This window comes from Pseudomonas sp. NBRC 111139, assembly GCF_001753955.1.
Classification (GTDB): domain Bacteria; phylum Pseudomonadota; class Gammaproteobacteria; order Pseudomonadales; family Pseudomonadaceae; genus Aquipseudomonas; species Aquipseudomonas alloputida.
Genome location: NZ_BCBP01000026.1, coordinates 56,814 through 109,283, shown reverse-complemented (window position 1 = coordinate 109,283; position 52,470 = coordinate 56,814). Strand labels below are relative to the sequence as shown.

At 60.7% G+C, this 52,470-nt stretch carries 67 protein-coding genes, 1 tRNA gene and 1 pseudogene (2 of these 69 running past the window's edge); 24 read left to right on the top strand and 45 right to left on the bottom strand.

Going from position 1 to position 52,470, the window contains the following annotated elements; genetic code table 11:
• The 4 genes from BJQ17_RS09725 to BJQ17_RS09710 form a co-directional block, all read left to right on the top strand.
• A protein-coding gene (locus BJQ17_RS09725; protein WP_003254707.1) for a 4-hydroxyproline epimerase crosses the window boundary here: on the top strand, positions 1-572 show its 3' portion. Its footprint begins 355 nt before the window's first position; only the last 572 of its 927 coding nucleotides appear in the window; its start codon lies beyond the left edge, outside the window; the stop codon is at positions 570-572.
• A 46-nt stretch (positions 573-618) separates the two neighbouring features.
• The gene (locus tag BJQ17_RS09720) at positions 619-1,566 is read left to right on the top strand and encodes a dihydrodipicolinate synthase family protein (RefSeq protein ID WP_003254709.1); all 948 of its coding nucleotides are present in this window, start codon (positions 619-621) and stop codon (positions 1,564-1,566) included.
• A gap of 151 nt (positions 1,567-1,717) precedes the next feature.
• Positions 1,718-3,295 (top strand): aldehyde dehydrogenase (NADP(+)), encoded by a 1,578-nt coding sequence (locus tag BJQ17_RS09715; protein ID WP_060545962.1) that lies wholly within the window; start codon positions 1,718-1,720, stop codon positions 3,293-3,295.
• 2 nt (positions 3,296-3,297) lie between these two features.
• Positions 3,298-4,545, top strand: a complete 1,248-nt coding sequence (locus tag BJQ17_RS09710) for an FAD-binding oxidoreductase (protein ID WP_070095967.1) — start codon at positions 3,298-3,300, stop codon at positions 4,543-4,545.
• A gap of 123 nt (positions 4,546-4,668) precedes the next feature.
• Here BJQ17_RS09710 and xenA read toward each other — a convergent pair whose 3' ends face one another.
• Positions 4,669-5,760 carry a xenobiotic reductase XenA gene (gene xenA, locus BJQ17_RS09705; protein ID WP_070095966.1) on the bottom strand — a complete coding sequence of 364 codons (1,092 nt, stop codon included), beginning with the start codon at positions 5,758-5,760 and terminating at the stop codon, positions 4,669-4,671.
• A gap of 49 nt (positions 5,761-5,809) precedes the next feature.
• Here xenA and BJQ17_RS09700 point away from each other — a divergent pair, with 49 nt between their 5' ends.
• Positions 5,810-6,145, top strand: a complete 336-nt coding sequence (locus BJQ17_RS09700; RefSeq protein ID WP_003254716.1) for a helix-turn-helix transcriptional regulator — start codon at positions 5,810-5,812, stop codon at positions 6,143-6,145.
• Positions 6,146-6,277: 132 nt separating this feature from the next.
• Here BJQ17_RS09700 and mqo read toward each other — a convergent pair whose 3' ends face one another.
• Both mqo and BJQ17_RS09690 read right to left on the bottom strand, forming a co-directional pair.
• Complete coding sequence (mqo, locus tag BJQ17_RS09695) at positions 6,278-7,915, bottom strand: malate dehydrogenase (quinone) (RefSeq protein ID WP_004575729.1); 1,638 nt, start codon at positions 7,913-7,915, stop codon at positions 6,278-6,280.
• A gap of 327 nt (positions 7,916-8,242) precedes the next feature.
• Positions 8,243-8,434 (bottom strand): YhfL family protein, encoded by a 192-nt coding sequence (locus BJQ17_RS09690; RefSeq protein ID WP_003254720.1) that lies wholly within the window; start codon positions 8,432-8,434, stop codon positions 8,243-8,245.
• A gap of 190 nt (positions 8,435-8,624) precedes the next feature.
• Between BJQ17_RS09690 and BJQ17_RS09685 the strand changes: the two genes are divergently transcribed.
• Positions 8,625-9,242 (top strand): LysE family transporter, encoded by a 618-nt coding sequence (locus tag BJQ17_RS09685; protein ID WP_004575730.1) that lies wholly within the window; start codon positions 8,625-8,627, stop codon positions 9,240-9,242.
• A gap of 95 nt (positions 9,243-9,337) precedes the next feature.
• On the opposite strand, the gene BJQ17_RS09680 is transcribed toward BJQ17_RS09685, so the two are convergent.
• The 3 genes from BJQ17_RS09680 to BJQ17_RS09670 are packed head-to-tail and all read right to left on the bottom strand — an operon-like array spanning position 9,338 to position 13,348.
• Positions 9,338-10,546 (bottom strand): hypothetical protein, encoded by a 1,209-nt coding sequence (locus tag BJQ17_RS09680; RefSeq protein WP_070095965.1) that lies wholly within the window; start codon positions 10,544-10,546, stop codon positions 9,338-9,340.
• Positions 10,547-10,556: 10 nt separating this feature from the next.
• On the bottom strand, positions 10,557-12,479 hold the full coding sequence (locus BJQ17_RS09675; RefSeq protein WP_070095964.1) for a hypothetical protein: 1,923 nt from the start codon (positions 12,477-12,479) through the stop codon (positions 10,557-10,559).
• Positions 12,480-12,487: 8 nt separating this feature from the next.
• Complete coding sequence (locus BJQ17_RS09670; RefSeq protein ID WP_003254727.1) at positions 12,488-13,348, bottom strand: SH3 domain-containing protein; 861 nt, start codon at positions 13,346-13,348, stop codon at positions 12,488-12,490.
• A gap of 640 nt (positions 13,349-13,988) precedes the next feature.
• Here BJQ17_RS09670 and BJQ17_RS09665 point away from each other — a divergent pair.
• From BJQ17_RS09665 to BJQ17_RS09645, 5 genes are all read left to right on the top strand, one after another.
• Positions 13,989-14,252, top strand: coding sequence for a hypothetical protein (locus BJQ17_RS09665; protein WP_003254728.1), 264 nt, complete (start codon positions 13,989-13,991; stop codon positions 14,250-14,252).
• Positions 14,253-14,388: 136 nt separating this feature from the next.
• Positions 14,389-14,661 (top strand): DUF3077 domain-containing protein, encoded by a 273-nt coding sequence (locus BJQ17_RS09660; RefSeq protein WP_012051485.1) that lies wholly within the window; start codon positions 14,389-14,391, stop codon positions 14,659-14,661.
• A gap of 356 nt (positions 14,662-15,017) precedes the next feature.
• The gene (locus BJQ17_RS09655; protein WP_014590007.1) at positions 15,018-15,368 is read left to right on the top strand and encodes an addiction module antidote protein; all 351 of its coding nucleotides are present in this window, start codon (positions 15,018-15,020) and stop codon (positions 15,366-15,368) included.
• A 380-nt stretch (positions 15,369-15,748) separates the two neighbouring features.
• Positions 15,749-16,477, top strand: a complete 729-nt coding sequence (locus BJQ17_RS09650) for a hypothetical protein (RefSeq protein ID WP_070095963.1) — start codon at positions 15,749-15,751, stop codon at positions 16,475-16,477.
• Positions 16,478-16,596: 119 nt separating this feature from the next.
• A complete protein-coding gene (locus tag BJQ17_RS09645) occupies positions 16,597-17,118 on the top strand; it encodes a hypothetical protein (protein WP_070095962.1) in 522 nt (173 codons plus the stop codon).
• A gap of 257 nt (positions 17,119-17,375) precedes the next feature.
• Here BJQ17_RS09645 and BJQ17_RS09640 read toward each other — a convergent pair whose 3' ends face one another.
• The 15 genes and pseudogenes from BJQ17_RS09640 to BJQ17_RS29870 all read right to left on the bottom strand — a co-directional run bounded on the left by BJQ17_RS09640 (position 17,376) and on the right by BJQ17_RS29870 (position 27,664).
• Positions 17,376-18,230: a DUF4760 domain-containing protein gene (locus BJQ17_RS09640; RefSeq protein WP_139139762.1), complete on the bottom strand. Its 855-nt coding sequence runs from the start codon at positions 18,228-18,230 to the stop codon at positions 17,376-17,378.
• A gap of 336 nt (positions 18,231-18,566) precedes the next feature.
• Positions 18,567-19,109, bottom strand: coding sequence for a DUF2514 domain-containing protein (locus BJQ17_RS09635; RefSeq protein ID WP_070095960.1), 543 nt, complete (start codon positions 19,107-19,109; stop codon positions 18,567-18,569).
• Positions 19,106-19,300 (bottom strand): annotated as a pseudogene (locus BJQ17_RS09630) (structural protein P5); the annotation flags it as partial. The pseudogene BJQ17_RS09630 and the gene BJQ17_RS09635, both read right to left, overlap by 4 nt.
• 25 nt (positions 19,301-19,325) lie before the next feature.
• Positions 19,326-19,817, bottom strand: a complete 492-nt coding sequence (locus BJQ17_RS09625; protein WP_070095959.1) for a phage tail tube protein — start codon at positions 19,815-19,817, stop codon at positions 19,326-19,328.
• Between the two features lie 62 nt (positions 19,818-19,879).
• Positions 19,880-20,248, bottom strand: a complete 369-nt coding sequence (locus BJQ17_RS09620) for a DUF3168 domain-containing protein (protein ID WP_064613996.1) — start codon at positions 20,246-20,248, stop codon at positions 19,880-19,882.
• Positions 20,245-20,730 (bottom strand): HK97-gp10 family putative phage morphogenesis protein, encoded by a 486-nt coding sequence (locus BJQ17_RS09615; protein WP_070095958.1) that lies wholly within the window; start codon positions 20,728-20,730, stop codon positions 20,245-20,247. The genes BJQ17_RS09620 and BJQ17_RS09615 overlap by 4 nt, the downstream gene beginning before the upstream one ends.
• Positions 20,723-21,064 carry a phage head closure protein gene (locus tag BJQ17_RS09610; RefSeq protein ID WP_070095957.1) on the bottom strand — a complete coding sequence of 114 codons (342 nt, stop codon included), beginning with the start codon at positions 21,062-21,064 and terminating at the stop codon, positions 20,723-20,725. The genes BJQ17_RS09615 and BJQ17_RS09610 overlap by 8 nt, the downstream gene beginning before the upstream one ends.
• Entirely contained in the window at positions 21,064-21,540 is a 477-nt protein-coding gene (locus tag BJQ17_RS09605) for a head-tail connector protein (protein ID WP_070095956.1), read from the bottom strand. The genes BJQ17_RS09610 and BJQ17_RS09605 overlap by 1 nt, the downstream gene beginning before the upstream one ends.
• Positions 21,541-21,542: 2 nt before the next feature.
• Entirely contained in the window at positions 21,543-21,788 is a 246-nt protein-coding gene (locus BJQ17_RS09600) for a hypothetical protein (protein ID WP_070095955.1), read from the bottom strand.
• 41 nt (positions 21,789-21,829) lie between these two features.
• A complete protein-coding gene (locus BJQ17_RS09595) occupies positions 21,830-23,044 on the bottom strand; it encodes a phage major capsid protein (protein WP_070095954.1) in 1,215 nt (404 codons plus the stop codon).
• Positions 23,041-23,928, bottom strand: a complete 888-nt coding sequence (locus tag BJQ17_RS09590; RefSeq protein ID WP_070095953.1) for a head maturation protease, ClpP-related — start codon at positions 23,926-23,928, stop codon at positions 23,041-23,043. The genes BJQ17_RS09595 and BJQ17_RS09590 overlap by 4 nt, the downstream gene beginning before the upstream one ends.
• Before the next feature lie 14 nt (positions 23,929-23,942).
• Positions 23,943-25,343, bottom strand: coding sequence for a phage portal protein (locus BJQ17_RS09585; RefSeq protein ID WP_070095952.1), 1,401 nt, complete (start codon positions 25,341-25,343; stop codon positions 23,943-23,945).
• Positions 25,343-27,028, bottom strand: coding sequence for a terminase TerL endonuclease subunit (locus tag BJQ17_RS09580; RefSeq protein ID WP_256559540.1), 1,686 nt, complete (start codon positions 27,026-27,028; stop codon positions 25,343-25,345). The genes BJQ17_RS09585 and BJQ17_RS09580 overlap by 1 nt, the downstream gene beginning before the upstream one ends.
• Positions 27,019-27,375: a hypothetical protein gene (locus tag BJQ17_RS32395; RefSeq protein WP_070095951.1), complete on the bottom strand. Its 357-nt coding sequence runs from the start codon at positions 27,373-27,375 to the stop codon at positions 27,019-27,021. The genes BJQ17_RS09580 and BJQ17_RS32395 overlap by 10 nt, the downstream gene beginning before the upstream one ends.
• A gap of 64 nt (positions 27,376-27,439) precedes the next feature.
• Positions 27,440-27,664, bottom strand: a complete 225-nt coding sequence (locus tag BJQ17_RS29870) for a hypothetical protein (RefSeq protein ID WP_009685289.1) — start codon at positions 27,662-27,664, stop codon at positions 27,440-27,442.
• A gap of 102 nt (positions 27,665-27,766) precedes the next feature.
• On the opposite strand from BJQ17_RS29870, the gene BJQ17_RS09570 reads away from it, so the two are divergent.
• Entirely contained in the window at positions 27,767-27,997 is a 231-nt protein-coding gene (locus BJQ17_RS09570) for a hypothetical protein (RefSeq protein ID WP_019438289.1), read from the top strand.
• A gap of 66 nt (positions 27,998-28,063) precedes the next feature.
• Here the strand turns inward: BJQ17_RS09570 and BJQ17_RS09565 are convergent, their stop codons facing one another.
• Positions 28,064-28,396 carry a phage holin, lambda family gene (locus tag BJQ17_RS09565; protein ID WP_019438288.1) on the bottom strand — a complete coding sequence of 111 codons (333 nt, stop codon included), beginning with the start codon at positions 28,394-28,396 and terminating at the stop codon, positions 28,064-28,066.
• Positions 28,397-28,681: 285 nt separating this feature from the next.
• Between BJQ17_RS09565 and BJQ17_RS09560 the strand changes: the two genes are divergently transcribed.
• Together BJQ17_RS09560 and BJQ17_RS09555 are read left to right on the top strand one after the other, a co-directional pair.
• Positions 28,682-28,915 (top strand): DUF6555 family protein, encoded by a 234-nt coding sequence (locus BJQ17_RS09560; protein WP_019438287.1) that lies wholly within the window; start codon positions 28,682-28,684, stop codon positions 28,913-28,915.
• Positions 28,916-29,331: 416 nt separating this feature from the next.
• A complete protein-coding gene (locus BJQ17_RS09555) occupies positions 29,332-29,520 on the top strand; it encodes a hypothetical protein (protein WP_012313239.1) in 189 nt (62 codons plus the stop codon).
• Positions 29,521-29,897: 377 nt separating this feature from the next.
• On the opposite strand, the gene BJQ17_RS09550 is transcribed toward BJQ17_RS09555, so the two are convergent.
• The 12 genes from BJQ17_RS09550 to BJQ17_RS09495 are packed head-to-tail and all read right to left on the bottom strand — an operon-like array spanning position 29,898 to position 36,941.
• Positions 29,898-30,272: an antiterminator Q family protein gene (locus tag BJQ17_RS09550; RefSeq protein WP_070095950.1), complete on the bottom strand. Its 375-nt coding sequence runs from the start codon at positions 30,270-30,272 to the stop codon at positions 29,898-29,900.
• The gene (locus BJQ17_RS09545) at positions 30,269-30,556 is read right to left on the bottom strand and encodes a hypothetical protein (protein ID WP_016489225.1); all 288 of its coding nucleotides are present in this window, start codon (positions 30,554-30,556) and stop codon (positions 30,269-30,271) included. The genes BJQ17_RS09550 and BJQ17_RS09545 overlap by 4 nt, the downstream gene beginning before the upstream one ends.
• On the bottom strand, positions 30,556-31,110 hold the full coding sequence (locus BJQ17_RS09540) for a hypothetical protein (protein ID WP_175442720.1): 555 nt from the start codon (positions 31,108-31,110) through the stop codon (positions 30,556-30,558). Before BJQ17_RS09540 ends, BJQ17_RS09545 begins: the two co-directional genes overlap by 1 nt.
• On the bottom strand, positions 31,107-31,619 hold the full coding sequence (locus BJQ17_RS09535; RefSeq protein ID WP_070095949.1) for a hypothetical protein: 513 nt from the start codon (positions 31,617-31,619) through the stop codon (positions 31,107-31,109). Before BJQ17_RS09535 ends, BJQ17_RS09540 begins: the two co-directional genes overlap by 4 nt.
• Positions 31,606-33,018: a DnaB-like helicase C-terminal domain-containing protein gene (locus tag BJQ17_RS09530; protein ID WP_070095948.1), complete on the bottom strand. Its 1,413-nt coding sequence runs from the start codon at positions 33,016-33,018 to the stop codon at positions 31,606-31,608. Before BJQ17_RS09530 ends, BJQ17_RS09535 begins: the two co-directional genes overlap by 14 nt.
• Positions 33,015-33,833, bottom strand: coding sequence for an ATP-binding protein (locus BJQ17_RS09525; RefSeq protein WP_070095947.1), 819 nt, complete (start codon positions 33,831-33,833; stop codon positions 33,015-33,017). Before BJQ17_RS09525 ends, BJQ17_RS09530 begins: the two co-directional genes overlap by 4 nt.
• Positions 33,820-34,614 carry a helix-turn-helix domain-containing protein gene (locus BJQ17_RS09520; RefSeq protein WP_063977550.1) on the bottom strand — a complete coding sequence of 265 codons (795 nt, stop codon included), beginning with the start codon at positions 34,612-34,614 and terminating at the stop codon, positions 33,820-33,822. Before BJQ17_RS09520 ends, BJQ17_RS09525 begins: the two co-directional genes overlap by 14 nt.
• Positions 34,611-35,036, bottom strand: coding sequence for a GIY-YIG nuclease family protein (locus BJQ17_RS09515; RefSeq protein ID WP_063977551.1), 426 nt, complete (start codon positions 35,034-35,036; stop codon positions 34,611-34,613). The genes BJQ17_RS09520 and BJQ17_RS09515 overlap by 4 nt, the downstream gene beginning before the upstream one ends.
• Before the next feature lie 3 nt (positions 35,037-35,039).
• Positions 35,040-35,270 (bottom strand): hypothetical protein, encoded by a 231-nt coding sequence (locus BJQ17_RS09510; protein ID WP_070095946.1) that lies wholly within the window; start codon positions 35,268-35,270, stop codon positions 35,040-35,042.
• Positions 35,267-35,884, bottom strand: coding sequence for a hypothetical protein (locus BJQ17_RS09505; RefSeq protein WP_070095945.1), 618 nt, complete (start codon positions 35,882-35,884; stop codon positions 35,267-35,269). Before BJQ17_RS09505 ends, BJQ17_RS09510 begins: the two co-directional genes overlap by 4 nt.
• Positions 35,881-36,648 (bottom strand): ORF6N domain-containing protein, encoded by a 768-nt coding sequence (locus BJQ17_RS09500; RefSeq protein ID WP_070095944.1) that lies wholly within the window; start codon positions 36,646-36,648, stop codon positions 35,881-35,883. The genes BJQ17_RS09505 and BJQ17_RS09500 overlap by 4 nt, the downstream gene beginning before the upstream one ends.
• Positions 36,645-36,941 (bottom strand): hypothetical protein, encoded by a 297-nt coding sequence (locus tag BJQ17_RS09495; protein ID WP_070095943.1) that lies wholly within the window; start codon positions 36,939-36,941, stop codon positions 36,645-36,647. The genes BJQ17_RS09500 and BJQ17_RS09495 overlap by 4 nt, the downstream gene beginning before the upstream one ends.
• Positions 36,942-37,112: 171 nt before the next feature.
• On the opposite strand from BJQ17_RS09495, the gene BJQ17_RS09490 reads away from it, so the two are divergent.
• From BJQ17_RS09490 to BJQ17_RS09465, 6 genes are read left to right on the top strand one after another with little or no spacing between them, the layout of a single operon-like run.
• The gene (locus tag BJQ17_RS09490) at positions 37,113-37,316 is read left to right on the top strand and encodes a hypothetical protein (protein WP_070095942.1); all 204 of its coding nucleotides are present in this window, start codon (positions 37,113-37,115) and stop codon (positions 37,314-37,316) included.
• Positions 37,306-38,085 (top strand): hypothetical protein, encoded by a 780-nt coding sequence (locus BJQ17_RS09485; RefSeq protein ID WP_070095941.1) that lies wholly within the window; start codon positions 37,306-37,308, stop codon positions 38,083-38,085. Before BJQ17_RS09490 ends, BJQ17_RS09485 begins: the two co-directional genes overlap by 11 nt.
• Positions 38,086-38,087: 2 nt before the next feature.
• Positions 38,088-38,450, top strand: coding sequence for a hypothetical protein (locus tag BJQ17_RS09480; protein ID WP_070095940.1), 363 nt, complete (start codon positions 38,088-38,090; stop codon positions 38,448-38,450).
• 10 nt (positions 38,451-38,460) lie between these two features.
• Positions 38,461-39,000, top strand: a complete 540-nt coding sequence (locus BJQ17_RS09475; protein WP_256559539.1) for an HNH endonuclease signature motif containing protein — start codon at positions 38,461-38,463, stop codon at positions 38,998-39,000.
• On the top strand, positions 38,990-39,232 hold the full coding sequence (locus tag BJQ17_RS09470; RefSeq protein ID WP_070095938.1) for a hypothetical protein: 243 nt from the start codon (positions 38,990-38,992) through the stop codon (positions 39,230-39,232). Before BJQ17_RS09475 ends, BJQ17_RS09470 begins: the two co-directional genes overlap by 11 nt.
• A gap of 54 nt (positions 39,233-39,286) precedes the next feature.
• Positions 39,287-39,538 carry an AlpA family transcriptional regulator gene (locus BJQ17_RS09465; protein ID WP_070095937.1) on the top strand — a complete coding sequence of 84 codons (252 nt, stop codon included), beginning with the start codon at positions 39,287-39,289 and terminating at the stop codon, positions 39,536-39,538.
• 7 nt (positions 39,539-39,545) lie between these two features.
• Here the strand turns inward: BJQ17_RS09465 and BJQ17_RS30955 are convergent, their stop codons facing one another.
• From BJQ17_RS30955 to dapA, 7 genes are all read right to left on the bottom strand, one after another.
• Positions 39,546-39,773, bottom strand: coding sequence for a hypothetical protein (locus BJQ17_RS30955; protein WP_139139761.1), 228 nt, complete (start codon positions 39,771-39,773; stop codon positions 39,546-39,548).
• A gap of 22 nt (positions 39,774-39,795) precedes the next feature.
• A complete protein-coding gene (locus BJQ17_RS09460) occupies positions 39,796-40,773 on the bottom strand; it encodes a site-specific integrase (RefSeq protein ID WP_070095936.1) in 978 nt (325 codons plus the stop codon).
• 109 nt (positions 40,774-40,882) lie between these two features.
• Positions 40,883-40,972 (bottom strand) — tRNA-Ser (locus tag BJQ17_RS09455).
• Positions 40,973-41,063: 91 nt separating this feature from the next.
• Positions 41,064-41,774: a phosphoribosylaminoimidazolesuccinocarboxamide synthase gene (gene purC, locus BJQ17_RS09450; protein WP_011535129.1), complete on the bottom strand. Its 711-nt coding sequence runs from the start codon at positions 41,772-41,774 to the stop codon at positions 41,064-41,066.
• A gap of 30 nt (positions 41,775-41,804) precedes the next feature.
• On the bottom strand, positions 41,805-42,563 hold the full coding sequence (locus tag BJQ17_RS09445) for an MBL fold metallo-hydrolase (RefSeq protein ID WP_003254735.1): 759 nt from the start codon (positions 42,561-42,563) through the stop codon (positions 41,805-41,807).
• Positions 42,564-43,685 carry an outer membrane protein assembly factor BamC gene (bamC, locus tag BJQ17_RS09440; RefSeq protein WP_003254738.1) on the bottom strand — a complete coding sequence of 374 codons (1,122 nt, stop codon included), beginning with the start codon at positions 43,683-43,685 and terminating at the stop codon, positions 42,564-42,566.
• A 15-nt stretch (positions 43,686-43,700) separates the two neighbouring features.
• The gene (dapA, locus tag BJQ17_RS09435) at positions 43,701-44,588 is read right to left on the bottom strand and encodes a 4-hydroxy-tetrahydrodipicolinate synthase (protein ID WP_003254739.1); all 888 of its coding nucleotides are present in this window, start codon (positions 44,586-44,588) and stop codon (positions 43,701-43,703) included.
• Positions 44,589-44,847: 259 nt separating this feature from the next.
• Here dapA and BJQ17_RS09430 point away from each other — a divergent pair, with 259 nt between their 5' ends.
• Both BJQ17_RS09430 and BJQ17_RS09425 read left to right on the top strand, forming a co-directional pair.
• Positions 44,848-45,408 (top strand): glycine cleavage system protein R, encoded by a 561-nt coding sequence (locus tag BJQ17_RS09430; protein ID WP_003254741.1) that lies wholly within the window; start codon positions 44,848-44,850, stop codon positions 45,406-45,408.
• An 11-nt stretch (positions 45,409-45,419) separates the two neighbouring features.
• Complete coding sequence (locus BJQ17_RS09425; protein ID WP_070095935.1) at positions 45,420-45,893, top strand: peroxiredoxin; 474 nt, start codon at positions 45,420-45,422, stop codon at positions 45,891-45,893.
• A gap of 35 nt (positions 45,894-45,928) precedes the next feature.
• Here BJQ17_RS09425 and BJQ17_RS09420 read toward each other — a convergent pair whose 3' ends face one another.
• Together BJQ17_RS09420 and BJQ17_RS09415 are read right to left on the bottom strand one after the other, a co-directional pair.
• Entirely contained in the window at positions 45,929-46,999 is a 1,071-nt protein-coding gene (locus tag BJQ17_RS09420) for an AI-2E family transporter (RefSeq protein ID WP_003254744.1), read from the bottom strand.
• 20 nt (positions 47,000-47,019) lie between these two features.
• The gene (locus BJQ17_RS09415) at positions 47,020-47,259 is read right to left on the bottom strand and encodes a sulfurtransferase TusA family protein (protein ID WP_003254745.1); all 240 of its coding nucleotides are present in this window, start codon (positions 47,257-47,259) and stop codon (positions 47,020-47,022) included.
• 122 nt (positions 47,260-47,381) lie between these two features.
• Between BJQ17_RS09415 and BJQ17_RS09410 the strand changes: the two genes are divergently transcribed.
• On the top strand, positions 47,382-48,818 hold the full coding sequence (locus BJQ17_RS09410) for a M48 family metalloprotease (RefSeq protein ID WP_003254746.1): 1,437 nt from the start codon (positions 47,382-47,384) through the stop codon (positions 48,816-48,818).
• 165 nt (positions 48,819-48,983) lie between these two features.
• On the opposite strand, the gene nadA is transcribed toward BJQ17_RS09410, so the two are convergent.
• On the bottom strand, positions 48,984-50,042 hold the full coding sequence (nadA, locus tag BJQ17_RS09405) for a quinolinate synthase NadA (RefSeq protein ID WP_070095934.1): 1,059 nt from the start codon (positions 50,040-50,042) through the stop codon (positions 48,984-48,986).
• Positions 50,043-50,316: 274 nt separating this feature from the next.
• Positions 50,317-51,825 (bottom strand): YdgA family protein, encoded by a 1,509-nt coding sequence (locus BJQ17_RS09400; protein ID WP_070095933.1) that lies wholly within the window; start codon positions 51,823-51,825, stop codon positions 50,317-50,319.
• A gap of 446 nt (positions 51,826-52,271) precedes the next feature.
• Between BJQ17_RS09400 and BJQ17_RS09395 the strand changes: the two genes are divergently transcribed.
• A protein-coding gene (locus tag BJQ17_RS09395; protein ID WP_003254749.1) for an APC family permease crosses the window boundary here: on the top strand, positions 52,272-52,470 show its start. 1,154 nt of this gene lie beyond the right edge of the window; 199 of the gene's 1,353 nt are visible here — the first part of the coding sequence; it begins with the start codon at positions 52,272-52,274; its stop codon lies beyond the right edge, outside the window.

Sequence of the window (52,470 nt, the reverse complement as noted above, 5' to 3'; positions counted from 1 at the left end):
TCAGCGCCACCCTGCATGACGACGGCGCCATCACCATCGGCAACGTGCCCTCCTACCGCTACCGCCAACAGGTTGCGGTGGACGTGCCCGGCCATGGCGTGGTGCACGGCGACATCGCCTGGGGCGGCAACTGGTTCTTCCTCGTTGCCGAACACGGCCAGCGCATCGAGCTGGATAACCGCGAGGTGTTGACCGAGTACACCTGGGCCATGCTCAAGGCGCTCGAAGCCCAAGGCATCACCGGCGAAAACGGCGCGCCCATCGACCATGTCGAGCTGTTCGCCGACGACGCCAACGCCGACAGCCGCAACTTCGTGATGTGCCCCGGCAAGGCCTACGACCGCTCCCCGTGCGGCACAGGCACCAGCGCCAAGCTGGCCTGCCTGGCCGCCGACGGCACGCTTGCCGAAGGCCAGACCTGGGTGCAGGCCAGCATCACCGGCAGCCAGTTTCACGGCCGTTACGAGCGTGACGGCGAGCGTATTCGACCGTTCATCACCGGCCGCGCCCACATGACCGCCGACAGCACCCTGCTGATCGACGAACAGGACCCGTTCGCCTGGGGCATCTGAGCCCCCGGCCTTTTGACCAAACCCAATTTCGCCAGGAGTAACAACAATGACCAACAACATTTTCACCGGCACCATGCCCGCCCTGATGACCCCATGCACCGCCGAGCGCAAGCCGGACTTCGACGCCTTGGTGCGCAAGGGCCGCGAACTGATCGAAGCCGGCATGAGCGCGGTGGTGTACTGCGGCTCGATGGGTGACTGGCCGCTGCTGACCGAGGCCGAGCGCCAGGAAGGCGTGGCGCGCCTGGTGGCGGCCGGTATCCCGACCATCGTCGGCACGGGCGCAGTCAACACCCGTGAGGCAGTGTCGCATGCCGCCCACGCCGCCAAGGTCGGTGCCGCCGGCCTGATGGTCATCCCTCGCGTGCTCAGCCGCGGCGCCTCGCTGATCGCCCAGAAGCATCACTTCTCGGCCATCCTGGCTGCCGCGCCGAAGCTGCCGGCGGTGATCTACAACAGCCCCTACTACGGTTTTGCCACCCGCGCCGACCTGTTCTTCGAACTGCGTAGCGCGTTCCCCAACCTGATCGGTTTCAAGGAGTTCGGCGGTGGCGCCGACCTGCGCTACGCCGCCGAGCACATCACCTCCAAGGATGACGATGTCACCCTGATGGTCGGTGTCGACACCCAGGTGGTGCATGGCTTCGTCAACTGCAACGCCACCGGCGCCATCACCGGCATCGGCAATGCGCTGCCGCGCGAAGTGCTGCAACTGGTGAGCCTGAGCAAACAGGCCGCCAAAGGCGACGCCCGTGCCCGCCGCCTGGCGCGCGAGCTGGAAGCGGCGCTGGCGGTGCTGTCGTCGTTCGATGAAGGCTGCGACCTGGTGTTGTATTACAAGCACTTGATGGTGCTCAACGGCGACACCGAGTACAGCCTGCACTTCAACGAGACCGACGTACTGACCGACGCTCAGCGCAACTATGCCGAACAGCAGTACGCGCTGTTCCGCAGCTGGTACGCCAGCTGGTCGGCTGAGCAGAACATCGCCTGAGCAGCCACTGCTCTCCCTGTGGGGGCGGGCGTGCCCGCGAATCAGGCGACCCGGTGCATGGCACCGGCTTCGCCGGTGTTCGCGGGTGAACCCGCTCCTACAGGGGTCGTAATCCCCCCATGCATCTGCATTAGATTTCCAAGGAGGCTACATGCCCCTCACAGGCAACCTGCTGATCGGCCAAAGGCCGGTAACCGGCAGCCGCGACGCCATCCGTGCCATCGACCCAGCCACCGGTCAGACGTTGGAGCCGGCCTACCTCGGCGGCACCGGCGAACACGTGACCCAGGCCTGCGCGCTGGCCTGGGCGGCATTCGACGCCTACCGCGAAACCTCGCTCGAACAACGAGCAGACTTTCTTGAAGCCATCGCCACACAGATCGAGGCCCTCGGCGATGCCCTGATCGACCGCGCCGTGGCCGAAACCGGCCTGCCCAAGGCGCGCATTCAGGGCGAGCGTGGCCGTACCTGCACCCAGCTACGCACCTTTGCCCGTACAGTGCGGGCCGGCGAATGGCTGGACGTGCGGGTCGACAGCGCCCTGCCTGAGCGCCAGCCCCTTCCCCGCGCTGATCTGCGCCAGCGCCAGGTGGCCCTGGGGCCAGTCGCCGTGTTCGGCGCCAGCAATTTCCCGCTGGCCTTCTCGGTGGCCGGTGGTGACACCGCGTCGGCATTGGCCGCTGGCTGCCCCGTGGTGGTCAAGGCCCACAGTGCCCATCCCGGCACCAGTGAGCTGGTCGGCCAGGCAGTGGCGCAAGCAGTGAAGCAGTGCGCGTTACCGAACGGTGTGTTCTCGCTGCTTTATGGCTCGGGCCGTGAAGTGGGCATTGCCATGGTCAGCGACCCGCGCATCAAGGCCGTTGGTTTCACCGGCTCGCGCAGCGGTGGCATGGCGCTGTGCCAAGCCGCCCAGGCGCGCCCGGAGCCCATCCCGGTGTATGCCGAAATGAGTTCGATCAACCCGGTGTTCCTATTCGACGCCGCCCTGCAAGCCCGTGCCGAAGCACTGGCACAAGGTTTCGTCGCCTCGCTGACCCAGGGCGCCGGCCAGTTCTGCACCAACCCGGGCCTAGTAATCGCCCGGCAGGGGCCGGCCCTGCAGCGGTTCATCACTGCAGCCGCCGGTTACGTGCAGCAGGCCCCCGCCCAAACCATGCTCACCCCCGGCATTTTCAGTGCCTACCAGGCCGGTATCGCAGCCCTGGCAGACAACCCCTGCGCCCAAACCATCGCCAGTGGCCAAACCGATCAGGGCCCCAACCAGTGCCAGGCACAGTTGTTCGTGACCCAGGCCGAAGCGTTTCTCGCCGACCCGGCGTTGCAGGCTGAAGTGTTCGGTGCAGCGTCGCTGGTCGTTGCCTGCACCGACGCTGAGCAGGTCCGCCAGGTAGCCGAACACCTGGAAGGTCAGCTGACCGCCACCCTGCAACTGGACGAGGCCGATATCGAAAGCGCTCGCGCCCTGCTCCCCACCCTTGAGCGCAAGGCCGGGCGCATTCTGGTCAATGGCTGGCCGACGGGTGTCGAGGTGTGCGATGCCATGGTCCACGGCGGGCCGTTTCCGGCCACTTCCGATGCCCGCACCACCTCGGTGGGCACCGCGGCGATCCTGCGATTCCTGCGCCCGGTTTGCTATCAGGACTTCCCCGATGCGCTGTTGCCGCAGGCATTGAAACACGGCAACCCGCTGCAACTGCGGCGCCTGCTAGACGGCAAACGGGAAGGCTGAGCATGCTCGAAACCGCTGAAACCGATATTGCCGTGGTCGGCGCAGGCATCGTCGGCGTCGCCTGTGCCTTGCAACTGGCCCGCCAGGGCCGACGGGTAACCCTGGTCGACCGCCAGGCACCCGGCCTTGGCGCGTCCTTCGGCAATGCCGGGCACCTGGCAACCGAGCAAGTGTTCCCGATTGCCGACCTGTCGATCCTCAAGCGCCTGCCTCGCATGCTGCTCGACCCGATGGGCCCGCTGCGCCTGGACTGGAAATACCTGCCCAAGGCCATGCCGTGGTTCACCCGGCTGCTGCTCAACCTGCGCCCGGCGCCGTTCCAGCGCAGCGTGGCGGGCATCCGCACGCTGAACGAAGGCAGCCTGGGCGCCTGGCAACGGCTGTTGGGCTCGATCGGGCGCAGCGAGTTGTTTCAAGAGGATGGTTCGTTGCTGGTGTTCGAGAAGCCTGAGTCACGCCAGGCGTTGGAGGCGTTGCGCACACGCATGCAACAGCAGGCGGTACCGGTGGACTTCTGGTCGGCCGAAACCGTGCGCGAAGCAGCGCCGCAACTCAGCCCGTCACTGTTAGGCGGCCTGTTCTTCCCGTGCACCGGGCACTTCATCGACCCTTATCGGGTGGTGTGCGAATTGTTCGAAGCGGCCAAGGCCAGTGGGGTGCGCTTTGTCCAGGCGCAGGTCGATGGCGGGCAGTTGCACAGTGCCGGCGTGAGCCTTGCCAGCGACCAAGGCATGCTCAATGCCCGCCAGGTGCTTGTCAGCTGTGGCGCCCATTCTGCAAAACTGACTGCCGCGCTGACAGGCACGCGGGTGCCGCTGGATACCGAACGCGGCTACCACCTGATGTTGCCGGGTGAGCACCAGCGCCTGCCGTTTGCAGTCACCTCGCTTGAGCGAAAATTCATCATGACGCCCATGGCCGAAGGCTTGCGCCTGGCGGGCACAGTGGAGTTTGCCGGGCTGCAGGCACCGCCGAGCATGCAGCGGGCGTGGCAGTTGCACCGGTTGAGCAAGGGGTTGTTCCGGCACGACTTGAGCGTCGAAGGGGCAACGCCGTGGATGGGTTTCAGGCCTTCGTTGCCGGACTCATTGCCCGTGATCGACAGGGTGTGCGATGGGCGGGTGCTGTTGGCGTTTGGGCATCAGCACCTGGGGTTGACCCAGGCGGCGGTGACGGCGGAATGGGTGGGGCGGTTGGCTGAGCAGGCTGGTGGGCCTGAGATGGGCGCATACCGACTGGACCGGTTTTAGCCTCTACCGGCCCATTCGCGGGCAAGCCCACTCCCACAGAGAGGGTGCAGTATCTGAAACCTGCGGTGTCTCTGTGGGTGCGGGCTTGCCCGCGAATGGGCTGCAAAGCAGCCCCTCCAAGGCTCAGCGGTAACGCTCGAGCCAGTGCGCATAAGGCGCTGGCAAGGTCCAGGACGCTTTTTCCACCCCCAGCTCCTTGGCCGCGAAGTAAGCCCAGTGCGGGTCGGCCAGGTGCGCGCGCCCTACCGAAACCAGATCCAGCTGGTTGGCCTGCAATGCGGCCTCCGCCAACTGCGGCGTACCAAAGCCCCACGCCGACGTCACGGGCAGCTTCGCTTCGCGGCGCACGCGCTCGGCAATCGGCCCCATGAACGCTGGCCCCCAGGGGATGTGGGTCTCGGGAATGGTAAAGCCGACACTCACGCTCAGTAGGTCGAGCCCACCGGCCTTGAAGCGACGGGCCAGTTCGATCGACTCTTCCAGGGTCTGCTCATCGCGGCCATCGTATTCCAACACACCAAAGCGCGCGGTCAGCGGCAGGTTCTCCGGCCACACTTCGCGCACGGCGGCCAGTGTTTCCAGCAGGAAGCGGCTGCGATTTTCGAAGCTGCCACCGTAGGCATCGGTGCGCTTGTTGGAGTGCTCGGAGAAGAAGCTCTGGCCCAGGTAGCCATGGGCAAAGTGCAGTTCTATCCACTCGAAGCCGGCATCACGCGCACGGCGGGCGGCATCGACGAAGTCCTGCTTGACCCGGGCGATATCGTCCAGCGTCATTTCGCGTGGCACTTTCGGCAGGTGCGCACCAAAGGCAATGGCAGACGGGGCAATGGTCTCCCAGCCGCGCGCGTCGTCGGCGGCAATGTGGTCATCACCCTCCCACGGGCGGTTGGCGCTGGCCTTGCGCCCGGCGTGGGCGATCTGGATACCCGGCACGGAGCCGGCAGCCTTGATGGCCTGCACCACCGGTACGAACGCCTGAGCGTGGGCATCGCTCCAGATACCGGCGCAACCGGGGGTGATACGCCCTTCCGGCGCCACAGCAGTGGCCTCGACCACCAGCAAGCCGGCACCACCACGGGCCAAGCCGGCCAGGTGAACGTGGTGCCAATCGTTGATCATGCCGTCTTCGGCCATGTACTGGCACATCGGCGGAATGGCAATACGGTTACGCAGGGTGACGTCTTTGAGGGTGTAGGGTTCGAACAGTGCGGACATGGGAAACTCCGGGTTCATTTGAATACTGTTGTTCGATCATAATCGAACTATGGCAATTAATGAAACCCCCGTTATCATGTCAACCATGCGAGCCTATAAACATCCCAACCCCGACGACCTCATCCTTGAACGCCTGCTCTATGCGCTCAGCGACCCCGTGCGCCTGGAAATCGTCCGCCACCTGGCCGGCGTGGCCGAGGCCAGCTGTGGCGAGCTGGACGGAGGCCGGCCGAAGTCGAGCATGTCCCACCACTTCCGTGTGTTGCGTGATGCAGGGCTGGTGCAAACCCGCAATGTGGGGACTACCCATATGAATTCGCTGCGTAGCGAGATGCTGGGCGAGCGGTTTCCCGGGCTGCTGGAGTGCATCCTGCGCCAGCAGTGATACCTGTGCCGGCCTCTTCGCGGGTGAACCCGCTCCTACCAGGGATGGCGATAAGCCTGAGGGTTGCGGTGTGCTTGGCAACAAAAAAGCCACGAGGTCTCCCCCGTGGCTTTCTTTCACAACAATGGCCGGTTACAGCGCCATGTCGTTCTCAGGCTTGCTCTCAACCGGCTTGCTTGCCGCGCCACCGAATTCAACGCTGGCGTCGATCACCGGCGGTTTACCCAGTTGCAGCACTTCAGCGGTGTAGTTCCACTCTTTCTGGGTGGCCGCTGCCGAGTCGTTCAGCTTGGTGCCGTAGCTCGGTACGATTTCCTTGATCTTGGCCTGCCACTCCGGGGTAGCGACCTTGTCCTTGAACACGGTTTCCAGCACGTTCAGCATGATCGGCGCAGCGGTCGAAGCACCTGGCGAGGCACCCAGCAGACCCGCGATGGTGCGGTCTTCGGAAGCCACCACTTCGGTACCCAGCTTCAGCACGCCGCCCTTGTCGGCATCACGCTTGATGATCTGCACACGCTGGCCGGCCTGCCACAGGCGCCAGTCTTCCTTCTTGGCATTCGGGAAGTAGGTGCGCAGGGCTTCGAAGCGGTCATCGTCAGACAGCATCAGCTGGCCAGCGAGGTACTCGACCAGCGGATACTGGTCGATACCCACCTTGGTCATCGGCCACACGTTGTGGGTGGTGGTGCTGCTCAGCAGGTCCAGGTAAGAACCGTTCTTCAGGAACTTGGTCGAGAAGGTAGCGAACGGGCCAAACAGGATGACGCGCTTGCCGTCCAGCACGCGGGTGTCCAGGTGCGGGACCGACATGGGTGGCGCACCGGTCGAGGCAATGCCATAGGCCTTGGCCATGTGCTGCATGGCCACGGTCGGGTTCTCGGTCACCAGGAACGAGCCACCCACCGGGAAGCCTGCGTATTCCTTGGCTTCCGGGATGCCCGACTTCTGCAGCAGCTTCAGCGCGCCGCCGCCGGCACCGATGAACAGGAACTTGGCGTCGGTGGCCGACTCGGTACCGTCCTTCAGGTTCTTGTACTCGACGTGCCAGGAGCCGTCCTTGTTGCGGGTGATGTCCTGCACTTCGCTGGACAGCTTCAGGTCGAAGCCTTTCTGGGTCTGCAGGTGGCCAACGAACTGGCGGGTGATCTCGCCAAAGTTCACGTCGGTGCCGATTGGCGTCCAGGTCACGGCCAGCTTCTGGTTCGGGTCGCGGCCCTCCATCATCAGCGGGACCCACTTGGCGATCTGCGCGTGGTCCTCGGAGTACTGCATCGGACGGAACAGCGGGCTGGCCTGCAGTGCGTCGTAGCGTTTCTTGAGGAACTTGATGTTGTCATCGCCCCACACGAAGCTCATGTGCGGGGTGGTGTTGATGAACGAGTGCGGGTTCTTCAGCACGCCCTGGCGTACTTGCCACGACCAGAATTGGCGGGAAATCTGGAAGGCTTCGTTGATTTCGATGGCCTTGGCGATGTTGACGTTGCCGTCTTTGTCTTCCGGGGTGTAGTTCAGCTCGGCCAGCGCGGAGTGGCCGGTACCGGCGTTGTTCCAGCCGTTGGAGCTTTCTTCGGCCACGCCATCCAGGCGCTCGACCATTTCCATCGACCAGCTTGGCTCCAGCTCGTGCAGCCACACGGCCAGGGTGGAGCTCATGATGCCGCCGCCGACCAGCAGCACGTCTACTTTCTTGGTTTCTGCAGCGTGCGCTTGCATGACGCTTGCAGCGACCGCCAGACCCAGCAAGGTCTTGCCAGCTTTCTTGAACATTGATCAATTCCAGTCAGGAGAACAGAGTGAGGGCCTGTGGCTGGCCCCGGTAAAGCGTGTTCTTCAGCGCAGGCTTTTTGTTGATCATTGTTCAGCAGCCAGAGAACCAGAAAACGGCTCGGCCTTTGGTCGAATTGACCGACAAGGCTGAATCGTTTTTCCGATTGTATCTGAAATGCCAGCACAAACAAATTGCAGGCAGACGCGTCAAGGCGACCGGTTGCCCCAGCGGCAGTTTGTCACGTCACAAACAAAAACCCCCGGCCATGTGCATGACCGGGGGCCTTGGATCACGCCGCAAGCGTCGCGATCAGGGTACCGCCAAGATTACTGCTGCTGAGGCAGTTTATCGATCGGGCCGCAGCCACCGATGATCTTGGAGATGGAAACCGAAGGGTGGAACAGGTAGTCGTAGGTGCAGTTTTTCGGTTGGTTGTAAACCTGGCCAGTGCAACCCGACAGCAGGGCAACACCCGAAACGACGGCAACGGCTACGGTGGCCTTGAACAGCTTTTTCATTACTCAATCCTTTAAATGAATCATCTTCGACCATCGTCTGATGGCCGCGGAATCATACAGACTCCAGGCATTGGATCCAAGCCGCGCTTGGCACAGGTTCTTTGCAACTGTGCAACAACAGGTTGAAAAGCGCGCCTTTGGCGACGATAGTTCAGCGCACTGCCTTCGCAATGCCCAACAGGAACTCACCATGCTTGGCGTCACCGACTACGGCGCATTCGTCATCGCCTTCCTCATTCTTCTGGCCATCCCCGGCCCGGGCAATTTCGCCCTGATCACCGCCACCGGCAAGGGCGGTATCAAGGCAGGCCTGGCCGCGACCTGCGGCGTTATCGTGGGTGACCAGGTGCTGCTGTGGCTGGCGGTAGCCGGCGTCGCCACCCTGCTGGCCACCTACCCTGCCGCCTTTCATATGGTGCAGTGGGCGGGGGCTGCATACCTGGCCTACCTGGGCCTGCGCATGCTGCTGAGTAAACCCGGTGGTGCAGCACACACCTGCCGCATGGACAACGGCCAGTACCTGCGCCAGACCATGATGATCACCCTGCTCAACCCCAAGGCGATCATGTTCTACATGGCGTTTTTCCCACTGTTCGTCGACCCGGTGAAACACCAAGGGCTGGTGACGTTCGGTTTCATGGCGGCGACAGTGGCGGTGGTGACCTTCCTGTATGGGCTGATTGCCGTGGTGCTGACCCATCAACTGGCCGAGCGCATGCGCGCCAACCCGCGAATTACCAATATGTTCGAGCGACTGGCGGGGGCTTGCCTGGTGGGATTCGGCATCAAACTGGCGGCGATGCGCTGATCCCAAGCCCGACAGGGTCCGGGCACACCTGACAGCAAAAAAAGCCCCCGGCAACTCAGGGTTCCCGGGGGCTTGTTCACTCAGCCATTACCCAGTCAATTGGTTTCCAGCTGATACGCCTTGCTCACGAACAACGCCGCAAACAGGCTCTTGCCTTCCTTGAAGGTGTACTGCTCTTCGAAACTGCCGTCTTCGACCAGCTTCTGCCCGATGGCGCATTCCGAATCGCTGTGGTTCTTGGCCTTGGCGCCAAAGTCACTGCTCCACGACGACAGCCCAACCTCCTGACAGAAGGCCGCGAACTTTGCCTTGGGGACTTGCTGCTGGTATTCGCTGAAAGCCTCTTTCAGCGATTTGAAGCCACTGTAGCTCACCGAGTAGTTCTCGACCTTGGCCTTGCGGGCAAAGCCGCTGACCGCTTCAGCCAACACCGCCTGGCCGGTGTACGGGCTGTACGCGCCAATCAGCATCGCGCTCAGGGCACTCTTGAGCTGGGTTTCGACATCGTCCAGTTCCGGCAGCGACTGGAAGTCGGCCTTGCGCACGATTTCCCCCACCTTGGAGCCGTCGTTGCGGTGGGTGACCACGAACACCATCGAGCCTTCGCCATCGCTGGAGCGCTTGATGGTGAAGTCCAGGTCGACCGTGGTACCAAAGTCACCGGTGCTGCTGACCAGAAACGCGCCGGTTACTGGCTGGCGCACCGCCATGTTGGCGCCCCAGGTGAAGTTCGACGGGGCGGCCCGACCATTGGCGGCCAGCTCGGCACGTGGCTGGACTTCGTCGCTGACATCCGCCACCAGCACGACTTCAGCCCCCTTGCTGGCAACGTAAGGGTTGCCCATCTGCATGCCCAGCAACTGGATATGAATGCTGCCATCCTTGCTGTCTCCGTCATGGGCCAGCTTCAGCGCATCAGCCTTCAGGTACACCCCGGCCACATTGCGGCTGACATTGAGCTGGTACTTGGCCCAGCCCGCCAGGCCTTCTTCAGCCGAACCACCCTGTACGGACTCCATCAAGCCCGACAGGCCGCGCATGAACTGCTGGGCGCCATTGGTCTGCGCCGCCGCCACGCGGATCTCCGGGTCGGCTACCGTCAGGTTGCCGGAAAACGCCGAGTAGGAAATGTCCCCCTCCGACAGCACATCCTCAAGGAAATAGCGCTCCTTGAAGTCGTCGTAGTAGGCCAGCGCAGCCTTCTTGCCCGAGCTGGCGACCATCGCATAGCCACCACCGAGCACCAGCACCGCTGCGGCCACACCGCCAATCAGCAGCTGCTTCTTGTTCATCTGTTTGATCATGGTGTTTGCCTCACTGGACCATGGCGGAAGCGTTGTTCCAGTCGTTCACGTACTGTTGGGAGACCTCGGGGGTCCAGCTGAAATCGATACCGGCGTTGGGGAATTCCTTGGCCAGCACGGCGCCGAACGACACGCGGTCGGCACAGTGGTCCTGTTTGCAGGCCTCGGGTTCACCGGCGCTGTAGGCACGGTAGGTAGGCACGGCGCGGCCGTCGTCCAGCGGGTAGTACGGCGTGGCGTTGGCCACCTGGGTCACGTACCAGCCTTCGCTGTATTCCTCGTCCGCAACCAGGCGGCCGTTGCTCGGGAAGTCGATGCTGTAGAAGTCACCTTTCTTGCCGGTAACGTGCACCATCATCGGCACTACGCTGGCCGAGGTCGCAGGGTTTTGCTGCTCCAGTGGCGAAGCGAAGCGCACCTTGATACCGGCCATCTGCGCCAACGCCTCGGTTTCGCGCCCCTTGAAGTCGCTCATGCCGTCCTGCAACTGCTGGTAACGTTCCAGCACACGGGTGTGCACGCGGGCCAGTTCCTGTTGGCGCTGACGCTGCTCACGCACACGCTGCTGCTCCCGCTGTACCGCCCAGTTGGCTCCGTCGCGCACATCGAAGAACAGGCCTTGGCGGTTGATGCCGATGCGGTTGCGGGTGATTTTCTGCGCGTCGTTGCCCCAGATGTTGTTCGAGATCGCCGACAGGTCTTTGACGATGAACAGGTTGGCCACATCGGTGGTGGTCGGCGAGGTGGTCTTGATCAGGTCGAAGATTTCCAGCGCAGCTTCCTTGTACTTGGTCGCGTCCAGGGCAAACGACTCGTCCGGGGTGACCGCGACGTAGTAAGGGTCGCTGCCGAACGGGCGGAGCACGCCGTAGCTGGAGCGGGTGAACGTCAGGTACACCTTCATCTGCCGGCCTGGGATCTCGCCGACCAGGAACGCGGCCTGGTCAGCTTGCGGCGTGAGATAAGAAACGGCCTTGTCCTTTACCGCAGGCTCAAGGTGCTTGTTGAAGATCAAACCACTCGGGTGAGCATAGACGCGGGTCCAGTTATCACCCCGGTAGGTACCCACAGCCTTCCAGCTGATTTTGTCGAAGCTGCCTTCACCAAAGCCGGACGCCGGGCACGGCATGGCCGGGGTGGTGCCGAACGACAGGGTGTCGCCATCGCCGATGATCGAGGTACTGAGCACCCATTTGCAGCCGGTACCGTCCGTTACCTGCATCAGGTTGCGGTTTTCCAGGACCACCGAGCGACCGAAGTCCGAAGTGGGGGCTGCGGCGACTGCTGTGGCAGGTGCCGGAGCGGGCGGCACAACAGGGGCTGCTGCCGGGGCTTCGGGGGTTGGGGCTGGCTCTGCGGCTACGGCTGGCGCGGGCGCGGGCGCGGGGGCCGGAGCGGGTTTTGCCTGCGCAGGTGCGGCTTCGACCACTGCCGGCGCCGCTGCAGCAGCAGGGGCTGGGGCTGGGGCTGGGGCTGGGGCTGGGGCCGGAGCAGGTGCCGGTGTCGGTGCAGCAGCAGCCGGTGCTTCTGGCTGCGCAGGTGCCGGAGCGGGGGCAGCTGCTGCAGCCGGCGCCGGGGCGGCAGTGGCAGGCGCAGCAGCCAGTGTCACCAGCCCCAGGTTGCTGGCATTGCCCGAGCCGCTGGCGTACAGGTTGCCCTTGGCATCGACCGCCTTCCAGCTCACCTTGGCGGTCGAGCAGTCCTTGGCGAACACGAACGGCAGCTTGGTCAGCAGGCCTGACAGCAGTTCCTGGTTATCCCAGGCCGGGCGGGTAATGGTCAGGTCGACCTGGGGTTTGCACCAGGTGGTGGCATCCCCGGGCACTTCGACCTTGATGTTGTCTTTCTTGGAAAAGGCCAGCTCGTGGGCGAACGCCTGCGGTACCAGACCACAAGCGCCGATCACAGCCAGCGCGAGCGCGTGCTTTTTCATGGAGTTCCTCAGATCAGTTCCCAGGTGCCGTTGGCTTGTTTGCAGAAGGTGTTCTGCTCTTGTTCGGTCTGGCCGCTTTGCGATTTCAGGCTGACGGTGACCGGGCGGCAGGCCGCTTCGGCGGCAACTGTCTGGGTCGGCAGCGACTGCACCGAGTCCAGGTCGAAGCCTTGGGTTTCCTTGCTGGCGGCAACGTCCAGCTCGTCCAGGTTGACGGCTGGCGTTACACGCTTGGCAACCGCTTGTGCCTTGGGCTCGACGTAGTTCTTGTGCACATAGCCCACGGTCACACCCTTGCGGCCGACCAGAATCCAGTCACCGGTGGAGCCCACGGCGGTGAATTCGGTGTGGTTCTTCAGGCTGCCGACTTTCTCGCCAGCCTGGTTAGGCGCGGCGCGCACGTTGAGGTTGTCGCTGATGGTCACATACGGCTCGTTGATCAGCTTCATCGACGGCACCGCCTGGATCTTCGGCGCGCGCTTGACCTCGACCTGCTTGGTCTTGGTGTATTCCTTGCCCGGCACGATCTGCGCGGTGGCGCCGGAGTGGTCGGACTTCCAGGTCACTGGCTGGGCACTGGCAGTGGTTTGCTGCTGGCTCAGCACTTCCTGCGTACGCAGCGCCAGGGCTTGCTGGTCCTTTTCATCGAGCATGTGGCCGATGCGGTTGCCCACGTAGGCGCCAATGCCACCTGCGATCAGCGCAGCGGCGATCTTGCCGTTGCCACTGCCCATGGTCGAGCCGATGGCCACACCGGCCAGGCCACCGATCACGGTGCCCGCTTGCTCTTTGCTGATCCCGAGCTGTGCACAGGCCGTGGTAGAGGCGATGGCGACCGCCAGAAGGGACGCGACGAATTTCTTACGCAAGTGGAGCACTCCATTTTCGGTGGGGCGCACAGCCGCGTACCGCAGCCAATGGTTGGCGGCAGCATTCAAAGTTGTGCGGGGTTTTCAGAAAGTGTGCAGCACTGGCCGCAGACGACAATTCAGCCGTCCAGCGAGGGGCGCAGGGGGAGACCAGTACGGCGCAAAGCATCCAACGAATCCATGTCAGGAAGAGTTCATCGCCCAGCGCGCGTAATCATTACGGCGTGTGGCCTGGGCGTGAGTGGCGTATCAGAGCGCCGCATTGTAGCCCAAGGTGCCATTGTCAGTTCAAGACAAAATGTTGCAGGAAGCCTGTCTGATTGATTAGTAGAAATCCGTCCTACAGCTTGTACTCAGAATTATCCCCTTCCTTGTAGGGCGTTTCCCAAACATACTGCCAACCCGCTCAAACGGTTGCGACGGATTCGGTCGCGCTCTAGTCTCGGCTCGTCGTTGTGAAATCAGCGACCGGCTTTGACAGGCCGACTACTCAAGTTTCCGTTGCAGCGCTTAATGGCAGCTGTGCATGGGGCACATTCGTGTGCGCCGGGTCCTTGGGTACCGGTCTGTCAACCCATGTATAGCTGCCTCCATTCGTTTGACAGCGTTGCCAGGCGGCTCCACTACCCAAGGAGCTTACATGCGCAAGACAGTCCCCGATCCACCCTACTCCCCCCATTCCACCCAGATCCTGCAAGACACCCTGGTCCAGTCCTCAGAGTACGTACTCTGCGCCCTGTCCGTGGCCCGCCAATCCGTGCAACTCAAACCCACCGCCCACAGCTCGATCGTGATGCAGGCCGTGATCCATGAAATGGAAGCGGTACAGGGGCTGGTCGAGTCGGCGTTGATGCAGTTGCAGATGCGGCCGCATTTACCCACAGAGCCTCACACCTTGCATTAGCAGGTCAGGCCTCTTCGCGGGCACGCCCGCTCCCACAGGGTCATCACAGCCGTCACGCACTGCACAGTACCTGTGGGAGCGGGCGAGCCCGCGAACAGGCCAGCCCAGGCAACCCAGAATCCAGGGAAACAAAACAATGCCCACCGACAACACAACAGAACCCACCACAGTCGGCAAGACCTGCTTCTACCAAGGCGAAAACAACACTCACCCGCTGTTCCGCATCGAACCCGGCATCCCCTGCCAGGACGCCCGCGAACAGGCTTCCGAACTCATGGGTTACGTGCGCGACCTGATCATCACCGGCCTGATGGACGGCGACCAGAAACTGATCTGGGCCTCGCATTACCTGAGCGCGATGGCCAAGGCGCTGCTGGATGACGCTGAGTTGGGGATGATGAAAAAGTAAGTGCGAGGAAGCCCTGGAAACGCAAAATATCCCGGGGCTTCACCGATTGCATCATGTCGCAAACGCACCTAAGCGAGCCCCCACGCTTAAAGCTGGAGTGCGACATTCTCTACCGCCATGTAGTCCATTTCCCAAACGCTCAGCAAACCCGCGCTATCCGTTGCCAGCGCTCCGCTCGCGTCCTAGCCTCATCACGTCACGGCCAAACCAAGCGCCGACGATGGGAGGCGAACATCGCTGCAGGCGTATACGCCCGTTGCGTAATGGGCAACCCACTCCGTTTAAAAAGCGTCAGGCCGACACGGCCGCCCACTCAAACGAGCAAAGGAAATTTTTGATGCTTTACGAGGTAAAAAATGATGGGCAAAAAAATTTCGCCGCAAGACATGCCAATCCTTGATCTGGATTTGAGCAAAACAAAACGCTTCGAGGCCTCCCGGTTTCTCGACAGCCCGGAAACCATCGCGGCATTTCTGGCAGAAGCAATGAAGGCTAATGACGCTCAGACCCTGATGCATGCATTGGGTGAAGTGGCAAAAGCCAAGGGCGTGAATCAGTTTGCGCAAGACGCAGGGGTCAATCGAGAGTCTCTTTATAAAACGCTGAAGGGCGGAGAAAAGACCCGTTTCACTACTATTCAAAAACTGATGGTTGCCTTAGGCGTAGAGCTCACAGTCAGGCCGCTCGAGAAGCTTCCGGGCTCTTGATTTAAGCGCTCGGGCAATTAGCATGCTGGCTGTAAATCTTTGCCTTCCTTAACGAAAAAGCCCCGGTAGCTTTCGCTTCCAGGGGCTTGATCTTGTATGGCGGAGAGATAGGGATTTGAACCCTAGGTACTGTTGCCAGTACAACGGATTTCGAATCCGTTTTCGCCCTTATATTTTTTTGAAAATTTTCGTAAAAATCAATGAAATCAGTGCATTGAACGCATCGTGACGCAACAGCATTCCACATCATTGGGGGGATCAATTCCCCCAAAATTCCCCCAAGGTTCCTGATAGCATTTAGCCCTTCACGCCGCATTGTGGATCAGAGCTTTAACCGTTTTGACCCTACTGGCGTGCGTAGCCCCTGCAAGGAATAGCGTATGACTAACGACAACCCCGCCTCCAGGCTGCTCGCCATCCTCGAGTCGATACACGACACCCCGCCAAATACTCCCTGCAAGAATGCTTGGTGCTCTGCATTGGGGATCGATGACGGAAATGATTCCGACCTTATGATCAGGTTGAGCCAGTTGATGGGTACGTCTGTTGAGGCAGTGCTTCTGATGAACGAGAGATTTCCTGCGCTGAAGCCTCAGACTTCTCAGTGGCATGTTCATCTAGTGACGGCCCTTACGAGCCAACAGCTGGGAAGCAATATAAATACCTTTGTAAATGGGTACCCTCGAAAACACAATGACTTTCTGAAAGTTATGGATCAGATGATCGGAATATCTGCTCCGACCGAAATTGACACGAGCTTAATCAATGAATTCAGGGCTAGCATTTCAAAACTAATAAATGAAACTTTAGAGAGCGATCTTGAGGACAAAGTTAAAAATTACCTTGCTAAAGCGTTACGAAAAATCCTGAGCGCCCTCGACGACTACCGACTGACTGGAATTATACCTGTGGTAGAATCTATTGAGCTGGTAGCTGGCCACATGTTCACCGACTCCAAATTTAGAGCATCCATGAACTCAGAGTTTGGGAACAAGTTATTCTCGGTAATCGGAGCGATCGCAGATTCCATTGCTATTGCTACAGGGGCACCAACAACTTTATGGAAAGAGATCGGCAATACACTCATGGGGCTCATTGAGCAGAGCTAACGATTAATTAGTCTTCCCTCAAGCCGGGTAGAATATCAAGAGCGGCAGATGATGCAGGCCTTGGCGCTGCGCAACATTCTACAAGCATGAGGCCATGCCCATTAAAATAGCGGGATATAATGGATATACAATACATCCTTGTCGATACCTTCTCGTCCGGGGGGTGGTGGGATCGCGTACCCGCTATTGCCTCTGGGACAATTGCTCTATGCGCACTTGCTGTATCCTTTTACCAAGCCTATCTATCTAGGCAGCACAATCGTCTTTCAGTGAGGGCGCACCTTGCTCTTCATATTGAGCAATCGCCAGGACAGTACAAGATCCAGCTTCGCAACGACGGCATAGGCCCGGCCATAATCACTTCAGCTTCAATTATGAACAGGGGAAAATTAGTACCGGGTGTTGGCCTACCGCTAATCGATAATGCAATCGCCTTGGTGCCAGAGTGCAAACTGATAGAAAGCGAATTCTTCAAGCCGGAATTTGTATTACCCTCTGGCAAAGAAATCGCGATTGCCACCATTGAGCACAACCCGATTATCACTGACTTTGATGAGTATCTGTCTAACCATCTAGAGCTGACCATCTCGTACAAATCTGCCTACGGCGAAGTGATGATTCTCGAATCCGAACGCCCCTAATATGTTCAGGCATCACCATGCAAAAGTCATAGGTTGGAGTTCCTTCTCATACGCTGTACGCTGCCGCCGCTAAGCCTGGAGCACACGCCCCCCTACCTCCAGGCTGTCGATCTTGCGCAGGCCGCCGCCTTAGTGAGGAGGCGGAAGCTCCTTGCCGCGCATAGTGGCAATCACCCGAAGCTGATAATCGGACACCACCTGCGGGTGGGGAGGAGCCTTCTTCTATGTTAGAAGCACACGCCCCTTAAACAACTATATTAGACCTCGCCATTTCCGCCAGCCGGTTGATTGGAAACGACTGTCAACTCAGGAGCGTTTGGAGTGATGGCCGCACAAAGCATTTTATCGACCTCCTCCTGAGTCGGGTAAACCTCAAAAGTATCTATGCTTTGATTAGACGAGCTAAGGGCTACTAAAGATTTCTTGTCGGTCCACTTATCGACAAGCTCTACAATTTTTTCGAATGTCTTCTTATTTTGAATTTTTTGTGCACTAAGAATCACAAGGTAGGCGCGCTTTTCGAGTCCAGTCAAGATACCGACAAAACACTCCTTGGCAAGCTTCTCGTCAAAATCGCCACTCGTCACACCGACAGCAATGAACTCATAATAATTAAGAACGTAAGACAAGTCTTTAGCCGCCTCGATAAATTCAGGCGGAAATTTCGCATCCTTAAATTTCTTATTATGGGGATCCATCAAATACTCAGAAAATATCGGATGGATTGTCTTTTTTCTAGGAAAAACGGAAGTCAAGTTATCGTTCTTTTGATTGAACAATTCACTATTCCGCTGATTCATAATAGTATTTACGGTATGTGATTTTCGAGCAGCAGCGGTGCTGATAGTCGCCTGCACCCACCATCCCGCGCCTAGCAGACTTGAAGACACAAATAGCGCGAGCGAAGTTTGATACTCTGCCCCAACATCGGAGCGTAGAACAATATAAGTTGCCACCATCACCACGAAAAAAGAGATTGCAACATACGCAATGCCGACACGTGTTTCATGATATTTTTGATAGATCTTAGAATAGAGCTGATTTATCAGCAGCGCTGATAAGGATGCAAAAATCCCGAACGCCACCCATTCATTCAAGTTCTGCTGGGACAACACAGACTGCACTGTATCAAAATTTCGAAATAGGGCTACGACGACTAAGGCGACAAATGTTGCCAGAAGTAGTCCCTGATAAAACCCATGCCTCTTCACTGAAGTTACTCCTAGCGACCAATATGCCACACAAAAAAAGGCCTCACTTGGAGGCCTTCTTTAAGCTAGTGAATTTACTCTTCGCAACCAATTAGTAAGTCCATACGTTTCTCCTTCCCCAGCTTGATTTGTCCCCAAGCCTATGCTCAGGGTCAGGTGTAATTTAGCGGAAGGCGTCAACCATGCCAAGCAAATACGATTAAATTTATCTATCGGAGCCACTTGTCAAATTAAATTTCAGCGATAACCGGCACTCGATTTCAGGCCTCCGACGATCAAAGCATCATACTCGCGGGCGCATTGCGCACCGGCAACCCTGGCTCGGTCATAAGCCTGCGCCAGCTCTCGATTCGTTGCGACAGACCGGCTGAGCAAGTCGGAGAGCACCATTGCGGCGCGGGTGGCTGTCTCGCCTCGGGCGACAGCGGCGGTATCCGGGCCGGCGCAACTGACGGCGGCTGCGAGCTGGCTGGTGTCACTGCGCAACCGCTGGACAGCAGCATCGGCGTCAGCAGCGCCAGCATCAGCAATCGTTCTTTCTTCATGCGCTTTGACCCTCGCCTCTTGCTGCGCCGTGGCGCGGCGTTGTTCTTCTGTTCTCGCCTGATCCAGCGCTAGCCGATTACGTTCGGAAATCTCGACACGGTAAGCCCGGAACTCGTCTCGAGCGGCTGAAGTGGCATCCCTCTGCTCCTGAATTCGGACTTGTTGAACTCCGAAAACCATTACGAGTGCTATCAGCCACCAACACCAGGCCGGTACAGCGGCCATCCAGTTCATGCCAGCGCCCGCCGCACACCCTCGTCGATCACTTCAGCCTTGTATGGGTTGCCGCCGTTCTCGTGGATGATGATGCCCACCACAGCCTCACGCAGAACCTGCGCCTTGGAAATGTCGATGGAGTCGCGCACGCCCACGCCGAGGCGCTTGGCGATGGCCTGGGCATATGCAAGGGTGTTGTTTTCGCTTGAGCGCGTCGAGTGTCAACTTCATCGGTTACTCCTTGATGACCCAGTTGAGCTTGCCGGAGCGCTGAATGGTCGCTGCAGTGCTCACCGAGGTGTTGCTGGCAAAGTCGAACGGGAAGTCAGCGACGTAGCCAGCGAACAAGCACCAGGTGCGAGTGGCTGGTAGCTCGAAGTCATCGCCAGCGGCGTTGACCGTGGGTGGGATGTCCTTGCCGTCAGACCAGCCGAGCGCCCAAAGAATGTCCTCATCGTCGTCATCCTGAGACAACTGGAACATGCGAACGTGGCTGGCATTGCGCGGATCGGCCAGGATGGTGGCGGTAGCTTGGCCTGGGGTGCGCAGCCCCTTCTTGTACTTCCGCTCGGTGTCGGCCAGACAGGTGTCGTCAATCTGGTCTGCCGGCGAACCGCCAGGGTTGAACGCGGTGAGGCATTCAACCTCCATCACGGTCCTTGGGCCTGTGCCACTCAAAGGCCGCACCAAAGCATAGAGCTGAGCGCCCTGGGCTTTCATCGACATGGGTTATCTCCAGTCAGAAATAAAAAAGCCCGCACTCGGCGGGCATGGGTCAAAGGGATACTTCAGCGGGAAACCATCCAGTCCACGTCGAAGCTGGCTCGGTAATTCTCGGTCTCTGGATCGCGGCCTTCGACGCCCCAGCGGGTGACGTAGGCGTCCAGTTCAACCGCATCACGGATCGCGTCACGGACCTTTCGGGCAGCATCGCCAGTCGCGGCGTACACATCGACCTGCAGGGTGACGCTATCGAGATCCGGGCGGCCAGCCAGGTAGTTCTCGGGGCTTCCGCTGACGATCTGCCAGACAGCGTATGGCTTGGCCACTCCCTGCTCGGCCTCCCCGAACGAGTAGAGGCGCATGCCGGTGCCAGCGCCGAGCAGCGCGGTCACGGCCGGGCTGTTCAAGCAGGCCTGTACGATCGGTGGGGTCATGAGGATGCTGCCTTCTTCGCTGCGCGCCGAATGGCACGGTCGACTGCCTTCTCGTACTCGGTGACGAAAGTGTTGGTCACCTCGCTGATGCTGTCGGCCAGGGCCGGGCGCATGAATGGTGCTGCGGGCATCTTCTCGGTGCCGAACTCGATCAGGCGCCAGTGAGGCGTCGGAGCGTTTGTGCTGAGGTCTCCGCCATCCTTGAGCACTGCGCCATGCATGACACCGATCCTGAAGCCCAAGTCACCCGTGCGTTTGAACAGCCGGCCATTCCAGCGCAGGGCGATGTTGTCCGATATCGACCTGCCAGTGGCCTTGTCGTCCATGCGCTCAGCACCGGCCTTAGCCTTCTGCACCACCACTTGCGCTGCCTTGCGAAGCGCGGCGCGACCACCCTTGCGGCGAACATCAACGCTGACCTCCGACAACTTTCCCAGCAGGCTGTCCAGGCCAAGAATGCTGAAATCGACACCGTCAGCCATCCTTCACCCCCTTCTCAACCAATATCGTCAGGTAGTCCAGGCCGGACTTGGCGTCAGCCAGTGGCGGGCCGACGATGCTGTACACCTCACCTCGGTAAATGATGCGCATGGTTGGAAGCACACCAGGCCGGTACCGGATCACCATCCGGCTGGTGGCCTGGGCTTGGCCGGCCTGAGCCGCGATGAAGTCCCTGGCCGACAAGTCTTCGACACTGGCCGGGCATTTCTCCCAGCGGGAGACCCATTCAGGTTCGCCGAATTCCAGGGTCACCGGGTCACGCACCGGCCTGCGTTCCTGAATGTCGATGCGGTGCCGCAGCCTACCGGCCTGCATCACACACCCATCCGGATGCGATAGGACATCAGCAGGTGCTGAGAAGCCAGCGGCAGCTCGGTTGCAATGGTTCCGGTGACGACATCCTCGCGGTTGGCGAACAGGTGGCCAAGCTTGAGCAGGCAAGCCGCCTGGATGGCGGGGTTAAGCACCATGCCGTAGGCGATGGAATCCGCCACGTCGTAGGCATCCGCCAGGGCCTTGCGCGCGTGCTCGAACAGCCGGCAGCGCATGGCGTGGTCCTGTTCCGCCTCAGCGGCAGCGACCGCGGCTGCGTTCGCCTCCTTGGCTAGTTGCAGGGCAGCAGAGACGCCGGCGCGGGCTTCGTCGAGCGCCACCTGGTCGAGGTAGAAGCGGCGGTTGAGGAACTGCATGGCCGCCTCCTCCGCCGCATCGAGCTGCGCCTGGACCAGCACCTGGTCTTCAGGTTCAGCCAGCAGGTGATGCATGGCGATGTCGATGGCAATGACGGACATGATTAGTCAGCCTTTTTCTTGGCGGTGGCCTTGGGCTTGGTCTCGGTGGATACCGTTGCCGAAGTGGTTGCGGCCGCTGGATCATCACCCTGAGTCAGGTCGACCAGGGCCTCATCACTGCCCTCATCCTTTTGGGCGTACCCTTTCTGAATCAATTCGCGGCCGTGCTGCTCATCGGTGATGAACGCGCTACCTTCGACCAGGGTTTTCCCGCCCAGGTAGAGCGGTTTTAAGGTCTTCATCTTCATGACAGCCTCCAGCGGGCCGCCGCGCGGGCGGCCCGTTCAGGTCAAGGGGTGGTTGGAGCAGTAAAGTTGCCGTAGATGAAGGCCTCGGGACGCTTCACCGCCAGCGCCACGCGCTCTTCGCAACGGATCGAGATCATGTTCTTCTCGAAGTCGTCGGCGTTCTCGGTCGAGATCACCACGTTGGCGTCTTCACGATCGAACAGCTGAGCGCCCGTCTGGAAGGCGCCGGTCAGGAACTTGCCCTGGAAGGCGGCGATTTCGGTGGCAACGACCGGCAGGCCCCACAGCAGCGGCCCGGTCAGGCCCAGCGGGTTGGCCAGGATGTAGCGGCCAAGGGTGTCCTTGGTCAGCTCGATCTTCGCCCAGTCGATGAAGTGCAGCACGTGGCCCGAGGCGGGCAGGCGCGCCAGCTGGGCCTGCAGCATGGCCAGGCGCAGGTCGTCGATGCCGGATTGCTGATCTACTTCGAACGCCGCCGCGAAAGCGGTGGCTTGAGGCACGATGCCGTGCAGGTGCACGCCGGTGCCGTCACCGAACAGGATTTCCTGCTCTTCGGCGTACTTCAGGCCGTAGCGCATCTCGGTGTCGATGGTGGACTGCAGCTGCGCGAAGTCGTCCAGGATCTGCTTCGACGCCTTGAACATGTGCGCGATGGTGCTCACCGGGGTGATCTTGGTAGCGAACTGGATATCGCTGTACGGCTTGGCGGTGTTCTCGGCCACGACGCGCGCGGCGTTGGTGAAGCCGGTCTGCTGAACCCAGAAGATCGCGGGAGAAGTGGTTCGGCCCGGGGCAATCAGGTCGCGGATGAACAGTCGCTGCTTCGGCTCGGTATCGATGCCTGGCAGGCGCTGCGGCTCAACCACGCCCTCAGCAACGCCGGAGCTGATCAGGGCAGCTTGAACCGGAACGCTCACACGGCGATTACCCTCGACGCTGGCCGCAAACTGCTTCAGCGCTTCGCTCTTGATAACGACGCCGCCAACGGTGTCGCGTGGGGTCGCAGCGCTGTTCCCTGGGTTGCGCACCAGTTCCTGCTCCATTTCACCCAGGCGGGCCTTCAGCTGCTTTTCGGCTTCGGTGAGCGAGTTGAACTTGGTGGCCAGTTCGTCGACGGTTGCCTTGGTCTCGCTCGACAGAGAGCCTGCCTTCTTGGCTTCGGCCAGGGCATTTTCGGCCTGCTTGCTGAATTCATCGGTCGCCTTCTTCAGTTCGGCGGATACGTTCTTCAGCAGATCTGCGGTGGATTCGCTCATGGTTTTGCTCCGGTTTGAATAGCTGCTGCCGAGAACCGCGCGAGTGCGGCTTGTAGGTCGGCGATGGGGTTGGCCAGTTCGGCCGGTGTTTCGGCAGCGTTCTGCTTGCCGGAGCTGGTAGCGCCAGGCGTACCAGCTTTGAGGTCTTGAATCAGCGCGCGACGGTCGGTGCGCGACATGCCTTGCTTGGCGAGAATCACGTCCAGGCGGCGAGCCGCCACCTGATGAGGTGCGGAGGCCTGCGGGTCTTCCTGGATCGCATCCGAGGCAAGCAGGCTGTCAGCGAAACCTGCCTCTATCGCGGCGCTGCCGCCCATCCAGGTCTCCACGTCCATCAGCTTGCGCATCGCTTCCGGCTTATCGCCGGTGCGAACTGAGTAGATATCGGCCAGCGTCCCGTCGATTTGCTCGAGGAAGTCAGCTACCTCGCGGATATCGTTACGATCTCCTGCGGCCATGGTCCAGCTGTTGTGGATCATCAAGAACCCAGCCCGGGCAACTTGGATTTCATCGGCGGCCATCGCGATGAAGGATGCGGCCGAGGCAGCCAGGCCCAGCACCTGGACGGTCACCTTGCCCTTGTGCTCGCGCAGCAGGTTGTAAATGGCCAGGCCTTCGAAGACGTCGCCGCCAGGGCTGTTGATCTTCACGGTCACATCGTTGTCGCCGATGGAACGCAGCGCTGCGCTGATCCGCTTGGCCGTTACGCCTTCGCCAGTCCACCAGTCGAAGCCAATCGGGTCGTACATGGTGATGGTATTGTCGTCGGTCGCCGCCGCTTTGATCGACGGGTTCCAGCGCTCCAGCGCCATCGGCATGAGATCGCAGTGGATCTGCGCGCGCGGGCGAGCCGCCGGAGCCTCCGGAATGGTCTTCAGTGTCATGAGTTACTCCAGGGTCAGGCTGCTTTGAGCAGTGGCAGTGAGATCAGGGCATGGGCCATCATTGGGCCATCGGGGTTTCCAGATTCCAGCGCCTTGGACGCCAGGACGAATGCATCACTGATTGCCCCCTTGTCACCGCTCTGGTTGGCAGCGGCGATTCGCAACATGAACGCGGTGGCCGCCGGCGACATGCCAGCTGACTGCTTGCCCAACTGGTCGAGCGGAACAAGCGCTGATTGCACGGTGAAGGTATCGCCCCCCGGGATCGGTGCCAGGTTTTCGAGGCGGCGTACTTCATTCCGGCTCATCCAGCCATTTTGCAGGGCCGTGTTGTACCAGGCGCCGCGACCGGCGCTGTCAGCGCGGAGCAGGCCCTCTACGGCAAACTCAGCAAAGAACTCATCGGCATCAACCTCACCGATCAGGCATCGGGTGATTTCCTGTTCGATGTTGACGAGCAATGGCCGCAGGCTGTTGGTCAGAAAGTGCAGGTTCTGCGCCTCAACCGAGCTGGCCCAGCTGGACTGCTTATCCATATGCCCCACCATGAACGGCGGCACGCGGAACCATCGGCAGATTTCTTCAACATTGAACGACCGAGACTCCAGCATCTGGGCCGCCTCAGGGTTCATCGTTATGCCCTGGTACTTCATGCCGGCCTCGGCCACCATGATCTTGCCGGCGTTCTTGGAACCCATGAAGGCGCCAAGGCTTGCCCTCAGCTGCTCACGCTGCTCTGGCTTCAGTAGCGTGTCGCTGCTGAGGATGCCTGAGGCCTGCATGCCCTGGGCAAACACTTTCGCAGCGGCCTCCTCAGCCGACATGGCCGAGCCGAAAATGTCACGGCCTGTCGTCACGGGGAGCATCCCGCACACACCATCCAGGCCGAACCCACGGATGTGCATCAGGCTCTTTTCGGGGATATCCCGGTCAGTACCGTTTTCAACGTATGTGTACTTGAGCCTACCGTTGTCCTGCCGCTTCACCCTCATGCACTGAGGCAGAAGCGGCACCAGTGCGACCAGGCGGTTGCCAATGAACTTCTTCTCGACGAAGGCATTTCCTCGAAGGCAGATACTCGCCACCACCAGCAGCATGAAGCGTTGCGGGGTCATTTCGCTGTTTGGTACCCGGCACAGCAGCCGGAACAGCGGGTGGTCCTTGGCGGTTTCACGCGACCCGTCGGGCATTCGCCGGTACAGCTTCAGGGGCAAGGTAGAGACCGACTCAGATAGCAGCCGCACGCAGGCCCAGACGGTGGACAGCTGCAGCGCCTTGTCGACCGTGACATGCTGGCCGCTCGCCGAGGTGCCAAACCACTCCTGCCAGAAAGCGCCGTCCTTCAAGCTGATGGGCACGCCCAGCCAGTCCAGCACAGCAGACTTGATCCGCCCTGGTTTCTTTTCGCGTGCCATTACAGTCCCACCATAATCGGGTTTTCAAAGAAGCCGCTTGCGTCCGGTTCGCCAGCATTCGCCAGCACTCGCCCGATGGCCATGATCAGCGCGACTGCGCCGTCTATCTTGTTGTCGTCGCCCTGCTTGATCGGGCGCACTACGTCGTCGTTGCCAGGCAGGAACTTGCCGATTACGTTGCCGATACACCAGGTCATGATCGGGTTGCCGTCATGGTGGAACCGGCCAGCGGTGATTGCCGCTTCCAGCTCCTTCATGGCGTCCGACATGTTGGTGTAGTTCTGCGTGATAGTGATCGGGTTGAATCCCTCATCGTCGAGGTCATGGCTCAGGCCTGTCGCGCCATGCGGGTCAATCGGAGACTCGCGCAGCGGTGCCTGATGATTGGCTTCCTTGGTGTCCTCGAGGATCTCGCGGTAATCGATCTCAGCGCCATCCGTAACATCCAGGTGCCTGGAGTTAACCCAGGCCTGGAACCGCTCCGACATGCGCTTGTTGTCGGTATTGAATGCCGTGTCGTAAGGCACCCAGAACTTGGGAGCGACACTGTAATAGTGGGTCTTGCCATCGATGACTCGCCAGAACAGCCGTGCCCGCGAGTTCATGTCGAGCTTGCGAGCCAGGTCGAAGCCAGCAATCCACTCCTGCCCCTCGAATTGCTCCAAGGTCAGGGTCGTGTCTTCGCAGGCCTTCCAGTCCTCCATGTTGAAGAAGCCGGATTTGGCGCTCACCCAGAGGTTCAGGTGCTTAGTCTTGAACGTGTTGGTGAAACGAGCGGAGCGGATCGCCCGCGCCTGCTGGCTTTCCAGGTACTCCTGAAACACCGAGATCCCATGGTTGGGGTTGGCCTTGGCCAGCATCTTCGGGTCGGTCCAGTCGTCACCTTCATCAAGTGTCCAGATGTACCCGAACAGCTCGTCGTCAGGAACCGTGCCCTCGAGCATCTCGATCACCTGGCGGCGCTTGTCGTAGCATGGTCCTTCGATATCAGCCCCTGCAGTGGTGATGATGAACATCAAGGGCTGCCGGCGCGCGCCCATGCCGGTGAGCATGGTGTCGTACTGCGCCGAGGTTCTGTGCTCGTGGTATTCGTCGACGATGGCACAGCTGGGCGACGCACCGTCGCCAGGGTCGCCGATCAGTGGCTCGAAGCGGCTGAAGTCGGACGGTATGTTCATATTCGAGGCGTTGACCTCGATGCCAGCAGCCTGGATCAGCATGGGCGACTTGCTAACCATCAGCTTGGCCGGCCGGAAGACCTCCCAGGCCTGTTTCTCGGTGGTCGCTCCGGAGTACACCTCGGCACCAAACTCACCGTCGGCAACGAACATGCTGATGCCCACACCAGCCGCGATTACCGACTTGCCGTTCTTGCGTGGCACCTCCCAGTAACTTTCTCGAAACCGGCGGTGGGCCAGCGCGATGATGTGGTCAACTTCATCTGCCTCGCGAATCCTTCCCAGCCTTGTGCAGTCATCGCACCGACACAGGTACTGATCACGCTTGAGGATGCGGTCACGCAGCCGACGCCAGGGGCGACCGCCACGACCTGAGCCCTTGCGTGTAGCCCAGGCTTTAGCCTGCTCGGCAGCTAGGTCTGCATGGCCGTCACAGTAACCATTGGCATTGCGGTGCAGCGATCGACAGCCTTGGGCTCTACATGGGCGCTGCGGCCTCAGCGGCATGGCGTGCCATCCAGGTAGGTGTCTGGCTCAGCATCAGGGTCAACATCATCCCCGTCAGCCAGCGCTTCGATCAGTGCCAGGTTCTGGGTTGCGATCTGCTCCAGCAGTGCGGTCTGTTTGCGCTGTTCCGCCAGTAGGTCGCTGACGCTTGGTTGCAGCTGGGCGGTGATGCCCGCCTCAAGCACGATCAGCTCACACTTGAGTCGATCAGCTGTCCCTGCCAGGTGCTGAGTCAGTCGCTCGCGCACCTCCGTCTTGATCGGGAACGGAACGCTGACCACCAACAGGTCGCCCTTCTTCGGGCTCAGCTGCTCGATTTGTTGCGAATAGGTTTGCTGCTCGCTCATACGCCACCTTTGTCCACTTGTTGATCCACTCGCGCCGAGCGGCGCATCCACTACAGGCCATTGCTCACCTCCTGTACCAGGTCAGCTGGTAGCACCGCGCATCGGCGGGTATCTCGGCGATGGGCCAGCGCAAGCAGCCCATGTACTTTCGCTCTGGCCGGGTGCGGCTCACACGCAGCGTCTGCACCAAATAGGCAGATCCGGCAGCAGTGGTTATGAAATCACTGACTGCAATGCCGTCGGCACCGTCGACATACAGCCTGCATGGTGTATAGGGTTGCTTGGCCATGTTCGATAAGCTCTCTCGCGCAATGAAATCGGCGCATCCGCGGGGTCGTCGGAACGACATTCCGCCCGGATGGTCGTAGCGGAAAGATCTGGAGAAACCGTGATGAAAGAAATCGAAGAGCTTATAGACAGGTGCGTTTTGCTAACCGAGAAGCTTGAAGGCCTACTGGAGGAGCATCCCGTGGCGTCCGGATCAGTTGTTTATCAAACTGCCGTTCGTGTCCTCACCATGCAGGTTAATCAGCTTCAGCAAGATGTAATTACCAAAGCAGCGCGCGGAGTCATCCACGAAAGGGATCAGCTTCAACCGGTCCCCGGTCGAGTGCTTCACTAATCTGGCTGAACGCATGACCAGCGTGCTCGCGCCACAAAACGGCGCATGTCTATTTTGTGGCGCGGATTAATCGACCTTGCGGCTCGGCAGCTTGAAGTCGGTGACGCGATCAGCAATGGCGCGGACCTTCTCGACACCAAGGAAGCCAACCCAGCCACCCACAAACGTCGACATGCTCTGCGGCAGGCCGAAGAACTCCAGGCCGCTGATGATCGTCAGGGTCAGGCCGCCGCATATGGCGCCCTCCACCAGCATCTGCCGGCGAGTGCCGCCACCGTAAGTGATGCGCAGCACAGCCATGGCGCAGGAGAGCCCGGCCGCATACAACAGGGGCGAATGCTGGCTCAACCACGCAAGGGCAACCGCCCAGGTGTCTGGTTTGTCTGGCATGTTGGACATCCGGGTTCCTCCCTTGCGGGAAGCAGAAAAAGAAAAGGCCCGCCGTTGTGGCGAGCCCAGGAGTGGGTGCGGAAGGCTGGGGCGACCAACCACCCAGCGAGAACAGTAGAGGAGCCTTATGCCCAGCGAGGTGGCTGCGCCTGGGCCGAGGTCGGTCGGGCCATTGCTTGCTCCGTAAATGAAAATTCGTGCACCGACGTAAAACCGGCCGGATGCTTGCCCCCGGAATCCCTAGGGGTTAAAAGGAATGTTGGCCGATCTGGCTTCGCTAGAAGGAACTAGTAAATGCCCGTCAGTAACATCTATGTGGTCGCTTATCACCTCCATGGAGAAGCTCGCGAATTCATCGTCCGCGCCGAGAGGATGGATAACGATGAGGCCTGGCACTGGGCTGCCTGCGAAGCCGGCGTTGGAGTCATCCCTAAGTTCACTGCTTCGGATATCAGAAAAGTCTCTCGGCCTGCTGCTGAGCGCTTCGGCATAACTGACGTCCAATGGCGGAGGTCCGGCAACCTATGAAATACCGCATCGACTACAACCTCAAAGGCCATACCAGATTCTGGATATGCGATTGGTCTAGCACGCCGAACGAAGACAATGTGCTGACCGCTCTCCTCCGTCTGCATGCCCCCGCTGCCCCCTTGCCTGAGGCGCGCGCGCCGTGCCGCTTATCACATGATGATCTCCGCATTGCGGTCGCAGATTTGGGTATCTCGGATGTACGCTTTGAGGGGGATGATTAGCTATGCCGGGGCACCCAGGCCGAAGCTGGCAAGTACGCCGGTCACTGCGAGGGCGCCGGTACTTGGCTCGGCCATAGGTGGTGCTCCAGAAACAAAATGACCCGTCGAACTGGCGAGCCCTTGGATACGTGAAAAGATGGCCCCGTGCTATCGTCGAGTTTCCACACAAGACGTTTCACGGAGCGAAAAACGATGAAGGTAACCCTCAAGTGCGCCAAGTGCGGCAGTGACAAGTTCGAGGTTCCGGCTAGGCCGAACGACAACTCGAAGGTCACCTGCGGCAAATGCGGTGCTGTCGAGACTTACGGGAAGCTCATGAAGGCTGTGGGCGACAAGGTCACGAAGGACCTGCAGCGGCAGCTCGGGAAAATGTTCAAGTGACCTGAGCGTTTCAGCCAGAGGGCGCAGGAAGTCAGCGGCGCCCTCAACCTCAACGTCGAGCTGTAGCTTTTCCATGCATCCTCCAGATACGAAAAAGCCCCAGCTGGTGCGAGGCTTGGAATGGGTGCGGAGGGCCGGCGCTTCCCGGCTTGTTGGTCTGGATCGCTGGGTCACGTACCCCAGACTCTCATCGCGTAGTCGATCAGGGAGCGCACGGCTTTGATCCACGCCTCTACCGACTTAGCCCAGCTGCCTGGGCGCGTCATCCGCATAAACGAAAAACCCCGACACAATGGCCGGGGTTTGTCTGTGTCGCGTTGTTGCAAGCTGGACACGCTGCTATGAAAACAGGTGTTTATCCGTCCGGAAAGAACTTTTTACGCAGCTTCGCGAAATTGTTCCAAGAACGAATCAACCCAAGCCACGCCCTGCTTGACGATCTCGCGGGCTGATCGTTCAGACATCCTGGACGTTTCGCCGATTCGAACCATCGTCCACTTCGATCCGAAGTACAGCCAAACGAAGTCACCCATTTGCTGATTGCGCTGGGTGAGCTTGGCCACCGCAGAATCGATCACCAGGGCAGTGTCATCGGTCAGGCTGTACTCGGTGCCGCCGCCAGCAGTCGCTGCGGTTATCGAGGGGGAGACATACCGCGGCACCCCCATACCATCCATTCGCCAACTGCCCCATTGCTCGAGCAGCCATTCGGTATCACCCAGCGGCTTGTCCATGTAGGTGCGTTTCTTCATGCAGCCCTCCGGGGCGTTGGGTCAGTGTCCAGGCCGAACAGCTCGCGCAGCAGCTTGTCAGCGTGTTTGTTCTTGGCATTGCCCTCGGTGATCCAGCCCTTGGCGAACTGCTCGAAGCCTACGTTGGCGCGGGCAGCGTGCCAGTCGGCCACAATGTCCATCAGCGCGGCTGACGCGATCCGGCCATTGTTCTGCTCCAGCAGCATGCGATTGCCCACCTTGAGGAACTTGCATTCCACGGCGGTCAGGCTCTTGCGCGGCAGGGCCGCAGTTACGTTGCTCATCATGCGGCACTCCATACGTGCAGTTTTTCACCAGGGCGCTGATCAGCCCGCGTCTCAACTGATACAGCCCGAGACCAGGACCGGTAGGCCTCAGCAGGCGATCGCCCAGCGCCGGCCCATGGATGCCCTTCGCTCACACACCACCAGATGCCGTTGCTAGAACTCAGCTTGACCTTTGGCAGGCGGCCGGTGAACCCGACCTTGTGCGATGCCAGCCAGACCTCAACGGCCGGCCAGATGATCGCCTGCTCCGGCGCCGAGAACTTTGAGGTTCGTCCGTTCGAGCGCTCACCCAGGCCGTAGTCGTCGTTGGCAACCCACAGCACAAAGCCAGTTGGGCCGTGCTTGAGCGTGTGCCCTTTGTGTTCCCAAGCCCAATCGCCAGGATACTCACGCAGCGAGGCTGCAATACGCTCTGCTTCCGGGTATTGCTTCACAGTCACCATCTGCGCCCCTGGCGGGAGAACGACAGCCCCGTCAGTGACAACCGGCTGATACCCTGCCGGTTCATGCGCCGGCGCCAGCACCCTGGCAATCAGCTTGAGCGGGTTCATCGAGCCACCTCCTGAGCCATGCGGGCCTCTGCAATTCGTACAAAGCCCAGGAACTGGTCCGCCGGCAGGGCCTCCTTGATCACATCGAGGATGACCCGGTCCATGTTCTGCTGGGCGTGCGCCTTGGCCTCCTTGCGCAACTGGCCGCATCGGTACAGCAGGCGGGTGCGGTCATGGTTGATGTGCTTGAGCGCCGCTTTGGCCCGGTTATACCAACTGCGGTCATATGGACGCCCCTGGATGGCGCCCTCCTGCGCCTGAGCCAGCGCCAGCTCCAGGCGGATGGAGTCGGCCACCAGTTGCTCATGCAGGGCCTCACAGGCCTCAAGCGTACCTGGCAGCTCGCGTGGGCCGACCAAACGCTGATGCACGCCTTCGGGTTTCGGGGTATTGCCAGTGGCAACAGGCTGCTCGGCGCCAGCACGCTTGGTAACAGTGACCGATACGACAGGCCGGCCCGGGGTGCGAGCTGGTGGTTTGTGGCCTGGCCACAGGTCAAAAAGTTTCATACTGAGCTCCTTTGGTGCGGTTGCGGCCGGCGAATGTCCTGCCCATTTCGACTTCTTCATTGCTTGGCTGGTAACCGACCAGCTCGGCGAACCTGTGATAGGCGCCCTGGTGTTGCACCCGGCAGATGCCAGTTTCACCGTGGCGATTCTTGTCCACGATCAGCTCGGTGACGCCCGACTGCCCTTCCTCGGATTCGCTGTCTCGGTGAACCAGCACCACCACGTCGGCGTCGGCCTCGATCTGGCCTGAGTCACGCAGATCGCTCTTAGTGGGTCGCTTGTTGGCGCGATTGTTTGGGCCTCGGTTCAACTGCGCCAGCACCATCACGGGCACTCCCAGCTCCTTGGCCAGCCGCTTGATCGACTTGCTGATATCGGTGACCTGCTCGTACCGGCTAGCCGACTTACTCTCGCCGTTGACCAGACCGATGTAATCCAGCGTGACAGAGCCCAGACCGTGCTCGCGCTTAACCGTCCGGCAGATCTGCCGGATGTCCCGCATCGTCAGAGAAGCGTCATCGCAGAAGATCAGGGGTGCACCATTGAGCCGGTTGACCGCGGCCGTCAGGCCAGGCCAATCGCTGTCAGCCATCGAATGGCCCTCGGTGATGTGCTTGAGCTGCACGCTGCCGACAGAAGCCAGGGAGCGGTTCGTAAGCTCCACATCCGTCATCTCAAGGCTGAACACCAGGGAAGTGGACTTGGCCACCAGCGCAACCCGCTCAGCGATACCTAGGCCCAGGGTGGTCTTGCCGCTACCCGGGGCGCCTGCGATGACGATCATGTGCCCAGGGCATACTCCGGGGATGAACTCGTCGAGCGATGGCAGGCCGGTGTCGAAGCCAAGCACCACCTCACGATTGAACCGGCGGTCAATCCCGTCGATTGCCTCGGGCAGAATCTCGCCCACGAAGCGGTACCGCTTGCGGGAATCCAGCCCTTCCGCCTCAAGCGCGATCCAGGCCTGCTGACCCTGCGCCAGAACCTCGTCCAGTGGCTCGCCATCCTTCAGCCGCTCCGACATGATGTGGGCGGCGGCTATCACCCGGCGGGCAACTGAACGCTGCTTCACAATCCGGGCGTACTCTGCGAAGTTTGCCGCGCTCGGCGTGTTGTGAGCGATGTGAGCAGCCACTGCCAACGTGCCCCGGCCGTCTGCCAAGGTCGGCCTGGCATCTGACAGGGTTACCACGTCGATCTGCCGCCCCTTCGCCTTGAGCGCCAGCAGCAGCTCAAACAGCTCGGCACAGTCGGACTGGTAGAAATCACCGACCTCAAGCTTCACGTCGTCAATGAGCGCTGGCTGGTGGATCATGGCGCCGATCAGGGCGTGTTCTGACTCAGGGCTGTGCAACCGTGACACATCCTGTGTACAAGCCGCGTAATCTGGGCTGATCATGCTACCCCTCCGACACGCGCCGACGACCAGGTGAAGGGCGCCAGCAGGCCGCCGTTCTCGCGCAGGCGGTCCATGGCTCGCGGTCCGATGTAGGCCGGTAGCTGCTCACGGTCCTGGTTGCTGATCAGGATCGTTGGGCGAACAAGCTGGTAGCGCCGGTCGATCACCTCGTGCAGCAGGCTCGGCATGAAGTCCTTGCCTGGGCGGGGCGTGTGCATGCCGACCTCGTCGATCACCAGCAAGTCGACGGCGGCCAACTCGGCCAGCAGGTCGGACTTCGACGGCCCCGCGTTGCTACGGAAGCTGTCCGTCACGGCCTGCATGATTGCCTCGGCAGTGACAATCAGGCCCTTGGCGCCATACTCCCGAACAACGTGCTGCAAGATGGCGCAGGCCAGGTGAGTTTTACCGTTCCCGACCTCACCCAGCAGCATCAGTGCGCGGCCAGCCCGGTAGTGCCCTTCGAACTCATCTGCATAGCGCCGGCAAATAGACTGGGCGCGGACTTTGTCCGAGTCGGCGTTGGTGATGAAGCTGTCGAACGTGCAACCACGGAAGCGCGGCGTTATGCCGGTGGCGAACAGATCACGATTCAGCTCGTCGGCCTCCTTGGCAGCGTACGCAGCGTCTCGCACGCTTACTTCGCACTGGAGGTTCAGCGCTTCCCAGCGGCAGCGCGGGCACTCAGTCGCCTTCCACCCGCCATCAAACTGCTCGACCTGCTTCGCTTCGTACTGGCCATGACCAGGTGCTTCGCATTTGGCAATGCCTGCAGCACGCTCGGCTGGCGCCGGCCTGAATTTAGATGTAGTCATCAGGGTACATCTCCTGGTGATGGGCAGGCACTTGCAGCACCGCGCTTGAGTTGGTCTGTGCTCCGGATCGAGCAGGGAGAGCGCTGTCAGGGAATAGCCCTGTCCATCCCTTGCCGATCGACAGCTTGATCACTGCATCGGGGTTCTGGTGGCCGGCCAGATCCTCGGCCTGCTGCTTGCAACTGGTGGCGGTCAGTGGCTTGCGGATCTCTTTGCGGTGCTGGCACCAGTCGGCCCAGGTCTGCTCGCTCACGTTGGCAGGCTTGGCAGACAGTGGATCGAACTTCGACTTACGATCTTTCCGATCAGGCGATTTATCTCCTATTGGTTTATTAACGGTTAATTGACGGTTATATGACGGATTGGGTGCAGCTGCTGCACCCCGTTCTGTCGTCATTTGCACCCCGTTCCGTTGTGAGCTGCACCCCGTGGCATCCTCATTTGCACCCCGTTCGGCATCCTCTTCATCTCGGGGTGCAGCTGGTGCACCCCGTTTTTCGACCATGTCGTACACCACAGGGCGCCTGTCATGCCGGTCAATGTGCGCAGCCGCGATAGCCTGATTTCCACGTCGAATCAATCCGGCGGATTCCAGGGCATCTAGCTTGTAACGCACGGTACGCTCCGACAGCCCCGTGTCGACAGCCAGCGTCTGCGCCGACGGAAAGGCACCACGGCCGTCAGGGCCGGCATAGTTGGCCAGGCACAACAGGACGTGCCGTGAGGTGGGCTCTTTGACCTCCTGCTGCACCAAAGCCCAGACCATGGATTGAATGCTCATGACCGCTCCCTCCGAACCCGCTCGATGTACCCCGGGCTATGAAGGTTCTGCTCGAACCACAGCGGACGACTGCGCCACATGCAGCCAGGGTTTCGGGCCTCTTTTGCCTCGTCCGAATCCCAACTCGAAATGAGTTCTCCATCACCCTCTACGGCACGGATGATGTCAATCAGTGGCCCCTGAAAGAACTCGCGATTCTCCGATACTCGACGATCAGCAAGATTGGCGTGTACCGACTGCTCCCAAGCCAAGGCGCTCTCATGCTCGCCGTAGAAAAGCACACGGTACTCAGATGGCACGCCGGTTCCCCGAGAAAGCTCCACGGCGCGCCGGCATGGCGAGTGGGCAGTCATGCCAACTTTGTAGACGCCCGGCATAGCTTCGCTGCCCATGATGTAGATGAACCCGTAAGTACTGCTCATCGGTTAAATCTCCAGCTCAGCGGTCACCCGCTTGATGAAATCGTCGTAGCTCTCGGCCATCTCAAAGCCGTTGTCTTCCAGGGCGCGTCTACCAGACTTGGCCAGTTCGCAGATAGTCCAGCGCTCGCGCTCTGGAAGGCTCTTGAATTGGCTGTAGGTTGGCCAGGGTCCGTTGATGATCGTCGCGCCAGCACGCTGCTGGGGCGCCTGGGCGGGGTTTGGGGTCGGGTTCATTGAAGAGTCTCCCCTGGCTTTACTGGAACGATCTGAGCGCCAGCGAACGGTGAGTCAGGCCCGAACAGGTCGGGCAGATCACTCTCAGGGGCTGTCTTGATCCAATCCATCATGGCCATGAAGCAAGCCTCGAACAGCGGCCCGCCCTCACCCCAGCCGTCAGACTGCCGACTGGCGCTGTTTTCAAGCCGGGCGACGTAGATCAGGCCTGCCAGGCCTCGCTCGTCGTTCGGAATCGCCGGGCGGTGTATCGGGTTGATGCTCAGCAGGTCGCACAAGCTGTAGAATCCAATGGCGTCGTAGCTGTTGTCGGTATCTTTGATCAAGTGGTAACCCATCCCGATCAGGCCCTGCTTGATGTCGCGGATATCATCGTCGCGGTGAGTGCGGGATTTCTCCAAAAGCTCGTCGTACTGCCGCTGGGTGTGCGGATAACCCAGCAGCGCTGCCGCTTCGCGCCTGAAGACACGACGCTCTGCGCGGATGTCAGAGAGCCGATCGAGGCTGATGCGCACCATTCGCTGAGTCATGATCAACATAGTCTTCGGCGAGTGGTTGGACTTCCGTGCGATCTTGGCGAGCTTCTCGGCGACCTTGAGTCTGATGAGGGTCATTGGTGTTCTCCAGCAGCGCCGAACAGGTCGGCCAAGTCAATTTGGTAAACGGCTGCCCAGGCGGCAGCCGGCCAGGAGCGAACCCAGCCGAATCGAGGGTCTTGGACTTTTGGGGCGGCCACGCCGTGGCTGTCGCACCAGTTCTTGAGCGGGCGGAAACCCTGGCTACCGAAGCTCAGGCGGGCGGCCTTTTCCACCGCCGTCACGGTGGCGTGCTGGCAACCCCTGCCAAGCTCGTTCTCCAGATGCATGACCTTGCGCACGGCGGCTGATGCTGTGGCCATGGCCGTAGCTTCGCGGCGGGTGCCAATTTCAGCCTTCGTCCGAACGGCTTCATCACGCTGCTCCAGCGCCAGCTGCTCCGAGCGCTTCGAAGCCAGCAGGTGCTCCAGGGCCGTGATGTAGTCGGTGGGCAGCGCGGGTGCCGGCCTGAAGTAGTTGATGACCAGCTGGCGCTGGACGGTCCAGGCTAGGTCGTCGGTCAACGACTTGACGATCATCAAATAACCCTGCTCTGTGAACAGGGTGAAATCCTCATGCGCCCTGTTGGAGATAGGCATGATTTTGTGCGTACGGATTTCTTCGGCACTAACTTTGAAGTAATCCTCCCCCTCAACGAAGCGGCCACGGTTCTCATTAAAGTTCCGACGAGTCGTGCCATCGGGGCGCTCATGCACCTGATCAATCATCTGGGTGGACGCAACCCGCTGGCCGCGATACTCGACTACGGGTAGCTGAGTGTTGTGGATGGTTACCAGGTTCATGCCGCACCTCCCACATCCTTTGCATCATGGACGGCAGCCGCGTTTCGGTGAGGCCACATAAAGTTTCGCGTGTCGAAAACGACGCGCTCGAACAGGCGCTCAAGTTCGCCGGCTACAGGATTGTCGAATCCGCCGAGCGAGGGCACGACATGCGCCCAGTACAAGGCTTTGATCAACTTGAATGATTCGCGCGCTTCGTTGAAACGCGCGATATCCGCTGCGGTGAGGGTCACGTCGTGGACGATCTCACCATGCAAGCCATCTGGCTGCCACACCGGGACAATCTGGTTCATTGGGGGATCTCCAAGTCCGTAGCCATCCGACAAAACTCACGGTGATCCTGACGAAGACCTGCTGGTAGTGCGCGGCGATAACTGGCTCTCCGGCGAAGAGCTGGATCAGGAGATCGACACCGCCCTGCGCCTGGAGGCCTTGCAGCAGCAGGTGGTGCTGGAGCAGCAGCCATGACCCGCATGATGACTCCTAGCACCCGCCTGCACCTGCAGGATGACCTGGGCCAGCTTGGCGAACGCCTGATTCGCTTCGGGGAGGCCCTGCAAGATCCCAATACCACAGTCGGCAATCTGGCTGACCTGGCCAAGTCCTGCGGTATCAAGTTGCACATGCGCGCCGTTGCTGAATCTGGAGAGGCACCTAATGCTCACTGACAATCTGGCGCACCGCGCCCTCTTCACCCTGCCGCCGATCCGGCCAAGCGCGGAGACGGCACCAGTAGTTCAGGTGCTGCCCGAACAGAAGGTCGTCACCGGCGACAAGGAGGTGGATGCAGTTCTGTGGCTGCGCGAGGTGATCAAGACCGGCCAAGCCGGGCCGATCGCAACTGCCCTGGACGCTGCCAAGCAGATCAAGACGCCACTCAAGGAGATCGAGCAGCGGTATGTCGACTATGTGAAGCGCAACAGCGGGGGAAACCCCTTCGCAGTAATGTTCTCGTTCGGCTTTGCTGACCTTGAAGGGCTGGCCAAAGGCTCGCTGGAGAAATCCGCCCTAGCATCAGAGGCGCAGGCTCGCTTCGAAGGCGAGACGATCTTTGAAGACACGCCTGCCGAGCAGTTCTGCGAGAAGGCCCTGAAGCGATGCAAGGGCTTCAAGAGCTACTTCGAAAACGACAAGGCACAGGTGGCCAAACGCTTTCGCAAGCACGCCGACCTGATGCCGAGCACCCTCGATGACTGCCTGCACGAGATTGCGTACTGGGGGCGACTGTATGCCCTGCGCCACGCTGCCGGCGAATGGGGAGATGGAATGCACGAGGCCATCGCGCGCGAATGGTTTGTCCAGGGGTTGCTGGCCGAGATCAAGCCTCGTAACCAAGACGAGGCCCTGCGCGTTCTGGATTACGCCGCGCAGGCCGAGAGCATCGAGCATGACGATATGGTGGCCATTGCTCGAAACCTCATCGCGATGGGAGCTTAGCCATGAGCAAGCGAAGTGTCAGCCTGGCAGCGAAGGAGATCATCGAGTCGATGGGGCTCAAGCGGGGTCGTGGGCGGATCAACTCGGTCGTATCGAGGTCAGCCGCGAAGATCCAGACGGCTCAGCCCACCAATCAGCCAAGCAAGGCCTCAGCCTTGGCGCTGTCTCCGGCCGGTCCCATCAACCGCTTCATGTACTTGGAGGCAAGGAAGTGGGCGATTGAGTTGGTCGCCTCTCTGCGAGGCTCACCGGTCGAGGTGGTGATTGAGCGGTTGAACGGTGCGACTGAGGGGCGGCCAGGCAGCTATGTAGCCGGCATCCGATCGGTTATTGGAGAGCTGCAGGCCGGAGCAGGCCATGACTAGGCGAGGTCCAGTGAAGCGTTGGACCGAGGCAGAAGATGCGCTCCTTCGCTTGCTGTATTCCAACAAAACCAACAAGGAGCTTTGCCTGCTACTACCGGGTCGGACGAAAACAGCCATCACGTTGAGGGCGGCTCAGTTTGGACTGGTTAAGACCGATGCCCACAGAACGGAAACTCATCGCCGAATCCTACTTGCCAGGCTGGAGGCCCTGGGCGGTCAGATTGGTCAAGATCCAAGACCAATCGGTGCCACCCACCGCAAGGGCCGGTACACGCTGATCAAGATAGCCCAGCCCGACGTTTGGAAGCCGCTTCATATCCACACCTGGGAGCAAGCCAACGGCCCTGTTCCAGAAGGGATGGTTGTGGCAGCCAAAGACGGCGACGTGCAGAACACGGACTTGGCCAACCTGTGCCTACGCACACGGGCCGAGCACCAGCTGCGCAACAACCATCACTACAAAGGCTTGCCGGAAGAGATCGTTGACATTCTCCACCTGCAAAACGAACTGAAAAAAGAGATCAAGAGGAAGACCAGGAATGAAAAATAAGCTCAGCGACCTTCGCGACCACCTGTTCGCCCAGCTCGAAGCGGTGCGTGAGGCTGATGACGAAAACTTGGCCAAGGAGGTCCAGCGCGCCCAGTCAGTATCGGATATCAGCCGCGTACTGATTGAAAGCGCAAAGGTTGAGATCGAATACTTCCGCCACATTGGCGGCGAACACTCGGCCAGCTCGTTCATTGAGTCGAAGCCTGCGCTGCCGCCAGCAAAACGAACCTGACGTGACAGGTCAGCGTGACAACCAGAATCTGACGCGTCAGGTCGGGAGGAAGGAATGAGCGAAGAGACCGAGGTACTGACGGTTGAGGGCCTGGCTAAGCTGCTGGGCCGAACCGAGGCGTCGATCAGGGAGGGGATTCGCCGTGGGGTGCCGTGGCTGCCCAAGAGCTTCAAGATGGGCAACCGGCACTGCTGGCTGAAGGAGGACGTGCGCAAGTTCCTGCGCGAGTTTAGGGATGGGGAGCACCAGAAGCCGAAGCCTGGGCGTAAGCGGCGTGAGCCACCGTCACTGAGGACAGTGGCTTGAACAAGTTTCAGGCCCCGCTCTTAGCAAAGCCATCCTTGATCCAGAAGGCGACCCTGCACACGATGAATGGACATAGAAAGAAGCCGATCAGAATGGCAGCAGTAAACGCTGCCTGATCCCAAGGCATCTCTAGCCAGTCGCGGAGCGTATAGCGCATCGTAAATAACATGACGAGCACTAAAACAGTTCCTGTCACAATACAAACTCTTCGAATACCTTCAGGCAAGCGAGACATTTTCACTCCATTGATAAAATTTTTAGCCTAGTTTTTCGGCCAGGTCCTGCGGACTCAGGTGGGTATAGCGCTTGAGCATCGCCAAGGTCTTGTGGCCCGTGATACTCGCAACTTCCATCATGGTGAAGCCACGCTCAAAGAAACGGCTGGTCGCCTCATGGCGAAGGTCGTGAAGGCGTAGACCTTCAATCCCAGCGGCCACGCAGGCCCTGGGGAAATAGTTGCTGATCGTGTTGAGCGCCAGGTTGAAGTACCGGCCGCCACCGATCGGCGTGGGCAGTCCCTCCAGCAGGGCGATCGCCCGGGAGGACAGCGGCACCGCGCGCCTCTCGCCGTTCTTGGTGTCTTCCAAGTAGGCCACTTTGCCGCGCACCTGGTCGCGGCGCAGCATCAGCAGCTCAGACCGGCGCATCGCAGTCTCCACCGCCAGCTCAATGAACACCGGAAGCTGGGCGTTCATCTGACCTGCAGACTTGTACAACGCGGCGAGCTCCGCCGGCGTCGGGCGCCGATCCCTCTCCTTGCTGCCCTTGGGCATCCGTATCGCCCTGCACGGGTTGGTCAGCCCTTCAATGCCCCACTCCTTGGTGGCCACCGTATACAGGTGGCTGATCACGGCCAGGTTGAGGCGGACTGTCGCGGTCGATTTGCCTTCCTTGAGCTCAGCATCGCGGTACGCGGCCATGTCGCTCGAGCGGATCGCAGCTAGGCCCTTGCTGGCCAGCTTGTGCTCTTTCCACTTCTTGATGCGAACCTGCTCCTGCTTGGCGCCCTTCTTGGTGGAAGTGACCTCCGACAGGTAGCGGTCCAGGGCCTCAGCGAGCGTGGTGCTCTCGGCCTCGCGCATGTCGACGAAACGCGCACGCGACATATCACCTTCGATCTCGGCGGCCCATCGCTGGGCTTCTGCCTTGGTGTCAAAGGTGGCGGAAAGGGTTGGATATCCTTTGCGGCGGATCTGGGCGCGCCAGGCGTCCCCGCGCTTCTCGTAGTAGGCCATGGGGGAAATGATAGCGAACGCTTGGGGGAAATACACGCTCCCCCATTCCCCCAAAATTCCCCCAAATGAAAAGGCCCCGAGGGCTATACAGCGCTCGGGGCCTTTAATATGGCGGAGAGATAGGGATTTGAACCCTAGGTACTGTTGCCAGTACAACGGATTTCGAATCCGTCCCGTTCGACCACTCCGGCATCTCTCCAATGCCGCGCATCATACCAGCGTTCTTTTAAAACGCAAACCTTTTTTTCAAAAAAACCGCGTGGTATCAGGCGCTTGCGTGAACGTGCCGCTTACAGCGGCACACCCAGGCGCTTGGCAACTTCTTCGTAGGCTTCGATCACGTCGCCCAGGCCCTGGCGGAAGCGGTCCTTGTCCATCTTCTTGCGGGTTTCTTTGTCCCACAGGCGGCAGCCGTCCGGGCTGAACTCGTCGCCCAGCACGATCTGGCCGTGGAATACGCCGAACTCCAGCTTGAAGTCGACCAGCAGCAGGCCGGCGTCATCGAACAGCTTGCTCAGCACTTCGTTGACCTTCAACGACAGCTTCTTCATTTCTACCAGTTGCTCGGCGGTGCCCCAGCCGAACGCGACAACGTGGGATTCGTTGATGAAGGGGTCGCCCTTCTCGTCGTTCTTCAGGAACAGCTCGAAGGTGGACGGCTCCAGCTTGATGCCCTCCTCCACGCCCAGGCGCTTGACCAGGCTGCCGGCAGCGTAGTTACGCACCACGCACTCGACCGGGATCATGTCCAGCTTCTTCACCAGGCACTCGTTGTCGCCCAGCAGCTTGTCGAACTGGGTCGGCACGCCGGCTTCTTCCAGTTTCTGCATGATGAAGGCGTTGAACTTGTTGTTCACCATGCCTTTGCGGTCGAGTTGTTCGATACGCTTGCCGTCGAACGCCGAAGTGTCGTTACGGAACAGCAGGATCAAGCGGTCGGCGTCGTCGGTCTTGTAAACCGATTTGGCCTTGCCGCGGTAAAGTTCGTCGCGTTTTTCCATGATTGGGCTCCGCTTGCTTGAGGTGTTGGGCTAGGCGATTTCGCGCCAGTCGAGCCCGTGTTCCTGATTCGCCACCTGGAGCCAGTCCGGGTCACACCCGAGGGTGTCGACAAAGCACTGGCGGGCCAAGTGTGGCAGGTTGTTCTTGCTGCTGAGGTGGGCCAGCACCAGGTGTTGCAGGTTGTTCCAGCCCAACTCGTGCACCAGGCGCGCGGCCTGGTGGTTGTTCAAATGCCCTTGCATGCCACCCACCCGCTGCTTCAGAAAAGCCGGGTAGTGACCACGTGCCAGCAGGTCGCGGCAGTGGTTGGCCTCGATCAGCAGTGCATCCAGGCCCTGGTAACGCTCCAGCAACAGCGCGTCGTAAGAGCCCAGGTCGGTCAGCATGCCAAAGCGCCGCTTGCCGTCGCTGACCACGTACTGCAACGGCTCGTAGGCGTCGTGCTCGACCCGCGCTGCGGTTACTTCCAGGCTGCCGATACGCAGGCTTTGGCCACACGCGAGAAAACCGGCCACCTCCACCGGCTTGCGCATGCCGCGCAAAGTCCCTTGGCTGAGGTAGACCGGTACATTGTAGCGCCGTGACAGCAAGCCGACCCCATGCACGTGGTCGGCATGTTCGTGGGTGACCAGCACTGCACTGAGCTGAGCGGCAGAAACCCCGAGCAGCGCCAGGCGCCGCTCGGTTTCACGCAGGGAAAAGCCGCAATCGACCAGGATGAACGTGTCACCACTGGCGATCAGCGTGCCGTTCCCTTGGCTGCCGCTTCCGAGTACCGCGAAGCGCACTTAGCCCAGGTGGTCCTGAATGGCGCTCAGCACACGGCGGGCGACATCGGCCGGAGCCACGGTGTTGATGTTTTTCTCGACCGTGACCTGCACGCTCTCACCCACCTTGCTCAGGCGAACCTGGTAACGCTCGGCACGGGCTTCACGCTCTTCCTTGGTCGGCTCGCTGCCGAACAGGCGGCTGAAGAAGCCAGGCTGGTTCTGCTTGTCGTCAGGCTTTTCGGACAGGTTGATGTAGTACAGGCCCAGGCTGCGGTTGATGTCTTCAACACGCCATTCGCCACCCTGCTCCAGCGCACGGCCCACCCCAGACCAGGCGCGGTCCAGGTCGGAGCCCAGGTACAGCACCGGGTTGCCGCTGCCGTCTTCGCTCAGGCTGACGCGGCTTGGGGCGTCGAAATCGCGCGCGGCCAGCAGCGACACCGAACCGCCCTTCTCGGCGCTGCGGTTCATGCTGGCAAGCATTTCGTCGACCAGCAGGGCATCGGTGCCGGTATTGCTGGAGCTGGACGGGAACGCAGGCTCGGCAGTGCTGCCGGCCGGGCGCTCGACGCTGACCACATACACTTCGGAGGTGTTGCGCTGCACGCCAGGCTCCATGCGCACACGGACACGCACCTCGCTGTCGCCGCTGCTGGCAGTGCTGGCCAGACGCTGGCCAAGCGATGCCGACAGTTCGTCGAAACGCTGCCAGGTGGTGTTGAACTCACCCGTCTGCGGGCGCTCTTCAGCAATGCGGAAGCCGTTATCCTCGAAGAACTGCCGGGCTACCGGCCACACTTCGGCTGGCGAATGCTGGGCCAGCACCCAACGGCTGCTGCCGCTGCGCTGCAGGCTGTAGTCGGTGACCTGGGCGGCACCGCCCGTCAACGGTTGCGGGCGAGGCACTTCAAACTCACCCTTGACGGTATCGTCAGCGACGTTACGCGGAATCGGCAGCAGCGGGTCAAGGCGTTTGACGTTGCTGGCGTCCGGCGGCAGCTGCATCGGCGCGGTCGGGTGCGCCTGCAGGTAGTCACTGCCGCGGTCGCGGAAATAGCCATCCTCGCCCCACAGCCAGCCACACCCACTGGTGGTGGAGATAATCAGGGCAAGGGCGGAAAGACCAGCCAGTCGCTTCATGCGGTGTACTTCCTCTTAAACCAGTACGCCGGACTGGCGCAAGGCAGTACGGACTTTTTCGTGGCAGCCTTCGCTCAGCCAGGTCAGTGGCAGGCGAATACCTTTTTGCATCAGGCCCATTTCGACGAGCGCCCATTTCACCGGGATCGGGTTGGACTCGCAGAACAGGTCTTTGTGCAGCGGCATGAGTTTTTCGTTGATTGCGCGGGCCTTCTCGGCATTGCCCTCAAGGGCGGCCTCGCACAGGTCCGCCATTTCGCGCGGAGCGACGTTGGCGGTGACGGAGATGTTGCCCTTGCCGCCCATCAGGATCAGCTCTACGGCAGTCGGGTCGTCGCCGGACATGACGATGAAGTCCTTGCTGACGCCATCGAGAATGGCCTTGGCGCGGGCCAGGTCGCCCGTGGCTTCCTTGATGCCGATGATGTTCGGCACGGTCGACAGGCGGATCACGGTCTCGGCCTGCATGTCGCAGGAGGTACGGCCGGGAACGTTGTAGAGGATCTGCGGGATGTCGACGGCTTCGGCAATGTGCTTGAAGTGCTGGTACAGGCCTTCTTGCGTTGGCTTGTTGTAGTACGGCACAACCAGCAGGCAGGCGTCGGCGCCAGCATTCTTGGCGTTCTGGGTCAGGTGCACGGCTTCGGCGGTGGAGTTGGCACCGGTGCCGGCGATGACCGGAATCGGTTTGGCGCTGCGTTTGACGCGCTCGACCACGTGCTTGATGACCAGGATGTGTTCTTCGACATCCAGCGTGGCCGACTCACCGGTGGTGCCGACAGCGACGATCGCATGGGTGCCGTTTTCCAGGTGGAAGTCTACAAGTTTGTCGAGGCTGCCCCAGTCAACACGCCCTTGTGCATCCATGGGTGTGACCAATGCCACCATACTGCCCGCAATCATGTAACTGCTCCTGCCGGAAAAAGAGAGCGGTAATGGTACTGGGGGCATCGACCTTGCACAAGCGAAGCAGGCGGGTGGAGCATTCCCCTCGGCGGCTTATTTCGCTACCCTTGGCCCTTTGATCGGTGCAGCGCGGCCCGCCGGGCCGTCGACCTTGCTCCCCGCCAGCGTCCAAGACCTCGCATGCGAGCCCCGGGCCCTGCCGACAGGAGGCTTTTGCCCGTCCTGTGCCGACCGCTCATCGCTTTAGGAATGCTGCATGTCCACCCCCACCGTCCGCGAACAATTCCTTGTCATCAGTGCCCTGGGCCCGAACCCCATGGAGCTGGCCAACGTCCTCAGCCGCGCTGCCTTCGAAAACCGCTGCGCGGTGGTCACCTCGCGCCTGAGCCGCCACGGCGAGACCAGCGCCCTGGTGCTGCAGGTGGGCGGCAGCTGGGACGCCCTGGCACGTCTCGAATCCACCCTGCCAGGCTTGGGCAAGAAGCACGGCCTGACCCTCGACGTGGTCCGCAGCGCGGACCAGGAAGTGCGCCCGCAGGCCCTTCCGTATGTGGCCTACGTCAGCGCTGCCTACCGCCCGGACATCATCAACGAGCTGTGCCAGTTCTTCCTTGACCACCGCGTCGAGCTGGAAGCCATGACCTGCGACACCTACCTGGCGCCGCAAACCGGTAGCAGCATGCTCAACGCCCAGTTCACCGTGATTCTGCCGGCCGGCACGCAGATCAGCTGGCTACGCGACCAGTTCCTGGACTTTGCCGATGCCCTGAACCTCGACGCACTGATCGAGCCATGGCGTCCCCAGAACCCAATGTAAGGAAACCGATCATGGCTGTAGCACTCGACCAACCTGTCGCCGACTTCCAGGCCCAGGCCACCAGCGGGCAAACCGTCAGCCTTGCCGAACTCAAGGGCCAGCAGGTGGTGGTGTACTTCTACCCCAAGGACAGCACCCCAGGCTGCACCACCGAGGGCCAGGGCTTCCGCGACCAGCATGACGCCTTCGCCGCGGCCAACACCGTGGTATTCGGTGTGTCGCGTGATGGCATCAAGTCGCACGAGAACTTCAAGGCCAAGCAAGGCTTCCCGTTCGAGCTGATCAGCGACAAGGACGAGGCCCTGTGCCAGCTGTTCGACGTGATCAAGCTGAAGAAGCTGTATGGCAAGGAGTACATGGGCGTTGACCGCAGCACTTTCCTGATCGACACGGACGGGGTGCTGCGCCAGGAATGGCGTGGCGTGAAAGTGCCCGGGCATGTGGATGCCGTATTGGCGGCCGCCCAAGCCTTGAACAAGGCTTGAAATTGAATGGGGCCGCTCTGCGGCCCCAATTACATTCAAAGCATCGGTGAAACGCTAGGCTCCTGCTTGGGCCACGCATCCAGCACGGCCTTGATCAGCGTCGCCAGGGGGATGGCGAAGAATATCCCCCAAAACCCCCATAGCCCGCCAAACAGCAGCACCGCGCAGATAATCGCCACCGGGTGCAGGCTCACCGCTTCGGAGAACAGCAGCGGTACCAGCACATTGCCATCCAGCGCCTGGATGATCGCGTAGACCGTCATCAGGTAGATGAACTGGTCGCCCCAGCCCCACTGGAACAGCGCAATCAGGGTCACCGGCACGGTCACGACCACCGCGCCCACGTAAGGCACCACCACCGACAGCCCCACCAGCAACGCCAATAGCGCTGCGTAATTGAGCCCCAGGCTGATGAAGGCGATGTAAGTGGCAATGCCGCAGATCAGAATCTCGATACCCTTGCCGCGGATGTAGTTGGCGATCTGCCGGTTCATCTCGCTGCCCACCCGGTTCAGCAAGGTGCGCTGGCGCGGCAGGTAGCCACTGACCCAGCGGCCAATGAGTTCGCGATCCTTCAGGAAGAAGAACACCAGAATCGGCACCAGCACCAGATAGATCATGGCATTGACCAGCAGTGGCAGGCTGGACAACGAGAAGGTCAGCGCCCATTGACCAAACTTGCCAATTTCACCGCGCACCGATTCGATGGCATGCAATACCTGCTCGTCCGACACCAGGTGCGGATAGCGCTCCGGCAGCAGCAGCAGCAACGACTGCCACTTGCCGAGCATGCCCGGCAGCTCGTTGAACAGCGTGATCAGCTGATGCCACAGCAGCGGTACCAGCACCAGCATGAACACCGCCAGTGCGCCCATGAACAAGGCGAACACCAGCATCACCGCCAGGCGTGTCGGTACGCGCACGCGCTCCAGGGCGTTGACCAGCCCCTGCATCAGAAACGCCAGCACCATGCCCGCCAGCACCGGCGCGAGCATGCCGCCCAGGGTGAGCACGGCGGTAAAAGCCAGGAACAACAGGACCGCCAGCACCACCGCTTCCTCATCGGAGAAGTAGCGCTGCACCCAGTCGCGAAGCACTTTGAACATTGACGATCCTTGGAAAAGACTCAGGCCTTGCGCAGCCAGTAAGTATAGGTACCGGCCTCGGCCGTTTCTTGCAGCAGGGTATGACCGGCCAACTGGGCGAAAGTGCGGAAGTCGCGCTGGGAGCCTGCGTCCGTGGCGATAACCTTGAGCACCGCGCCACTGGCCAGGCGATTGAGCTCCATCTTGGCCTTGAGCAGTGGCAAAGGGCAATTCAGCCCGCTGGCGTCCAGTTCGGCGTCGCAGGTCAGGGTGTTACTCATCGCAGGGTCTCCAAAGGCATCGCCAGGGTGCTTCTTGGCATGGCTGGCTAGGATAGCGCCACTGGTCGCCAACGTGTGAGCCCGCTACAGTAGGTATCTTTGATCCGACGCGAGCTTCATGCATGAATCTACTGCGCCCTACCCTGCTGACGCTGGCCTGCCTGATGGCCCTTCCCGGCCATGCTGACGACCTGCCATCACTGGGTGATGCCAGTTCTGCGATCGTCTCGCCGCAACAGGAGCACCAACTGGGCCGTGCCTGGCTCAGCCTGCTGCGCGGCCAGGTCAATCAGCTCAACGACCCACAGCTCAAGGACTACGTCGAAACCAGCGTGTACAAGCTGGCCGAAACCAGCCAGCTGCAGGACCGGCGCCTGGAATTCATCCTGATCGACAGCCGCGAGTTGAACGCCTTTGCCGCCCCGGGTGGCATTGTCGGGGTCAACGGTGGGCTGTTCCTCAACGCCCAGACCGAGGGCGAATATGCCTCGGTACTGGCCCACGAACTGGCGCACTTGTCGCAACGCCACTTCGCACGGGGTGTCGAGGCCCAGCAGCGTATGCAGTTGCCGATGATGGCAGCGCTGCTGGCCGGCATCGTGCTGGCCGCAGGTGGCGCCGGCGATGCGGGCATCGGCATGATTGCCGGCACCCAGGCGGCGGCCATTCAGGAGCAACGGCGCTTCTCGCGCCAAAATGAACAGGAAGCTGACCGCATCGGTATCCAGAACCTGGAAAAGGCCGGCTACGATCCGCGCAACATGCCGACCATGTTCGAGCGCCTGGCACGCCAGTATCGCTATGACGCAAAACCGCCGGAGTTCCTGCTGACCCACCCGGTGACCGAATCACGTATTGCCGACACCCGTAACCGCGCCGACCAGGCGCCCCAGGGTGGTATTGAAGACAGCATGCGCTACCAGCTGATCCGCGCCCGGGTGGCACTGACCTACGAAGGCACGCCGGGGCTTGCCGCCAAGCGCTTCCGCGCCCAGCTGGACGAAGACCCAAAACTGGATGCCGCACGTTATGGCCTGGCCTTGGCACAGATCAAGGGCGGGCAATTGAACGAGGCCCGTGAAATGCTCAAGCCGCTGCTGGCAAAGGCGCCCAACGACATCACCTACAACCTGGCGCAAATCGACCTGGACATCACCAACAACCGTCTTGCCGACGCCCAGCAGCGCGCCGAACGGATGCAGGGGCTGTACCCGGGCAACTACCCGTTGAAACAGGTGCGTGCCGACCTGCTGGTGAAACAGAACAAGCCGGCTGAGGCCGAGAAGGTGTTGAACGAGCTGGTGAAGAGTCGGCCGGATGACCCGGATGTGTGGTACGACATGGCCGAGGTGCGTGGTTTGTCGGGCAATACCATTGGCTTGCACCGGGCGCGTGCCGAGTACTTCACGCTGGTCGGCGACTTTGATCAGGCAATCCAGCAGCTGGATTACGCCAAGCGCCGGGCGGGTGGGAATTTCCCGCTGGCCTCACAGATTGACCAGCGCCAGCGCGAGATCATGGAGCAACGGCGCATGGTTCAGGAAATGATGGGGCGCTGAGGATTTTGGGGGCGCTTTGCGCCCCAATCGCGACACAAGGCCGCTCCCACAGGCGTCTGCAGGGCCATGTGAGAGCAGCTGTCTTGCTCAATTTCTAAAAACTGGCGCGATCCCTGTGGGAGCGGCCTTGTGTCGCGATAGGGCCGCAACGCGGCCCCGGCAACCTCAAGCGTTACCGGAAAGCTTCAGCCGCGCCGCCTGGGTAAAGTCCAGCATGCGATTAAGCGGCTTGATCGCCTTGGGCACCAGCGCCGGGTCAACGAAAATCTCGTTGGTGCCATTACGCAGGCAATCCAGCACCCGCTCCAGGGTGTTCATCGCCATCCACGGGCAATGCGCACAGCTGCGGCATGCCGCGCCGTTGCCGGCGGTGGGGGCTTCGACGAATTCCTTGTCCGGGCACAGCTGCTGCATCTTGTAGAAGATGCCGCGGTCGGTGGCGACAATGAAGGTTTTGTTCGGCAGGGTCTGGGCAGCCTTGATCAGCTGGCTGGTGGAACCCACCGCGTCGGCCAACTCGATCACCGCTTCCGGCGACTCGGGGTGCACCAGGATCGCAGCATCCGGGTACAGCGCCTTCATGTCAGCCAACTGGCGCGACTTGAACTCTTCGTGAACGATACAGGCACCGTCCCACAGCAGCATGTCGGCACCGGTCTGCTTCTGGATGTAACGGCCCAGGTGCTGGTCCGGGCCCCAGATGATGGTTTCGCCGTTGTCCATCAGGCTTTCGACAATTTCTAGGGCACAGCTCGAAGTCACCACCCAATCGGCGCGTGCCTTCACCGCTGCGGACGTGTTGGCGTAGACCACCACGGTGCGCTCAGGGTGCTGGTCGCAGAAGGCCGAGAACTCTTCTACCGGGCAGCCCAGGTCGAGCGAGCAAGTGGCCTCCAGTGTCGGCATTAGCACGCGCTTTTGCGGGGTGAGGATTTTTGCCGTCTCGCCCATGAAGCGCACACCGGCCACGATGACCGTTTCGGCCGGGTGGTTCTTGCCGAAACGGGCCATTTCCAACGAGTCGGACACGCAGCCGCCGGTTTCTTCAGCCAGCGCCTGGATGACCGGGTCGCAGTAGTAATGGGCAACCAGCACGGCATTCTGGGCCTTGAGCTCGGCAGCGATGGCCGCACGGTATTCGGCCTCCTGCTCGGCTGTCAGCGGGTTGGGCTGCTTGGCGTCGAGGTGGGCCTGAACCAAAAGGCGTTCGGAAATCTGGGTCATGATCGCTGGACCTGCAGGCGCGCTTGCGCGTCAAATCGAGTGTATCACCCGGCCCTGGCAGATCGGCTAAGGGTGCCGGACGGCATGCTGACCGCCACGGCCCTCTGCGGGCGCGGATTATTATCGGAGGCCGAAGGCTACAGACAATCCAGCGATTACTAAAGGGGTTTTTGTGTTGCCTGTGCTGGCCTCTTCGCGGGTAAACCCGCTCCTACACTGTGAAATCCTGGTAGGAGCGGGTTCACCCGCGAAGAGGCCGCAACAGGAGAAACCATCACCCCTGCGGCGACAGGGCCCCCAGATGCGCCGCCATGAACATGGCAAATTCTTCCACGGTCATTTTTCGGCCATTGAAATCGACCATGCCATCGGCATAGTGCAGGCTGCTGACCACATCATCGCCCTGCACGGTGGCCATGCCGCTCTGCAGCGCCATCATGCCGACCATCTCCCCCGCCTGGCTCGACTGCATGGCAATCGCTTGCGCATCGGTCTGGCCATCCAGCAAGGCCTGCAAGGTCGCCAGGTCACCGATCATCGGCTTGGACAGCGACAGCTTGCCTTTCACCTCCGTGATGATCTGCTTGCTCAGCTGGTCCGGCGGCAGGTCGAAGCTGGCCGGTGCGGCGAGGTCCATCGACAGGTTGAAGCGGCTCTCGCCATTGGCGGTCTTGAACGACAGGTTTTCCACCGCCAGCTTGGGCTTGGCGGCCAGCAACTTCTGCAAGTCACCCTGGAAGCGGGCCTTTTCGGCGTCGTCCATCTGGATCTGCGGCACCGGCTGGCCAGCCGCACTGGCGGCCTCGAACTCCGGCAAGTGCGACTGGTACCACTTCGACAAGGCCTGCAGCGCCGGGGCGTTTACCGAAGTCACGCTCACCGCCATCTGCGCCTTGCCTACCGCGCGGCCATCCCAGCTGATGTCGCCGACCTTGTACGCCGCGCGGCCACCTACGGTGTCCGTGCCGTCGAGGGTTTGCAAGGCGTTCTGTTCCAGGCCCTTGATCAACAGCACCTGCTGTTTCGGCCCAAGTGTGACCTTGGCTTCAGCCAACGCCAGATCGACGTTACCGACATAGATGGCATCGTGCGCGGTGGCTGCGAGGTTACCGCCAAACGTCAGCCCTTTGAGCTCGAACGTGGCCGGCGGCTGGTCGTCATGCACACGCTTCATCACCAGCCTGTCGGCCTGGCCGCGGAACTTGGAGGCCTTGCCCTCCTTGTCCCCACTGACTTCGAACTGCATGCCCGAAAAGTCGAAGGTGTTGCCATCCGCTTCGTCAAACTTGAGCGGCGCCAACTGAACCTGGCTGACCACACTGCCGCCGTAACCCAGGCTGGTCTGCGCGCTGATCGGGGCCTTTTCACCCGCAGCGGCGAACAATGGCGCGACGGCTTCATCCTTCTGCAGCGTGCTGTTGCTGACCGCCATTACCGGCATCAGCTTCAGTGCCCTGACCCTCGACCAGGGAAACGGGCCGTGCTCGATCTGGTCGGTCACGCCCACGTCAAAATTGATCACCTCGCCCTGCCCCACGTTGATGTCGCGAGCCTTGAGCCGGTACTGGGCAGTGCTGCTGAAGAGATGCTGCTCCAGCGACACACGCTCGATGCTCATGCTACCACCGGTACTGACCAAGGCCTTTTTGAGTTCGGCGTTGCTGCGTGCAAGGGCGTTGTCCAGCTCTGCCGGCAGCTGCTTGCCGGTGTACCAGGCGCCTGCGGTGGTTGCGACGGCAATGGCGATAGCCAGGCCGGAAAGGATGCCAACTGATTTCTTCATGAATAGAACCGATTGCTGTCCGTAAGGGCTTCGAAGGCGGCCAGAGGCCACGCAGAAATCGAAGAGTACCACCCCCGATTGGGCCGAGTGCTGGCCCAGCTCGAGAAATGCCATTTTTCGGACACATCCGACAGCCAGGTGAAACAAGCAAAGGATTCGTTAATTTTTACGAACACTCAAATTGATCAGAATCGCAAAAAAACGCGCAACAACCGAACAAATCCCGTATTTAATCGATAAATATTTCAATATTGCAACATCTTGTCATGTTTAACTTGACACCCACCTACCCATCGTTTTTTATTTTCACCACTTTGCGCGCCCCACCGCGCCTCCCGCCGCTCCAACATAAAAGGTGAACAATATGGAGCCCACCCGCTCGCCCTTGCCGCATGCGCAATACACCGTGCCCGTCGTTTACGCCCAGCAGCAGGAGCCATGCCAGCATGCAGCCTGACCACAGCGCTTCCGGCAACGGCCAACTTCGCAAAACCCTGCGCCTCTGGCACGTGATCATCATCGGCCTGGCTTACCTGACCCCGATGACCGTGTTCGACACCTTCGGCATCGTCAGCGGGATCACCGCTGGCCATGTACCCAGCGCCTACATCCTGGCATTGGCCGGCATCCTGTTCACCGCGGTGA

Coding starts and splice junctions, on each gene's coding strand:
- BJQ17_RS09720 (WP_003254709.1), top strand. CDS start 619: ATGACCAACAACATTTTCACCGGCACCATGCCCGCCCTGATGACCCCA.
- BJQ17_RS09715 (WP_060545962.1), top strand. CDS start 1,718: ATGCCCCTCACAGGCAACCTGCTGATCGGCCAAAGGCCGGTAACCGGC.
- BJQ17_RS09710 (WP_070095967.1), top strand. CDS start 3,298: ATGCTCGAAACCGCTGAAACCGATATTGCCGTGGTCGGCGCAGGCATC.
- xenA (WP_070095966.1), bottom strand. CDS start 5,760: ATGTCCGCACTGTTCGAACCCTACACCCTCAAAGACGTCACCCTGCGT.
- BJQ17_RS09700 (WP_003254716.1), top strand. CDS start 5,810: ATGGCAATTAATGAAACCCCCGTTATCATGTCAACCATGCGAGCCTAT.
- mqo (WP_004575729.1), bottom strand. CDS start 7,915: ATGTTCAAGAAAGCTGGCAAGACCTTGCTGGGTCTGGCGGTCGCTGCA.
- BJQ17_RS09690 (WP_003254720.1), bottom strand. CDS start 8,434: ATGAAAAAGCTGTTCAAGGCCACCGTAGCCGTTGCCGTCGTTTCGGGT.
- BJQ17_RS09685 (WP_004575730.1), top strand. CDS start 8,625: ATGCTTGGCGTCACCGACTACGGCGCATTCGTCATCGCCTTCCTCATT.
- BJQ17_RS09680 (WP_070095965.1), bottom strand. CDS start 10,546: ATGATCAAACAGATGAACAAGAAGCAGCTGCTGATTGGCGGTGTGGCC.
- BJQ17_RS09675 (WP_070095964.1), bottom strand. CDS start 12,479: ATGAAAAAGCACGCGCTCGCGCTGGCTGTGATCGGCGCTTGTGGTCTG.
- BJQ17_RS09665 (WP_003254728.1), top strand. CDS start 13,989: ATGCGCAAGACAGTCCCCGATCCACCCTACTCCCCCCATTCCACCCAG.
- BJQ17_RS09660 (WP_012051485.1), top strand. CDS start 14,389: ATGCCCACCGACAACACAACAGAACCCACCACAGTCGGCAAGACCTGC.
- BJQ17_RS09655 (WP_014590007.1), top strand. CDS start 15,018: ATGATGGGCAAAAAAATTTCGCCGCAAGACATGCCAATCCTTGATCTG.
- BJQ17_RS09650 (WP_070095963.1), top strand. CDS start 15,749: ATGACTAACGACAACCCCGCCTCCAGGCTGCTCGCCATCCTCGAGTCG.
- BJQ17_RS09645 (WP_070095962.1), top strand. CDS start 16,597: ATGGATATACAATACATCCTTGTCGATACCTTCTCGTCCGGGGGGTGG.
- BJQ17_RS09635 (WP_070095960.1), bottom strand. CDS start 19,109: ATGAACTGGATGGCCGCTGTACCGGCCTGGTGTTGGTGGCTGATAGCA.
- BJQ17_RS09625 (WP_070095959.1), bottom strand. CDS start 19,817: ATGTCGATGAAAGCCCAGGGCGCTCAGCTCTATGCTTTGGTGCGGCCT.
- BJQ17_RS09620 (WP_064613996.1), bottom strand. CDS start 20,248: ATGACCCCACCGATCGTACAGGCCTGCTTGAACAGCCCGGCCGTGACC.
- BJQ17_RS09615 (WP_070095958.1), bottom strand. CDS start 20,730: ATGGCTGACGGTGTCGATTTCAGCATTCTTGGCCTGGACAGCCTGCTG.
- BJQ17_RS09610 (WP_070095957.1), bottom strand. CDS start 21,064: ATGCAGGCCGGTAGGCTGCGGCACCGCATCGACATTCAGGAACGCAGG.
- BJQ17_RS09605 (WP_070095956.1), bottom strand. CDS start 21,540: ATGTCCGTCATTGCCATCGACATCGCCATGCATCACCTGCTGGCTGAA.
- BJQ17_RS09600 (WP_070095955.1), bottom strand. CDS start 21,788: ATGAAGATGAAGACCTTAAAACCGCTCTACCTGGGCGGGAAAACCCTG.
- BJQ17_RS09595 (WP_070095954.1), bottom strand. CDS start 23,044: ATGAGCGAATCCACCGCAGATCTGCTGAAGAACGTATCCGCCGAACTG.
- BJQ17_RS09590 (WP_070095953.1), bottom strand. CDS start 23,928: ATGACACTGAAGACCATTCCGGAGGCTCCGGCGGCTCGCCCGCGCGCG.
- BJQ17_RS09585 (WP_070095952.1), bottom strand. CDS start 25,343: ATGGCACGCGAAAAGAAACCAGGGCGGATCAAGTCTGCTGTGCTGGAC.
- BJQ17_RS09580 (WP_256559540.1), bottom strand. CDS start 27,028: ATGCCGCTGAGGCCGCAGCGCCCATGTAGAGCCCAAGGCTGTCGATCG.
- BJQ17_RS32395 (WP_070095951.1), bottom strand. CDS start 27,375: ATGAGCGAGCAGCAAACCTATTCGCAACAAATCGAGCAGCTGAGCCCG.
- BJQ17_RS29870 (WP_009685289.1), bottom strand. CDS start 27,664: ATGGCCAAGCAACCCTATACACCATGCAGGCTGTATGTCGACGGTGCC.
- BJQ17_RS09570 (WP_019438289.1), top strand. CDS start 27,767: ATGAAAGAAATCGAAGAGCTTATAGACAGGTGCGTTTTGCTAACCGAG.
- BJQ17_RS09565 (WP_019438288.1), bottom strand. CDS start 28,396: ATGTCCAACATGCCAGACAAACCAGACACCTGGGCGGTTGCCCTTGCG.
- BJQ17_RS09560 (WP_019438287.1), top strand. CDS start 28,682: ATGCCCGTCAGTAACATCTATGTGGTCGCTTATCACCTCCATGGAGAA.
- BJQ17_RS09555 (WP_012313239.1), top strand. CDS start 29,332: ATGAAGGTAACCCTCAAGTGCGCCAAGTGCGGCAGTGACAAGTTCGAG.
- BJQ17_RS09550 (WP_070095950.1), bottom strand. CDS start 30,272: ATGAAGAAACGCACCTACATGGACAAGCCGCTGGGTGATACCGAATGG.
- BJQ17_RS09545 (WP_016489225.1), bottom strand. CDS start 30,556: ATGAGCAACGTAACTGCGGCCCTGCCGCGCAAGAGCCTGACCGCCGTG.
- BJQ17_RS09540 (WP_175442720.1), bottom strand. CDS start 31,110: ATGAACCCGCTCAAGCTGATTGCCAGGGTGCTGGCGCCGGCGCATGAA.
- BJQ17_RS09535 (WP_070095949.1), bottom strand. CDS start 31,619: ATGAAACTTTTTGACCTGTGGCCAGGCCACAAACCACCAGCTCGCACC.
- BJQ17_RS09530 (WP_070095948.1), bottom strand. CDS start 33,018: ATGATCAGCCCAGATTACGCGGCTTGTACACAGGATGTGTCACGGTTG.
- BJQ17_RS09525 (WP_070095947.1), bottom strand. CDS start 33,833: ATGACTACATCTAAATTCAGGCCGGCGCCAGCCGAGCGTGCTGCAGGC.
- BJQ17_RS09520 (WP_063977550.1), bottom strand. CDS start 34,614: ATGAGCATTCAATCCATGGTCTGGGCTTTGGTGCAGCAGGAGGTCAAA.
- BJQ17_RS09515 (WP_063977551.1), bottom strand. CDS start 35,036: ATGAGCAGTACTTACGGGTTCATCTACATCATGGGCAGCGAAGCTATG.
- BJQ17_RS09510 (WP_070095946.1), bottom strand. CDS start 35,270: ATGAACCCGACCCCAAACCCCGCCCAGGCGCCCCAGCAGCGTGCTGGC.
- BJQ17_RS09505 (WP_070095945.1), bottom strand. CDS start 35,884: ATGACCCTCATCAGACTCAAGGTCGCCGAGAAGCTCGCCAAGATCGCA.
- BJQ17_RS09500 (WP_070095944.1), bottom strand. CDS start 36,648: ATGAACCTGGTAACCATCCACAACACTCAGCTACCCGTAGTCGAGTAT.
- BJQ17_RS09495 (WP_070095943.1), bottom strand. CDS start 36,941: ATGAACCAGATTGTCCCGGTGTGGCAGCCAGATGGCTTGCATGGTGAG.
- BJQ17_RS09490 (WP_070095942.1), top strand. CDS start 37,113: ATGACCCGCATGATGACTCCTAGCACCCGCCTGCACCTGCAGGATGAC.
- BJQ17_RS09485 (WP_070095941.1), top strand. CDS start 37,306: ATGCTCACTGACAATCTGGCGCACCGCGCCCTCTTCACCCTGCCGCCG.
- BJQ17_RS09480 (WP_070095940.1), top strand. CDS start 38,088: ATGAGCAAGCGAAGTGTCAGCCTGGCAGCGAAGGAGATCATCGAGTCG.
- BJQ17_RS09470 (WP_070095938.1), top strand. CDS start 38,990: ATGAAAAATAAGCTCAGCGACCTTCGCGACCACCTGTTCGCCCAGCTC.
- BJQ17_RS09465 (WP_070095937.1), top strand. CDS start 39,287: ATGAGCGAAGAGACCGAGGTACTGACGGTTGAGGGCCTGGCTAAGCTG.
- BJQ17_RS30955 (WP_139139761.1), bottom strand. CDS start 39,773: ATGTCTCGCTTGCCTGAAGGTATTCGAAGAGTTTGTATTGTGACAGGA.
- BJQ17_RS09460 (WP_070095936.1), bottom strand. CDS start 40,773: ATGGCCTACTACGAGAAGCGCGGGGACGCCTGGCGCGCCCAGATCCGC.
- purC (WP_011535129.1), bottom strand. CDS start 41,774: ATGGAAAAACGCGACGAACTTTACCGCGGCAAGGCCAAATCGGTTTAC.
- bamC (WP_003254738.1), bottom strand. CDS start 43,685: ATGAAGCGACTGGCTGGTCTTTCCGCCCTTGCCCTGATTATCTCCACC.
- dapA (WP_003254739.1), bottom strand. CDS start 44,588: ATGATTGCGGGCAGTATGGTGGCATTGGTCACACCCATGGATGCACAA.
- BJQ17_RS09430 (WP_003254741.1), top strand. CDS start 44,848: ATGTCCACCCCCACCGTCCGCGAACAATTCCTTGTCATCAGTGCCCTG.
- BJQ17_RS09425 (WP_070095935.1), top strand. CDS start 45,420: ATGGCTGTAGCACTCGACCAACCTGTCGCCGACTTCCAGGCCCAGGCC.
- BJQ17_RS09420 (WP_003254744.1), bottom strand. CDS start 46,999: ATGTTCAAAGTGCTTCGCGACTGGGTGCAGCGCTACTTCTCCGATGAG.
- BJQ17_RS09415 (WP_003254745.1), bottom strand. CDS start 47,259: ATGAGTAACACCCTGACCTGCGACGCCGAACTGGACGCCAGCGGGCTG.
- BJQ17_RS09410 (WP_003254746.1), top strand. CDS start 47,382: ATGAATCTACTGCGCCCTACCCTGCTGACGCTGGCCTGCCTGATGGCC.
- nadA (WP_070095934.1), bottom strand. CDS start 50,042: ATGACCCAGATTTCCGAACGCCTTTTGGTTCAGGCCCACCTCGACGCC.
- BJQ17_RS09400 (WP_070095933.1), bottom strand. CDS start 51,825: ATGAAGAAATCAGTTGGCATCCTTTCCGGCCTGGCTATCGCCATTGCC.